The 56088-nt window shown below is 36.6% G+C and carries 52 protein-coding genes and 1 pseudogene (1 of these 53 running past the window's edge); 22 read left to right on the top strand and 31 right to left on the bottom strand.

The window, feature by feature from the left end:
- Nucleotides 1-93: 93 nt before the first annotated feature.
- From cas2 to B5X51_RS13410, 7 genes are all read right to left on the bottom strand, one after another.
- Nucleotides 94-438, bottom strand: coding sequence for a CRISPR-associated endonuclease Cas2 (gene cas2, locus B5X51_RS13435; protein WP_079721707.1), 345 nt, complete (start codon nt 436-438; stop codon nt 94-96).
- Nucleotides 439-481: 43 nt separating this feature from the next.
- A complete protein-coding gene (gene cas1, locus B5X51_RS13430; protein WP_079721706.1) occupies nt 482-1378 on the bottom strand; it encodes a type II CRISPR-associated endonuclease Cas1 in 897 nt (298 codons plus the stop codon).
- Nucleotides 1379-1381: 3 nt separating this feature from the next.
- Nucleotides 1382-4645 carry a type II CRISPR RNA-guided endonuclease Cas9 gene (cas9, locus tag B5X51_RS13425; RefSeq protein WP_245828756.1) on the bottom strand — a complete coding sequence of 1088 codons (3264 nt, stop codon included), beginning with the start codon at nt 4643-4645 and terminating at the stop codon, nt 1382-1384.
- A gap of 1 nt (nt 4646) precedes the next feature.
- Nucleotides 4647-5654 carry a type II CRISPR RNA-guided endonuclease Cas9 gene (gene cas9 / locus B5X51_RS16035; RefSeq protein WP_245828755.1) on the bottom strand — a complete coding sequence of 336 codons (1008 nt, stop codon included), beginning with the start codon at nt 5652-5654 and terminating at the stop codon, nt 4647-4649.
- A 228-nt stretch (nt 5655-5882) separates the two neighbouring features.
- Entirely contained in the window at nt 5883-7145 is a 1263-nt protein-coding gene (locus tag B5X51_RS13420) for a type II toxin-antitoxin system HipA family toxin (RefSeq protein ID WP_079721705.1), read from the bottom strand.
- Nucleotides 7146-7150: 5 nt separating this feature from the next.
- Nucleotides 7151-7414 (bottom strand): helix-turn-helix domain-containing protein, encoded by a 264-nt coding sequence (locus tag B5X51_RS13415; protein ID WP_079721704.1) that lies wholly within the window; start codon nt 7412-7414, stop codon nt 7151-7153.
- Nucleotides 7415-7511: 97 nt separating this feature from the next.
- Entirely contained in the window at nt 7512-7802 is a 291-nt protein-coding gene (locus B5X51_RS13410; protein WP_176132765.1) for a hypothetical protein, read from the bottom strand.
- A 241-nt stretch (nt 7803-8043) separates the two neighbouring features.
- Between B5X51_RS13410 and B5X51_RS13405 the strand changes: the two are divergent.
- Together B5X51_RS13405 and B5X51_RS13400 are read left to right on the top strand one after the other, a co-directional pair.
- Nucleotides 8044-8328, top strand: a pseudogene (locus B5X51_RS13405) (ArsR/SmtB family transcription factor).
- An 18-nt stretch (nt 8329-8346) separates the two neighbouring features.
- Nucleotides 8347-9234, top strand: a complete 888-nt coding sequence (locus B5X51_RS13400) for an arsenite methyltransferase (protein WP_079721702.1) — start codon at nt 8347-8349, stop codon at nt 9232-9234.
- 67 nt (nt 9235-9301) lie between these two features.
- Here B5X51_RS13400 and B5X51_RS13395 read toward each other — a convergent pair whose 3' ends face one another.
- Together B5X51_RS13395 and B5X51_RS13390 are read right to left on the bottom strand one after the other, a co-directional pair.
- Nucleotides 9302-10282 carry a YihY/virulence factor BrkB family protein gene (locus B5X51_RS13395; protein ID WP_079721701.1) on the bottom strand — a complete coding sequence of 327 codons (981 nt, stop codon included), beginning with the start codon at nt 10280-10282 and terminating at the stop codon, nt 9302-9304.
- Between the two features lie 42 nt (nt 10283-10324).
- Nucleotides 10325-12091 carry a mechanosensitive ion channel family protein gene (locus B5X51_RS13390; RefSeq protein WP_079721700.1) on the bottom strand — a complete coding sequence of 589 codons (1767 nt, stop codon included), beginning with the start codon at nt 12089-12091 and terminating at the stop codon, nt 10325-10327.
- Between the two features lie 207 nt (nt 12092-12298).
- Here B5X51_RS13390 and B5X51_RS13385 point away from each other — a divergent pair, with 207 nt between their 5' ends.
- The 4 genes from B5X51_RS13385 to B5X51_RS13365 all read left to right on the top strand — a co-directional run bounded on the left by B5X51_RS13385 (nt 12299) and on the right by B5X51_RS13365 (nt 17641).
- Nucleotides 12299-12967, top strand: coding sequence for an FAD-binding oxidoreductase (locus tag B5X51_RS13385; RefSeq protein WP_079721699.1), 669 nt, complete (start codon nt 12299-12301; stop codon nt 12965-12967).
- Between the two features lie 102 nt (nt 12968-13069).
- Complete coding sequence (locus tag B5X51_RS13380) at nt 13070-13831, top strand: sterol desaturase family protein (protein ID WP_079721698.1); 762 nt, start codon at nt 13070-13072, stop codon at nt 13829-13831.
- A 186-nt stretch (nt 13832-14017) separates the two neighbouring features.
- On the top strand, nt 14018-16471 hold the full coding sequence (locus B5X51_RS13375) for a zinc-dependent metalloprotease (protein WP_079721697.1): 2454 nt from the start codon (nt 14018-14020) through the stop codon (nt 16469-16471).
- Nucleotides 16472-17161: 690 nt separating this feature from the next.
- A complete protein-coding gene (locus B5X51_RS13365; RefSeq protein WP_079721695.1) occupies nt 17162-17641 on the top strand; it encodes a response regulator in 480 nt (159 codons plus the stop codon).
- Between the two features lie 3 nt (nt 17642-17644).
- Here B5X51_RS13365 and B5X51_RS13360 read toward each other — a convergent pair whose 3' ends face one another.
- Nucleotides 17645-18322: a M15 family metallopeptidase gene (locus tag B5X51_RS13360; protein WP_079721694.1), complete on the bottom strand. Its 678-nt coding sequence runs from the start codon at nt 18320-18322 to the stop codon at nt 17645-17647.
- Nucleotides 18323-18433: 111 nt separating this feature from the next.
- Between B5X51_RS13360 and B5X51_RS13355 the strand changes: the two genes are divergently transcribed.
- From B5X51_RS13355 to B5X51_RS13340, 4 genes are all read left to right on the top strand, one after another.
- Nucleotides 18434-19180 carry an SDR family NAD(P)-dependent oxidoreductase gene (locus tag B5X51_RS13355; protein ID WP_079721693.1) on the top strand — a complete coding sequence of 249 codons (747 nt, stop codon included), beginning with the start codon at nt 18434-18436 and terminating at the stop codon, nt 19178-19180.
- 193 nt (nt 19181-19373) lie between these two features.
- Nucleotides 19374-22028 (top strand): PAS domain S-box protein, encoded by a 2655-nt coding sequence (locus B5X51_RS13350; protein WP_079721692.1) that lies wholly within the window; start codon nt 19374-19376, stop codon nt 22026-22028.
- Nucleotides 22029-22037: 9 nt separating this feature from the next.
- A complete protein-coding gene (locus tag B5X51_RS13345; protein ID WP_079721691.1) occupies nt 22038-22412 on the top strand; it encodes a response regulator in 375 nt (124 codons plus the stop codon).
- A gap of 79 nt (nt 22413-22491) precedes the next feature.
- The gene (locus B5X51_RS13340) at nt 22492-23265 is read left to right on the top strand and encodes an XRE family transcriptional regulator (RefSeq protein ID WP_079721690.1); all 774 of its coding nucleotides are present in this window, start codon (nt 22492-22494) and stop codon (nt 23263-23265) included.
- Between the two features lie 66 nt (nt 23266-23331).
- Here B5X51_RS13340 and B5X51_RS15970 read toward each other — a convergent pair whose 3' ends face one another.
- The 4 genes from B5X51_RS15970 to B5X51_RS13325 form a co-directional block, all read right to left on the bottom strand.
- Nucleotides 23332-23493 (bottom strand): hypothetical protein, encoded by a 162-nt coding sequence (locus B5X51_RS15970; protein ID WP_176132764.1) that lies wholly within the window; start codon nt 23491-23493, stop codon nt 23332-23334.
- A 29-nt stretch (nt 23494-23522) separates the two neighbouring features.
- Nucleotides 23523-23807, bottom strand: coding sequence for a hypothetical protein (locus B5X51_RS13335; protein ID WP_079721689.1), 285 nt, complete (start codon nt 23805-23807; stop codon nt 23523-23525).
- 128 nt (nt 23808-23935) lie between these two features.
- Nucleotides 23936-24166 (bottom strand): hypothetical protein, encoded by a 231-nt coding sequence (locus B5X51_RS13330; protein ID WP_079721688.1) that lies wholly within the window; start codon nt 24164-24166, stop codon nt 23936-23938.
- Nucleotides 24167-24227: 61 nt separating this feature from the next.
- The gene (locus tag B5X51_RS13325; RefSeq protein ID WP_079721687.1) at nt 24228-25484 is read right to left on the bottom strand and encodes a 3-deoxy-D-manno-octulosonic acid transferase; all 1257 of its coding nucleotides are present in this window, start codon (nt 25482-25484) and stop codon (nt 24228-24230) included.
- A 194-nt stretch (nt 25485-25678) separates the two neighbouring features.
- Here B5X51_RS13325 and B5X51_RS13320 point away from each other — a divergent pair, with 194 nt between their 5' ends.
- Nucleotides 25679-26812, top strand: coding sequence for a DegT/DnrJ/EryC1/StrS family aminotransferase (locus B5X51_RS13320; RefSeq protein ID WP_176132763.1), 1134 nt, complete (start codon nt 25679-25681; stop codon nt 26810-26812).
- 9 nt (nt 26813-26821) lie between these two features.
- A complete protein-coding gene (locus B5X51_RS13315) occupies nt 26822-28102 on the top strand; it encodes a metal-dependent hydrolase family protein (protein ID WP_079721686.1) in 1281 nt (426 codons plus the stop codon).
- A gap of 350 nt (nt 28103-28452) precedes the next feature.
- On the opposite strand, the gene fabD is transcribed toward B5X51_RS13315, so the two are convergent.
- The 5 genes from fabD to B5X51_RS13290 all read right to left on the bottom strand — a co-directional run bounded on the left by fabD (nt 28453) and on the right by B5X51_RS13290 (nt 31859).
- Nucleotides 28453-29334: an ACP S-malonyltransferase gene (gene fabD, locus B5X51_RS13310; RefSeq protein ID WP_079721685.1), complete on the bottom strand. Its 882-nt coding sequence runs from the start codon at nt 29332-29334 to the stop codon at nt 28453-28455.
- 98 nt (nt 29335-29432) lie between these two features.
- A complete protein-coding gene (locus B5X51_RS13305; protein WP_079721684.1) occupies nt 29433-29933 on the bottom strand; it encodes a pyridoxamine 5'-phosphate oxidase family protein in 501 nt (166 codons plus the stop codon).
- Nucleotides 29934-30036: 103 nt separating this feature from the next.
- Nucleotides 30037-30924: a fructosamine kinase family protein gene (locus tag B5X51_RS13300; RefSeq protein ID WP_245828754.1), complete on the bottom strand. Its 888-nt coding sequence runs from the start codon at nt 30922-30924 to the stop codon at nt 30037-30039.
- Nucleotides 30875-31357, bottom strand: a complete 483-nt coding sequence (locus B5X51_RS13295; RefSeq protein ID WP_079721682.1) for a dihydrofolate reductase — start codon at nt 31355-31357, stop codon at nt 30875-30877. The genes B5X51_RS13300 and B5X51_RS13295 overlap by 50 nt, the downstream gene beginning before the upstream one ends.
- Nucleotides 31358-31361: 4 nt before the next feature.
- Complete coding sequence (locus B5X51_RS13290) at nt 31362-31859, bottom strand: 2TM domain-containing protein (RefSeq protein WP_079721681.1); 498 nt, start codon at nt 31857-31859, stop codon at nt 31362-31364.
- Nucleotides 31860-31922: 63 nt separating this feature from the next.
- Between B5X51_RS13290 and B5X51_RS13285 the strand changes: the two genes are divergently transcribed.
- Nucleotides 31923-33008, top strand: a complete 1086-nt coding sequence (locus B5X51_RS13285) for an aminotransferase class V-fold PLP-dependent enzyme (protein ID WP_079721680.1) — start codon at nt 31923-31925, stop codon at nt 33006-33008.
- On the opposite strand, the gene egtD is transcribed toward B5X51_RS13285, so the two are convergent.
- The 9 genes from egtD to B5X51_RS13240 form a co-directional block, all read right to left on the bottom strand.
- Nucleotides 33005-33973 (bottom strand): L-histidine N(alpha)-methyltransferase, encoded by a 969-nt coding sequence (gene egtD / locus B5X51_RS13280; protein WP_079721679.1) that lies wholly within the window; start codon nt 33971-33973, stop codon nt 33005-33007. The genes B5X51_RS13285 and egtD overlap by 4 nt on opposite strands.
- Before the next feature lie 13 nt (nt 33974-33986).
- Nucleotides 33987-35150, bottom strand: a complete 1164-nt coding sequence (gene egtB, locus B5X51_RS13275; RefSeq protein ID WP_079721678.1) for an ergothioneine biosynthesis protein EgtB — start codon at nt 35148-35150, stop codon at nt 33987-33989.
- A 102-nt stretch (nt 35151-35252) separates the two neighbouring features.
- Entirely contained in the window at nt 35253-35663 is a 411-nt protein-coding gene (locus tag B5X51_RS13270) for an energy transducer TonB (protein WP_245828753.1), read from the bottom strand.
- Nucleotides 35664-35684: 21 nt separating this feature from the next.
- Nucleotides 35685-36062, bottom strand: a complete 378-nt coding sequence (locus tag B5X51_RS13265) for an energy transducer TonB (RefSeq protein WP_079721676.1) — start codon at nt 36060-36062, stop codon at nt 35685-35687.
- Nucleotides 36063-36096: 34 nt separating this feature from the next.
- Nucleotides 36097-36942 carry a thymidylate synthase gene (locus B5X51_RS13260; protein WP_079721675.1) on the bottom strand — a complete coding sequence of 282 codons (846 nt, stop codon included), beginning with the start codon at nt 36940-36942 and terminating at the stop codon, nt 36097-36099.
- Nucleotides 36943-37021: 79 nt separating this feature from the next.
- Complete coding sequence (locus tag B5X51_RS13255) at nt 37022-38716, bottom strand: NupC/NupG family nucleoside CNT transporter (RefSeq protein WP_079721711.1); 1695 nt, start codon at nt 38714-38716, stop codon at nt 37022-37024.
- A gap of 11 nt (nt 38717-38727) precedes the next feature.
- A complete protein-coding gene (locus B5X51_RS13250; RefSeq protein WP_079721674.1) occupies nt 38728-39351 on the bottom strand; it encodes a bifunctional nuclease family protein in 624 nt (207 codons plus the stop codon).
- Nucleotides 39352-39435: 84 nt separating this feature from the next.
- Nucleotides 39436-40398 (bottom strand): electron transfer flavoprotein subunit alpha/FixB family protein, encoded by a 963-nt coding sequence (locus B5X51_RS13245; RefSeq protein WP_079721673.1) that lies wholly within the window; start codon nt 40396-40398, stop codon nt 39436-39438.
- 123 nt (nt 40399-40521) lie between these two features.
- Nucleotides 40522-41268 (bottom strand): electron transfer flavoprotein subunit beta/FixA family protein, encoded by a 747-nt coding sequence (locus B5X51_RS13240; RefSeq protein WP_079721672.1) that lies wholly within the window; start codon nt 41266-41268, stop codon nt 40522-40524.
- A 313-nt stretch (nt 41269-41581) separates the two neighbouring features.
- On the opposite strand from B5X51_RS13240, the gene B5X51_RS13235 reads away from it, so the two are divergent.
- From B5X51_RS13235 to B5X51_RS13220, 4 genes are all read left to right on the top strand, one after another.
- On the top strand, nt 41582-42562 hold the full coding sequence (locus tag B5X51_RS13235) for a pyruvate dehydrogenase complex E1 component subunit beta (protein WP_079721671.1): 981 nt from the start codon (nt 41582-41584) through the stop codon (nt 42560-42562).
- A gap of 167 nt (nt 42563-42729) precedes the next feature.
- A complete protein-coding gene (locus B5X51_RS13230; RefSeq protein ID WP_079721670.1) occupies nt 42730-45228 on the top strand; it encodes a DUF5686 and carboxypeptidase-like regulatory domain-containing protein in 2499 nt (832 codons plus the stop codon).
- Nucleotides 45229-45292: 64 nt separating this feature from the next.
- A complete protein-coding gene (locus B5X51_RS13225) occupies nt 45293-45811 on the top strand; it encodes an inorganic diphosphatase (protein WP_079721669.1) in 519 nt (172 codons plus the stop codon).
- Between the two features lie 110 nt (nt 45812-45921).
- Nucleotides 45922-48345 (top strand): sodium-translocating pyrophosphatase, encoded by a 2424-nt coding sequence (locus B5X51_RS13220; protein WP_079721668.1) that lies wholly within the window; start codon nt 45922-45924, stop codon nt 48343-48345.
- Nucleotides 48346-48506: 161 nt separating this feature from the next.
- Here B5X51_RS13220 and B5X51_RS13215 read toward each other — a convergent pair whose 3' ends face one another.
- Nucleotides 48507-48989: a YciE/YciF ferroxidase family protein gene (locus B5X51_RS13215; protein ID WP_079721667.1), complete on the bottom strand. Its 483-nt coding sequence runs from the start codon at nt 48987-48989 to the stop codon at nt 48507-48509.
- A gap of 206 nt (nt 48990-49195) precedes the next feature.
- On the opposite strand from B5X51_RS13215, the gene B5X51_RS13210 reads away from it, so the two are divergent.
- The 5 genes from B5X51_RS13210 (at nt 49196) to B5X51_RS13190 (ending at nt 55050) form a co-directional block, all read left to right on the top strand.
- Entirely contained in the window at nt 49196-49444 is a 249-nt protein-coding gene (locus B5X51_RS13210) for a DUF7218 family protein (RefSeq protein WP_079721666.1), read from the top strand.
- 1 nt (nt 49445) lies between these two features.
- Nucleotides 49446-50222, top strand: a complete 777-nt coding sequence (gene ku / locus B5X51_RS13205; RefSeq protein ID WP_079721665.1) for a non-homologous end joining protein Ku — start codon at nt 49446-49448, stop codon at nt 50220-50222.
- Nucleotides 50223-50225: 3 nt separating this feature from the next.
- A complete protein-coding gene (gene ligD / locus B5X51_RS13200; protein ID WP_079721664.1) occupies nt 50226-52682 on the top strand; it encodes a DNA ligase D in 2457 nt (818 codons plus the stop codon).
- Nucleotides 52683-52745: 63 nt separating this feature from the next.
- On the top strand, nt 52746-53780 hold the full coding sequence (locus B5X51_RS13195; protein WP_079721663.1) for an App1 family protein: 1035 nt from the start codon (nt 52746-52748) through the stop codon (nt 53778-53780).
- Between the two features lie 289 nt (nt 53781-54069).
- Nucleotides 54070-55050: a lipoate--protein ligase gene (locus B5X51_RS13190; protein WP_079721662.1), complete on the top strand. Its 981-nt coding sequence runs from the start codon at nt 54070-54072 to the stop codon at nt 55048-55050.
- A 68-nt stretch (nt 55051-55118) separates the two neighbouring features.
- On the opposite strand, the gene B5X51_RS13185 is transcribed toward B5X51_RS13190, so the two are convergent.
- The gene (locus B5X51_RS13185; RefSeq protein ID WP_079721661.1) at nt 55119-55784 is read right to left on the bottom strand and encodes a sterol desaturase family protein; all 666 of its coding nucleotides are present in this window, start codon (nt 55782-55784) and stop codon (nt 55119-55121) included.
- A gap of 11 nt (nt 55785-55795) precedes the next feature.
- Nucleotides 55796-56088 carry the final stretch of a deoxynucleoside kinase gene (locus tag B5X51_RS13180; RefSeq protein ID WP_057480549.1) on the bottom strand. The gene runs 322 nt beyond the window's last position, so 293 of the gene's 615 nt are visible here — the last part of the coding sequence; its start codon lies beyond the right edge, outside the window; the stop codon is at nt 55796-55798.

Below are 56088 nucleotides of genomic sequence, written 5' to 3'. Positions count from 1 at the left end.
TGCTGGTATCCTGTTTTTTAAGGTGTCTCTTAGAATTAAAAAATAAGAAGCTTTTGAGATGTCTTGACTGCATTGACTAGGATATTTAAAATCCTAGAAAAGTTCAAGTTGTTGGGTAGGAGCCTCTGGGACGGTTTCTTTTCTTCCGTGAAAAAGTTCAATCATGCCAAACTGCTTATCGGTTATTTGCATTATACATACTTTCCCTTTTTTTGGAAGATTTCTCTTGGTTCGTTTGGTGTGTACATCTGCATTTTCTCGGCTGGCGCAAAACCTGGTATAAATTGAAAATTGAAACATTCCAAAACCATCATCAAGGAGGTCTTTCCTAAAACGGGTCGCTGCTTTTCGTTCTACCCTGGTTTCCGTTGGAAGATCAAAAAATACTAATACCCACATACTTCGATACTGATTTAAGCGTGAAAATTTTTCATCCATATAGTTACTGTTGATTTTCCAACTTTATCCAAACCGAATATCATTATTGATAAACCGGATAAAGAATCCTTCGACTTAGATTGGCAAAGCACTCGTATAAAGAATTAGTCGTCCTACTAAGGGCCACCATTAGCGGACTCCATTTTCCATCAATAAAAACATCTAAGGCTGGGATTTTTAGAAGTTGGGATTTCAAGTCTGTAGTCAATTCGTCAATATTCTTTTCCGCAACCACCATTTCATAAACCAGGTCATCTACATAAATGCGATAAGGTTCCATAATATCATCGGCCAGGGCAAACGCATTGTACTTATTATGATGAAAGATTCCCACGCCTGGCAGTAAGCCGGAACTAATTAGGGCTCTTGCAGCAATTGCTCGTAGAATTGCATAGCCGTAGTTTAGCAGATTATTTGGAGGATCCCCGTGTCTATATCTGGTAAATCCTTCTATATCAAAAAGGTTCTGCCAATAATGGGCGGCTGCAACGGCTTCGTGATTTTCGGTATCGCCGCTTTTGACATCACCTGCCCAGCGCGCCAGTTTTTTATGGTTTTTATTTCTTCGGAAAAGGTGCTGTGCCTGATTGTTAATTTTAGCACTTATGGTTTGCTGCCATAGGTTTTTCTTTAAAGGTAAACTAGCACTGAGTTGCGCTGAAAAACGTTCTGTTTGTTCCGTATGCCCAACAAGCGGTTGCAAAATAGAGCAGGGTAGGTGCTGTTTATCGCAATTTACCACCGCAGCTTTGTTCTGAATAAGTTTGGTTATGAGTCCGTTTGTTAGCGTGATCTGCGGGTTCTCTAATACTAGCATACCAATATCTTCAATGGGAATTGTTTTATTTACTTTTCCTTCTTCAGGGAAAGATACTACTAACTGTTCATTTTTTGTGCTTAAATAGGCGGGATTGGCAAAAAAAAGGCTGCGTTTAATCATAGATTATATATTCCAATTAATAGAACCATCTAAGTTTATCTCAAAATCTTTTTCTTCTATGGCAAAGTTCCAATTTCCGGCTGTTAGGCGCATTAGAGGCTGTTCTTCGAAACTTCCAAATGGAGAAGCTTCTTTGTACTCTTTTGGTAATTTTTTAATAATATCGATATTTGGTCCTGATATTAAATGATGTTTGAATTTTATTTTATCTCCGCCTTTTCCCCGCTCAAATTGATACATTTTATACATTCGTTTAGAAAGTTCTTTTTCATCAAGCTCCATTAACTCCTCCAAACTTTCTTTATAAAAAATGGCCTTTTGTCCTGTCTTCAAGATTGCATACAGTGAAAGTTGGCTTTTTTTCTTTTGAATGAAATTGAAATGGGGAATTTCAAAGAATTCTTTTTCATCTTCAATCTCTAATTTTGCCAAATCAAAAATTCCGATGTTATTGATCGCCCTTTCTTCTTTGCCTTTGATTTCACCTTTATAAAACAGGCAAAATATATTATTTCCACCCTTAGCGATTGTTGAATGCTTATATTCTTTATCAGAAATAAATACATGTTTGTGGGGTTTTACAGCGGCATTATAACTTAGTCCTTTAAATTCACATCGTATATGCCTAATTTTATTGACTTTTTCTCCTTTTCGGTTAAGCATATATATACCCGTTTGTAAAGCATCTTTAAAACTGCCTGCATCTTCAACTTGCTTTTCTATTATCTGGAACAAAGCTTTATCAATAATGACTTTTTCTATCTCATCTAATTTTTTGAAACCTGGTGTATTATTGTCTTTAGCATAAGCAAGAGGTCTTCTAATTACAAGCCTGATTTTGTCTTCCAAAACCATGCTCTTTTCTTCATTAAAAATAATCGTATTATCCTCGTTACGTTTGGGTTGTTTTATAGCTCCGTAAAATGACTCATCATGCAACTGACCTCGAATGCTATCGCCTTTAGCCCATTTAGGGTCACCATTTTCTTTTCGATCTATTTTTCCACGTTTTCTAAGTTTTTTAAAGGTCGAATTTAAAGTTCTATGCTCTTTAAGATTATTAATGAGTGTCTTTTCTTCTATGTTTTTTATATATGAAACTTTAAAGTTGTCCCACTCTTTCGGGGTTTCGTGGTAAATCTCTCCAAAGCCTTCATCCTTTCTTAATTGGTATTCTTTAATAATTTTGTCCCGTTGGGCAGCTTTCGGAATTAATGTGAGAATAGCTCCATCTACTGCGTGATGACTGTGTTTTGAACGATCTTTTTTATCACTTCTTAATTTTACATTGTACACTTCTTTAAATATATCAACAACACTTCCTTTTTGAACCTCTACACGATTAAAAACTGTTTTAAGATATGGCACTGCATATTTGGTCATTATTTGGGTGTCGCGTAACTGGCTATTACGCCAGCTAGCTTTGTACTCTTCAATAGTAAAAGTTTGTAGTTTTTGCTTTAAATAATCTAATTCGAACTTTAACTTATGTCTTTTCTGGATAAGGCTATCCCTTTTATCTTTAGGTTCAACACCTCTTAAACTACTTAATTTACTTAGTTGAAATTCAAGTTCCGCAATCTTGCTCCACTTTTCAATAGTAATTTCTTTCTGTATACCTTTTTTCTTTATAGTCTTTTTCTCTACACTTCTTTTGCCGAATAAGGCTTCAATATTTTTCAGGATAGGCTGAAGAGGCTTTCCATTAAAATCACCTTCTGAATCATAATTATCAAGTTGTGTGGGGAATTTTTTGCCTTTGATATTCGAATTGTAATTTTTGTCTGCCAGTGTTAGGTTTTTTAATTCGTTATCAAAACTAATGCTTGCGGGAATGGTATGCTCAAAATCATAGTATTCGCCATTCAACAAGTCGCATTTATTGATCATTGCTCCGGTATACATGCATTTTTTACCTTGTTCTTCCCATAACCTGATTTTTCGAATTAACGCTTTACTGTTAGGGTCAAAACTTGTGTTACATTCTTGGTTGATTTCTTCAATAGTATCCCTGAACTTTTGGTTTTTCTTTTCTCGTTCACTTTGCCATTGTTCTAGAGCTTTACGGTAATTGGCGTCATTTAGCTCCCTTGCAATTTCAACAACAATCCTAGTATGAGCATTAATTAGTTGTGTTTGTAATAAAAAGTTTAGCAATTGCTTTAATTTATGTAAACTTTTTAAAGCCATCGGATTTTTAAAACCTTTGCTTATTGGTTCCGGATTTCTTAGAAGTTTTAATGAAATCCCGTCTGCCTCGGCATGAGGGTTGCGGTGTAAAAAAGAATTGAGTTCGGATTCCTTAATATAGAATACTTTGCCTTTTTGGTTTATTTCCTGATAAGTATCTGAATTTGGGTACTTTTCTTGTTCTGAAGGATGCCATAAATATTGAATGTTTTTTTTGGGAACTTGTTCTGGATAATGTTCCTGCAAATATTTGAAAATAGCGTCATGAATTCTAGGCTGTTCTATGAAACTCCCTTTCTTGGCTTGAAATGGTTTTTGAAGAAATTCTTTATATTTTTCTTTTACGAAATTCACGTATTCCTCTTTCTGGTCTTCATCGATCTCTCCCCATGTTTTATCACCTAAAACAGCAACAATATGTTGTTTGATCAAGTTCACATCTGATGTATCCAAATCTTCGTGTTCGCCTAAATGATAATCTCCTTCAGCCACCAGCTCTGTTCTGAATAAACCATTTAAAACATTATTTAACTTACGCTCGGTAGAAACACTTTCGTAAATTTTATCAATCTCAAAAGCAAAATGATTAATAAACTCATCTGAAACTTCATGAGTTCCCAGAACTTTTTGAAGGTTGCCCATATATACAGCCTTGGAATAAGTAAACCCTTTTTGAAGATATGGTAGAATCTTTTTTATAGCTGATAGGCTTAAAGTAGCATAGCCTTGTTGAAGTCTTATTTTAGAAAATTTCTCTGCCTTCGCTTTTTCAAGTTTTAACTTTTCTAACGCAAATTCTTTTAATTTTTCTTCGCTATCAAAGGTGAATAATACATGCCAAAGGTCTTCAAAGGTATAGTAGCTTGAATTTTTCTTTGTTGGTTGAGCATTTCGAACAAAAGCATCATTCCAACCTAAATTTTCTTTCCAGTTTTCACCAAAAATATCTTCAAATTGTTTCAGTAGCTTTGTTGAAAGTACTTTTGTCTTTTCTCTTATTGCATAACCGGAAGTAATTGTTGCCTCATCTTTGTCTAATTGATTGAGAATAGATTTAAGGCTGAAATCATTTCCCACTTTATAAAAAATAGGATAGATTTGTCTCTTTTAAATAATCTTCCTGTTTCCAACCTTGCGGAGCTTCAATCTTTAAATTATTGATAAAAACCCAGGTTCTATATTCTTCATATAACGGGTGGCTAATGGGGGCGCGTCTTTTGTTTTTTTCATAGGTACACAATCCTACCGAACCTTTTTGGGTACGCAAAGGCCTTTGCCAGATAATTGCTTTCCAAAGTTTTTCATAAGATGTTTTTTCCAAGCCTTGAACTCGACAGATTTCCTTTAATTCGTTTTCATAATCTTTTCTAAGATTATAGCGCTGACGGATTCTTATTTTTTCACCATTAGTGGATTTTTCTTTTTGATAATGGTATAATGCTGCTCCTAAGCTTCGGTGTTTTATAATATAATCTTTAATTTCATTTCTGCCAGGCGTGTCATTATTTTTGCTGCCCTCTAACATAGTTTTAGCCTCCTCTTCATCACGCCCTTTAAAACCACGGCGTTGCACTAAATGATAAAATACCCTACCTAGGATTTGAGGATTCTCCTGAAAGACTTTTTTATCATCTTCATTTTCACTTACTGCTTTAGCACGAAATAAGTAATGGTTTTCGTGTTTGTCACCTCCAAAAAGGCGAAAATCTGGTTTGCCATCTCCATTAAAATCGTAACGTAGCCAATTGATAAAAGTCTCGGTTTGTGGATACTTTCTAGGACTGTTTTTGTTGTATTTCCGCCATTCATTTAATTCTTCAATGGTTAAAGGACACATTCTTTCTTTTATAAGAAATTCCAGTAATTCCCATTTTCGGTATTTTTCTGCCTGGTAGTTTCTTCTTTTCCCCCTACTTTCTGTACGTTTTTTAACTTTAGGAAACTCAATTCCTTTCTCTTCACCAACTCCTTTATCAAATATTAAAACACCATTTTTTATGATTTGATTGTCAGTGGCTGTTATATCTCTAATTGCCCATCCGATGCTATTTGTTCCAAGGTCAATTCCTAAAGTTAAGTTGTTCATAAAAAATATTTTTATATATTTGGATTACTGAAAGCTTTTCACAATAAGGCTATAAGCCGAAGAAAAATCTTAAATCCTGCGTACTCCGTGGGATTTTTCTTTTTTTTAACTGCAAATTAAATTTCAGAGGTGATTATATTATTAGGAAAGTAGGGTAGCCTAAAACTTATTAACATAATTACTGAAAATAATTATGATTTCCTACAAAAAATAAGGGAAAACCTGTAGTTAAATAAAGATTTTGAATTCTTTAGAAATTTTTTCTACCACGTAAGCAGGAATATTAAGCTCTTCTGCTATTCGCGGCCAGTTAGAAATCTGCTCCTGAACTTTCTCAATAATCCCTTTCGGATTTTTAATCGAAAATTCTTCTGCTAACCCAAGTAGATCCTTTAGCTGGATATTATCACGTTTATTATTAATAGACAGCGCACGGCTGATCTTATGATAATTGAAATCTACGTTTAAAGGGTAGGTGAGATCATAAGCAGGAGCGAGGTTCCATTTGTCAGAATTCTTATTATATATAAAAGAATGGTTTTTTAAGTGATCATCAATATTGGCAAAGACCAAATTAAAAACCATTCGCTTAAAAAGTTCCTGAATCTCATTATAAGGTATTTTTAAATCCAGAGCTAATTTGAAAAGATTTTCATAGGATGAGTTTTCTGGTTTTAGAAAATCCCATCCCGTTAAGCCGCTTGCAGTTAGTACATGTTGTTTTGCGCCGTTTTGCCTGTCATATCTTAGCGTGGTAAAATGCTTGTCGTTAATTAGGTTAGAAGGCATCATTGCTATTCCGGTGGCAGTGGCCATTTTATAGTATGCATATTCTACGACTTCTTTATTATAACTATCTTCATTTAAGGAAAGCTTTACCAGGTAATGCTTGTAATCCTCAGAGGAAACAATATCCCCGGGGATAATTTCTCCGGTCTCAATATTTTCAGAAATTAATAGTTTCGGTCTGGCTCCACCGGCAGAGGTACCCATTTTGAAAATATTGAGTAAAGCCAGGTTGTCTAAGTTCTTTTCTGAAGTATGTTCTTTTTGATCTATAACTTGCTTTAATACACTAATAATTTCTTCAAGGTCAATTGCTGAAGTTTTGGGAAGATTCTGGGCCGGTTCATATTCCAGAGCACCCATCCCGCGATTGGCTACATAGGTTAACTGTTCAAGAGGTGTAAGTTTTGTCTTATCTTTATTATTTACCTCAAACCATTCTTTAAAAATAATATTACCGAACATATCTGGAAGAGAGTCTGCTATGGCTGGAGGGAGTCCTTTGAAAGTATTTCCTTCATATTCGGAGAATACCTGAACTGGTTTTATTCGTTTAATGATATACGGGAAAATGTTTTGTAATTGAATTGTTTCTAAAAATTCCGGATTATACTGAAAGAAACTCTTACGTTGATCCAAATCGTAATCTAACTTTCCAACCTCATAATCAAATAGCTTTACATTTAGGATAGTATTTTTAGCCATAATGGTTAATATAAGGAGCGATTAGTATTTTGTTCATTATAAGATTTTACACCATTATAAAACTTCTCCAAATCCTCGAAATGGTGAGCAATTTTTAAAACAGTATCGATGGTTGAATTTCTCCCGCTTTCAAATTTCTGAATAGTATACCTAGATATTCCCAGTTGATCAGCCAATTCTTGCTGGCTTAATTCAAAACGATCTCTTTGAAGTTTACACCATTTACCTAGTTCTTCTTTAGTTTGCTTTATAGTGACGAGTTCGAGCATAATGTATGTTATAATAAACAAATATAGCTAAAAAATAGGTTTTTGTGGATTATAACAAGCTTAAATTATAATAGTGTTTCCATTTCATGCCCCATATCTACCATAACCTTCGCCGGTGTCTTTCAAAAAAAAGTAATTTTCCGATGATCTCTTCCCGGTTATAGGCCTTGTCTTCTTTTCCCACATCATCCAGGTACAGTTTTCCGCGATAATAATCTTCCAGTTTAAAATAGCTGTTCTGGTCTTTTTGCGATTCATAATACAGGCTAAGCATATGAACGCTTGAGATTCGAGAAAACCAAAGTTGTGTACTTCGGGTTTGCTCCAGAATTACTCTTCCTATGTGATGAATGGCATCAAAAAGCGTGGATTTTCCTAAGCCATACACCAACAATCCTTTTTCAAGTCCTGGTTTATTTTTTATGATTCGAAATTCATTAAAATTGGTTCTAAAGAACTTAATCTGGGTTTTTTCGGATGGCTCCCATTCTGAACGATAACAGATAACCAAAGAATAAGATAGAGGAAATTATTTGTTCTTTATATTATTAATCGTAATATTGCAATGAAGTGATGAAAATTAAAGTGGGTTAGTAAGAACTGAGAAATTTACCGATCTACAAAATCAAATTGCATTATGCACAAAGGTTTTGGACATCCTGCCAGGGTAGTAATTTTGCAAAACCTATTTAGGTTAAATACTTGTTGTTGTGGCAATTTAGTAAGTGAAACAGGACTGGCTCAGACTACGATTTCACAACATTTAAAAGAGTTGAAAACACTTAAGCTTAATTAAAGTGAGTATTGAAGAAGCAAGTGTTTGCTATTGGATATATAAAGAAAATTGGGTGGCAATGAAAATCCTAATCTCTAAATTTTTGGGCCGCGATATAAAACTTAGAGAAGTTTGTTGATAATAAAAAATAGCAGTTATGAATAAAGAACAAGAATTAAAGAATATAGTTAAGCAACGATATGCCAAAATTGCTGAACAGGGAAAAGCAGAGAATGCTTCCTCTTGTTGTGGCGCCACCACTCCGTCAAATAAAGTATACAATATTATGATGGATGATTATTCTGAAACCAAAGGATATATCGAAGATGCCGATTTAGGCTTAGGTTGCGGTTTACCAACTCAGTTTGCGAAAATTAGCAAAGGAGATACCGTGATCGATTTAGGTTCTGGAGCGGGGAATGATTGTTTTGTTGCAAGGCACGAAGCCGGTGTGGAAGGAAAAGTAATCGGAATCGATTTCACTCCAATTATGATCGAAAAAGCCAGGGCAAATGCAGAAAAACTTGGTTATAACAATGTTGAATTTAGGGAAGGTGACATTGATGCAATGCCAATAAATAATAATATGGCTGATGTTATTGTGAGTAATTGTGTTCTAAATTTAGTTCCAAATAAACAAAAAGTAATAGGAGAAATTTTTAGAGTTTTAAAACCTGGAGGCCATTTTAGCATTTCTGATATCGTTTTATTAGGAAATTTACCGGAAGCTTTAAAAGAAGATGCAGAAATGTATGCTGGTTGTGTTGCCGGGGCAATTCAAAGAACAGATTATTTGCAAATGATACAGGATAATGGTTTTCAAAATATAGCTATTCAAAAGGAAAAACCAATCACAATTCCAGATGATATTTTAAGCAAATATCTTACTTTAGAACAAATTAATGATTTTAATAAAGGAGAAACAGGAATTTTTAGTATTACGGTTTATGCCGATAAACCGGGATTAAAGACTATTAAAACCAAACAAAATATTTCTGAAATTGGAAATTCCAGTTGTTGTTCTTCTGAGACCAATTGCTGTTAATGGCAAATATCTCTTATTATAGAGAGAATTAATGACTTTTTTCTAAAGGCTTGCTTTGGTTCTTGGTTCAACAATCCTCATCAGGATCTTCAACTGCGCAATGGTCGGCGTGCCAGGCATTTCTTTCACCCATTGGTCTTTCCATTCCAATAGTGGTGTCGTGGCGAGTTTGGTGTTCCATTTCTGAGTTTATTTCAGCTCCCATCAACACAATAAAAGCAGTGAGAAATAGCCATAACATTAAAATAGCTACTGCGGCAAAACTTCCGTAGAGATCGTCGTAGCTTCCAAAATTAGCTACGTACCATGAAAATAATATTGAACCTGCTAGCCAAAAAATAGAACCTATTACTGCGCCCCAGCTTACCCAACCAAATCTTGGGTTAGTTCTGTAGGGTGCAATCTTATAAATCATACTTAAATTTAGAATTAAAATAAGTCCCAGGAATACCCAACGTAACCAGTTTAGCATATTTTCCAGTTGAGGAGTTAATCCCAGGTTTTTTACGAGTAGGGGAAAGAAAATTACAATTAACAAACTAATAAGTCCTATCACTAAACCACCCAGAGTGAAAAGCAGGCTTAACAGGTTCTTCTTGATAATTCCTCGACCGTCAATTTCGTCGTAAGCAATGTTGATCCCTTGAAAAAGAGCACTAGTACCCTTATTCGCACTCCAAATACTTATTAGAATACTTATAAAAAGTCCCCACCCAATTTCCTTTCTGGAACGTTTCAGAACAGGTTCCAGAAAATCGGTGATCATTCCAAAAGCCTGGTCGGGTAAAATTAGACTTAAGTATGAAATCTGTTCTTCAATTTTAGCTGGTTCTAGAACAAGGCTGTAAATTGAAATAGCGGCGACAATGGTCGGGAAAATGGCTAGAAAGAAATAAAATGCAACGCCGGCTGAAATTATTTGCACATGGTCAAATTTCATTTCCTTATAAACGCGTTTCCCAATATCTATCCAGCCCGATACGGGAATTTGATGAGGCCATTTGGCTTCTTCTCCACGGTAATTTTTTTTTCTCTTCGGGTTACTCATTTCTAATTACTTTGGATTTTTTAAGGTAAATTCGGTTAAGTCTTATTTTTTTTCTATTCCTGTACTTGAACCTTCTGGCGGATAACTGGATTTATTTCTAAGCGCATCAATTTGTTCCCTGGTAAATTGGGGAATTGGCATTTCTCGTTCTTTTTTCCAACTTTCAACTTTAGCTTTAGCTTCAGCCGATTTCTCTTTAGAAAGTCCCTGATCTTTTCCGAAGTAAATAGTTTGAGAAGGGAAGGCGAAATCAGTTCCGCTCTGGTCTACAATCTCCATCATTCTAAGCATAAGGTCTTCCCGTATTTCCAGAAATTCATCATAATTACGGGCTTCTAAATAAGCGAAAATTTCCAGGTCTAAAGAGTGTGCACTAAAACCAATAAAACGAATCCTGGCCGGATCTTCGTAAACTTTTGGATGTGCATAGAGTACTTTTCGTAGTTCGGCAAGTAAAAAGCGTAATTGGTCTGATGAGGTTTCATATCTAAAATTTAAAACACTTGCAAACCTGAACCTATCCCGGTGGGCATAATTTTCTATTGTATCAGATGAAAAAGCACCATTGGGAATAGTAACTACCGTGCGATCTAAAGTACGAATTCGGGTAGAGCGAATACCTATTTTTTCAATATGTCCCGTTACTTCTCCCACTTTACAATAATCACCAACCCTAATAGGTCTATCGGCTATTAAAGTAACACTCCCAACAAAGTTTTCTATAGTTTTTTGTGCACCAAGGGCCAGTGCTATACCACCAATTCCTAAGGCAGCCAGGCCTGTAGTTACATCAATGCCTACTGCTCCTAGAATAGCGATGATACCAAAAGCTACGATAGCGATCTTAGCGGCCCGCTGTAGAAATAGAACTATAGAGACGCCGGCGGGATTTCCGCGTAATAGCATTTTTTCCTGAGTGATTTTTCCAATAAAGTCAGATAGCCTCCATAAAAGAATTAGAATGGCAGCAATTCCTACCGTTATGGTTATAGCGCTGAATTTTTGTCTTAGAATAATTGAAAGCTCAAGGTTTCTGGAGATGGATACAAATATCCATACGGCCATATAAAGTTTTACAGGCAGCTTTAGCGTGGTAATAATTCCTGCAACAGGCGAATGTCTTGCTTTTTTCCATAATTTTTTCAGTAGATAGATTATGATTGAAACTATTAATAAAGAAATAAAATAGCTTAAAGCCATAAGAACAACTGCAATTATCCACTGCCCGGCCGGAACGCCTCCCCAAAGATATTTTTTAAAAATACCTGGTGTTATTTCATCAATAAAAGCAGAATTTTCCAGGCTAAGTGAACTAATAGCACTGGTGGTTTCAGAAGAGAAAAGCCATATTGGATACCCCGCTTCATCATCATACTGTTCTAGGAAAATTTCTATAGTCTCGCCATCGGCATTTACGCTTCCTATTTGTTCCAGGTTGGCATCTAAGCCATCATCTAATTTGCCACTTTGCTCATTACTAATTATATAATAAGGCTGTATATTTCCTTTTTGATCAAATAAGCGTTGCAAAACCTGGACGATTTGCTCTTTCTGCTCTTGCGAAGAAATTCCTGGCGGAAAATTCAAATATCTAGCTGCAAGATTATAATTTACCCCGGCCATAGCGTCTATAAAACCATTTACGGTTCCTCGAGGAGTTCTTCTTCCCAGAGGGTCCTCTGGAATTTTATCTTTTTCCTGTTCTTGGTTTTGTGTAGTAGATAAAGGGAATTGAGCCTGAATACTTGAGCCGGAAAGCAAAAGTAAAACTATAATAATAACCTTGTAAATAGGGGGAGTTAGCTTCATGAATTTGCGGTTTTCAAACTTAAGTCGAATATAAGGAATTGTTTTTATCGCTTCGGCTTATTGATTTTCTTTAAAACGTGGTTTTAGAATTTAGATTGATAAAGCTTCCTTAAAACTTGAGCTTAAAGTCTTTAAAGAAGGTTAAATGTCTTGAAACCGCCTTTTTAAACCAGTAAATTAAACTATAGCGTTTAAAAAAAAAATAAAATGGAGAAGACAGTAAAGATTAAGGAAGTTAAAACTATAACTCACGATGTTAAACAATTTGTAGTAGAAAAGCCTGATGGCTATGAGTTTACCCCGGGTCATGCTACAGAGGTTTCTATAAATAAGGAAAAGTGGAAAGACGAAAAAAGGCCGTTTACCTTTACCAGCCTAAATGAAGATGATTATTTAGAATTTACCATTAAGATTTATCCAGATCACGATGGTGTAACCGAACGGTTAGGGAAATTAAAGCCTGGAGACGAATTGATTATTCGCGATACCTGGGGTGCCATAGAATACAAAGGTCCAGGATATATTATTGCCGGGGGCGCAGGAATAACACCTTATATTGCCATGTTGCGCAAACTAAAGAAAGAGAATAAATTAAATGGCATTAAATTGTTTTATTCTAATAAAACAGATAAAGATATTATCCTGAAAACAGAATTAGATGCTATGCTGGGTGAAAACGCTACTTATGTAATCACCGATCAAAAAGACACAGACTTTACCAAAGCTTATATTGATGAAAATTTTTTAAAGCAACATATAGAAAATTTTGATGAGAAATTCTATGTATGTGGGCCTCCTAAAATGACGGAAGAGATAGGAAATACTTTAGAAAGATTAGGTGCAAATCCAGATGCGGTTACTTTAGACGACCAATAGAGAAATAGCATGAACTTAAGAAGAGTAGCTCTGGAGGCAGGTTTTGAAAAAGTTGAAAGATTGAAATTTTCGTATATTTTATCCTTATTACTTTAGTAGACCATGATTTTCTTTGAAATTAATAATCCGGGGCTTTTCTTAGTTTGTGTGCTTATCTTTTTTGTCGCAGTTTTTCTTAGGTACCTGGTTTCCGCAGGAATATTCTACTGGTATTATTACAGACTTAAAAGTGAAAAATTTAGTAATAAAAGATTAAGCAAACGCGGTTTTAGAAAAGGGCAGTTAAAAAAGGAGATTTATTGGAGCATGTGGTCTTCGGTGATTTTTGGCTTTTTTGGCGCGCTTACCTATTTTCTGTGGCAAAAGGGCTTTACCGAAATTTACCTGGAGCTTGAAAAATTTGGATTATGGTATTTACCGGTGAGTTTTATTTTACTTTCTCTACTTCATGAAACTTATTATTATTGGGTGCATCGCTGGATGCACAATCCCTTGGTCTTTAAGAAAATTCATAAGGTACATCACGATAGCTTAGTGCCCAGCCCCTGGACGGCTTTCTCCTTTCATCCCTGGGAATCTTTACTGGAAGCTATAGTAGTTCCGGTAATTCTACTCTTTCTGCCTGTTCATCCAATTGTAATTGGTGTTTATTTAATTTTTATGACGCTTAGCAGCGTGATAAATCATTTAGATATTGAAATTTATCCCGAAGCTTTTATAAAAAGTCGCTTCGGAAAATTGTTTATTGGCGCTACGCACCATCATTTTCATCACGCCGAGTTCAAAACCAATTTCGGACTTTATTTTACTTTCTGGGATAGGTTGATGAATACCGAAAGCAGATCCAGGATTTCTTCAGAGTAAGGAAGGCTGATTTTGGAAACTTTTATACGTCAAGCTGAACTTGTTTCAGCTTCTAACATAATTAAGACACTTACATCTGAGATCTTAAACAAATTCAGGATAATGTATTGACAATATATATTCTTCTCATCCGATTATTTCAACCTTTTATCAGGTTTGCTTATCTTGAAGCCAAAATAAAAATTCATGATAAAAAAATTACCTATTCTGGGGCTGGTCGCAATACTTGCAGCTGGTTGTGGAAGCGAAAAATCTGTTTTCAACGGTAAAGATAAATCGGCTGAAAACACTTCAAAGAAAGCAACAAACGGACTCAAATCCTACGACGAAGTCATCACTTCAGAAGCTGAATCTGATGAAGGACTTTTTACTACGCATTTTGTAGATGACAAACTTTATTTTGAAATTCCGGTAGATTTGCTGGATAAAGATATGCTTTTGGTAAGTCGTATTGCCGGGGTGCCAGATGGTTATGGGGGCGGTTATGTGAATGCCGGTTCTAAAGTAAATGAACAGGTAGTTCGGTGGACAAAGCGAAAAGGAAATATAGATGTAAAGGTGATAAGTTTTGAAAATATGAGTGATGAAGAGTCACCTATTTACAAATCTGTACAGGCTAATAATTATTTTCCAATCCTTTTTAGTTCAAAAATCGAAACCTATAATGCAGACTCCACAAGTGTGGTGATTGAAGTTGGTGATTTGTTTGAAAACGAAGTGAAAGCCATCAACGGCCTTTCGTCTTCACTCCGTAAACGTTATAAAGTTAGGAAACTGGATCAAAGTAGATCTTATATTGAATCAGCAAATTCTTATCCAGAGAACATAGAGGTAAAACACGTTATGACTTACGAGGCTGAAGAACCGCCAACACGTGACCAGGCCGGAACTATTTCTATGATGATGAACCAATCTATGATCTTGTTGCCAGACGATAAAATGCAACCCAGAGTTGCAGATTCTCGTGTTGGCTGGTTTACCATAGATAAATACGATTATAATTCAGAGGAACTAAAAGCCGATGATTATGAATTGATTCGCCGCTGGCAACTAGTGCCTAAAGATATTGAAGCTTACAAACGTGGGGAACTGGTAGAGCCTAAAGAGCCTATAGTTTATTATTTAGACCCTGCCACGCCTGAAAAATGGAGGCCATATTTTAAGCAGGGAATTGAAGACTGGAATGTGGCTTTTGAAGAAGCAGGTTTTAAAAACGCAATAATCGCTAAAGATCCACCAACAAAAGAAGAAGATCCGGAATTTAGTCCTGAAGATGTACGTTACTCAGTAGTGCGCTACGTAGCCAGTACTACCAGGAATGCAGTAGGCCCTTCAGTAACCGACCCGAGAACCGGGGAAATTATTGAAAGCGATATTATTTGGTATCACAATCATTTGCGCTCATATCGAAACCGCTATATGATTGAGGCCGGAGCGCAAACCGAAGATGCCAGAACTTTAAACACACCGGAATCTGAAATTGGCGAAATGATGCGTATGGTAATAGCTCATGAAGTGGGACACGCGCTTGGTTTGCCGCATAATATGAAAGCGAGTTCTGCTTATCCAACAGATTCTTTAAGGTCGGCTGAGTTTACCCAGAAATATGGTTTAACTCCCTCTATAATGGATTATGCACGGGTAAATTATGTTGCGCAACCGGAAGATGGAGGAGTAAGGTATATTAGAATGATGGGGCCATACGATTTGTATGCCATCAACTGGGGTTACAGATACCTACCGGAAGCTGAATCTCCTGAAGCAGAGAAAGAAAAATTAGATGAATGGATTTTGGAAAAAGCAGGTAATCCCTGGTATGAATTTGGAAATGGATATGGAGGTGTAGATCCACAATCTCAACGAGAAAGTTTGGGTGACGATCAAGTGAAAGCCAGTGAATATGGGCTCGCAAACCTTAAAAAAGTAGTTCCTAATTTAATTGAATGGACTTCTAAAGACGGTTATGGTTATGACGATCTTGAAGAAGTGTATAGAGAGTTGACTTATATGTGGCGAGGTTATGTTTCTCACGTGGTGACTAATGTTGGCGGGGTTTATGAAACTCGTAAAACCTCTAATCAGGATGGCGTGGTTTATGAAAATGTACCGAAGAAAAAACAGGAAGATGCCGTTGAGTTCTTAGTAGAAGAAGCTTTTACTACTCCAAATTGGTTGCTGAATCAGGAAATATTAAACCGAATAGAAGCAACAGGAGCTATAGATCGGGTGCAGAGTTTACAGACTCGTGCATTGAATAATTTGTTAGAGGAAGATCGCTTAAACCGAATGATCGCTAATGAAGAGGTAAATGGGAATGAGGCGTATACTGCAGTTAATTTAATGCAAGATTTGCGAAAAGGTATTTTTAGCGAACTTTACAAGAGGAATAAAGTTGATGCATACCGGCGTAATTTACAGCGATCTTATGTAGATATTGCTTCAGAATATCTTAAAAAATTAAATGCTGAAGATAACGATGCTTTATTGAAATCTGATATTTTACCACTTATGCGCGGTGAAATGCAATCATTAAAGCGCGATATAAATCGTAGGAAATCGGGAGTAAATCATTCCCTAACCCAATATCACTGGGAAGATCTAATTGCCAGGATAGATGCTGCGCTAGATATAGAATCTTAATTTTAAAAGAAAATCAATAGAAACCCCGAAAAGCATTAGTGTTTTTCGGGGTTTTATTTTTTACTCGTCCTTCTGTCCCGACGCTTCGGGATCATTTCAGAATCTAAGTTGTTATCTTCTGTGGTGAGTTTATAAAATTCTGGATTTGTTCCATTTCTTTTAGAGACTTCGTTGGTAAATATCTTGTTTTACCGTTTTTAAGTTTTAGGATTAATCGTTTTCTTCCGAAGAAATTTTTTGAAACTGGATGCTGAATTTCATCTAAAGGAATCACTTCTTTAGTGCTAAGTTTAGTGAAATAATACAATATAAAAAGCGACACGAGACCAATGGGGATCCAAAACCAGGTAAGCGTGTCCCATTCAGAAATAGGCCTTTTATTAACCCAACAAACATTTGAAATAAATTACTAAGCATTATAAACTTTAGCATCCAATATTGGAATTTTAGGTTGTCATCTATCTTTATTTGGTTGTTAGCTGCGTCTAATTTTATGTCCATTGATTCAATAAGAATTTTAGTGAAAATACTAAAAACCGTAAAATGAATTTTAATTTTATAGGATTCTCAATTATTTTTCCTGCAATTAATCTTATAACTAATACAGTTTTATTATTGCAGAGAGAGTTTTACAGTTTATCTTTATTGCCTTAAGGTTTGCTATAAAACTTTAGCACTAAATGCGAGTATATGCAGAAGCCCCCCACACATGAGGTACTATTAGCTGAAGACAATTCACTTATTTTAAAGTTGGAATTAAGAAGTTTAAAGAAATTAGTAAACTGCCCAATAAAAGGCTTTTGGCAAGGCGGTGAATTAATTGATTATCTAAAACAAACCGCAAATGCCGGGCATTTACAGCTTATTTTTTTGGATCTAAATATGCCACGAGTAAATGGCTGGGATGTTTTAGATTTTCTAGAGGATTTTAAATACAAAAATTCCATTTATGTAGTTGTACTAAGTTCTTCTATGTACCAGCCAGATAAGGAACGTGCTTTTAAGTATAGTAGAGTTATTGGTTACCACGATAAATTTATAGACACGCAGGAGCTTTTAGAAATTTTAAATCAAGACGTCTTAATGAAAAATTTTAATTTTCAATTTAAGGAGGAGTTAGATGAAGATGAAAGCATCTCAAGAGATCAAACTTTAGATTTTATTTCTTAAAATCTAGCGTACCGGAAAATCAAAATAGGTTTCAGGATAAGGTTCATTTCGCAAAGTATAATGCCACCATTCTTCAGGGTAAGGCCTAAAGCCATTTTTAATCATTATCCGCTTTAATAAAGAACGATTTGCCTTTTGTTCCTTTGTGATCTTGTCTGTATTATGATGAGAAATATCCCCGAAAAAGTCATAACCACTTCCCATATCCAGTTCTTTTCCAGTGTTAGCATTTAAAATTGTTAGATCTACGGTACTTCCGCGAGAATGCCCAGACTTACTGGCTATGTAACCTAACTGAAAAAGATCTTTTTTAGCAATTTCTGGATAAAACTTACTTTTTGTGAGGGTATCACCGGGGTTTCTGGCCCATTCAATAAAATGATTTACCGCAGTTTGAGGGCGATAAGCATCGAAAATTTTAAGGCAAAAACCTTGTGACATTAGGTCTTTCTGTGCGGTTGCCAAAGCTTCGGTAGCGATTTTTGTTAGAATGCCTGCGGGCTGATGATATGCATCTACAGGCTTTCCAATAAAGTTATTGCTTCCCGCATATCTAATATCAAGTTTAATATCTGGGATTTGTGCTTTAATATAAGTAAAGCCCTTGAGGAGTTCTTTGGTTTGAGCTAGTCCAGAATTAAAACCAACTAGAAAAAGTAAAAGATAGCTTAAGCTTTTCATTCTTGCTGAATTTTAAGCCAAGTTACTTAAAATATTATTCCTGATTTTCATCATATTTTTTTAGTGTATAAACGCTTAGCTTTAAGTGTTTTAACCTAAACGGAAGTAGTCATGGAATTAAAAGGTAAAGTAGCTCTCATTACGGGCGCAGCATCGGGAATTGGGAAAAGTACAGCCTTACTTTTCGCTAAAGAAGGAGCAAAAGTGTTTTTAACCGATATCAATGAAGAGGGCGGGAAGACACTGGTTAACCAAATTGAGGAATCTGGTGGTGAAGCTACATTTTTAAAAGCTGATACTTCACAGTCTCAAGATTCAGAAAAAAGTGTTGCCGAAGCAATAAAGAAGTTCGGTAAATTAGATATAGCGGTAAACAATGCAGGTATAGGTGGTCCTCAAAAACCTGTGGGCGAATATGAAATTGAAGCCTGGGATAAAGTAATAAGTATCAATCTCTCCGGGGTTTTCTACGGAATGCGTTACCAAATTCCTGCAATGCTTAAAAATGGCGCGGGAAGTATTATAAATGTGGCTTCCATTTTAGGAAGTGTAGGTTTTGCAAATGCAGCAGCCTATGTTGCGGCTAAGCACGGGGTTGTGGGCTTAACAAAATCGGCTGCATTAGAATATTCAGCTAAGGGGGTAAGAGTGAACTCGGTTGGACCGGCTTTTATAAAAACACCTTTATTGGAAGGTCTTGACGAAGAACTATTATCACATTTGGTAAATGCTCATCCCATTGGTCGTTTAGGGGAAGCAGATGAGGTAGCACAGCTTTTTGTTTGGTTAGCAAGCGACAGGGCTTCTTTTGCTACTGGTGCTTACTACCCAATAGATGGGGGCTATTTGGCTCAATAAAATTTGAGTTTCTTTAATAGACATCTTTTAGTAATAAATTTTGCTTTATTGTTAATTTTATATATAATAATGGACTCTTTTTGAGTATAAATTTATGATTTTCATAAGAAAATGTAAGGTAGATTAGTTTCTAAAAATAGTATTTTAGAGCTATTATTGTAGCCAATCTTAATTGAGAATATAGTATAGATATATGGTAGAATCCAATGCCGATAAACTTTCCAGGAAAGAAGAAATAACACTTGTAAAATATGCCTCACAGCTTACCCAAACTATTAGGGAGCCATTACTTATTTTAGATGACAACCTTTGTATTATAGGCGCCACAGCTAATTTTATTTCTGGTTTTAAGGTAGACGATACTTTAATAAACGGAATTTCGATTTTTAAATTAAATAAAGAACAATTAAATCTTCCAGATTTTAGAGAAGTTCTAAAGAAAGTCCTGGACACTGAACAAGCGGTTAATAAGAAAACGCTTAGTGTTAAATTTCCTCAGAAAGGAAGAAAGGAAATTTCTGTAAATGTTTCTCCACTTTGGTCTCCTGTTGACCGAAAATTACTTTTGGTTAGTTTTAAGAAATTGAAAGGAATTAATAAAATTTCTAAACAGGAGATTGTTTTTAATCGCATTTTTGAGAATATACTATCTAAAGCACCTGCTGCAATATGCGCATTACGCGGGCCTAAACATGTTTTTGAATTGGCCAATGAAAATTATATGAAGCTGCTTGGCCATAGGGATATTATTGGTAAGACTGTAAAAGAAGCGGTTCCAGAAGTAAACAATCAAGGTTTTATAGAACTTTTAGATAAGGTATACGAGACGGGCGAACCGCATATTGGGAATGAAACTCAAATTCGACTTAAAGTTGGTGAAAATGAATTTAAAAACTCTTTTTTAAATTTTGTTTATCAGCCCACTCGAAATCATAAGGGAAAAATAGATGGGATTTTTGCTCACGTAATTGATGTAACAGAGCAGGTAGAAGCCCGAAAAGCTTTAGAAAATAGTGAACAACGTTTAAGGGAAGTTATTGATGCTGTTCCTGCAATTATCTGGATTACAAATACTAAAGCACAAACTGTTTACCTAAATAAAAATTGGTATAGTTATACCGGGCAGGATAGAGATGCTGCTGAGGGCATGGGATGGTTAGATGCCACCCATCCTGAAGATAGGAAACAAACTGAGTTTGCATTCCTGGAAGGGCACAATCAAAAAAAAGCTTATAGTATGAGTTTTAGATTGCGCAACAAAAAAGGGGAATACCGCTGGGTTTTAGATAAGGGCAGTCCTAAGTTTGATGCCAATGGTAATTATGAAGGTATGATAGGTACCGTAGTAGATGTTCACGAAGAAAGAAATAAAGAAAACCTGGTAAGGGAAAAAGATCACCGCCTGCAGGGAATTGTCAAAGAGGCTACTGTAGCTACTGCAATTTATACGGGAAGAGACATGCATATAGAACTAGCCAATGATGCTATGATAGAGCTTTGGGGTAAAGATAAATCTGTTATTGGAACTCCGCTTCATGAAGCTTTGCCAGAGTTAGATGGACAGCCTTTTTTAGACTTGCTTAGAAATGTGCTGGATACCGGAGAAATATATTGGGGTAAAGAAGATAAGGTAGACCTTATGATAGACGGTAAAATGCAAACCGGCTATTATAACTTTACTTACAAACCACTTAGAGATAAGAAAGGAGATATCTACGGTATTTTAAATATGGCCATTGATGTGACTGATTCTGTGACTTCTAAAATGCTTCTCAAGGAAAGTGAATTCCATTTTAGACAAATGGCTGATCTAATGCCGGGAATGGTCTCTAAAACTAACGAGAAAGGTAGTGATATTTACTTCAATAAAAATTGGCTGGATTTTACCGGAAAAGGAATTACAGATCTTAAAGACATAGGCTGGGTTCACTATATTCATCCAGATGAAAAAGATAATTTCTTAAAAGCCTGGGAAGATTGTTTAGGTACTGGTTGTAATTTGGAGATGCAATTGCGTCTTAAAAATAAGGAAGGAAAATATATTTGGCACTTAAGCAGGTGTGAAGCCGTAAAAGAAGACGATGGTTCGGTAAAAATGTGGATTGCCGTAAATACGGAGATAGATAAAATTAAGGAAGAAGAAAAACGTAAGGAAGAATTTCTAAAAATGGTAAGCCATGAGTTGAAAACACCCGTGACCTCCATAAAAGGTTATGTTCAACTATTATTAAGCTTAATTAAGAAGCAAAAGGAATTAGAAGCTTCAAAACTTCCGCTGAAGCCTTCTTTAGAACGTATAAATCATCAGGTAACCAGGTTAACCCGTTTAATTTCAGAAATTCTTGATCTTTCCAGAATTAGGGAAAATCAATTAGAATTAAAAAAGGAGGGATTCAATTTAAATGAATTGGTTAAGGAAACTATTCAGGATATAAATTATACCAATACCCAACATAAAATAAGCTTAGAGAGTGATGTTCAATGCCATGTTTTGGCAGACCGGGATCGTATTGGGCAAGTGATTATAAATTTTGTGATGAATGCCATTAAATATTCTCCCGGTAGTGAAGATGTAAACGTTAAAATCACCCAGGAAGATGAGCATAGGGTAAGGGTATGCGTAAAAGATTTTGGAATAGGAATAGGGCAGGAGAACTATAAAAAGATTTTTAAACGATTTTACAGGGTAGGGGTTAAAAGTGAAGAAACTTACTCAGGTTTTGGAATTGGCTTATATTTGGCTAACGAAATTATAGAAAGACATAACGGAGAAATACAACTTAAAAGTGAACTGGGTGAGGGATCAGAATTTTCATTTATTTTGAACACTACGCAGGTTACTTCTTAATTAATATATATGGAGAAAACTACAAAAATTCTGGTGGTTGATGATGATTCGGGAATAGGGGAAATGCTAAAAACATTACTGGAATTTTACGGTTACGAAGTGATAGTTACCGAAAAACCACTTTTAGCAGAAGAATTAATTCAGCAGGAAAAAATTGACCTGGTTTTATTAGATATGCTTATTTCTGGGGTTGATGGGACTGATGTTTGTGCGGGTATTAGGCAAAATCCTGAAATTGGCAAAACTCCAGTACTTATGATGTCGGCATTACATGATGCCGGGCCAAAATGTAAAGCCGCAGGTGCTAACGATTTTATTGCTAAGCCATTTGAAGTGGAAGACCTTACCGAAAAGATAGAAATAATTCTTGCAGCGCAAGAATAGCCCAATAGTTTTTTTGTAAATATGGAATTTATCCAATAAATTTGACTATTATTGGATAAATTCCTAAATATTAGAAATTATGGGGCAGCCAGCATCTATTGAAATAAAGCATTTTAAAGAGATTAGAGAAGAGAATAACTTCACCCAATCTGAATTCGCCGATCTTCTAGGTATTAAAAATTCTACGGCAGATATTGAGCGTGGTCGTACCAAGCTTTCCGGAAAAGTAGTAGCCGAACTTCTTGGACAGTTTGGGGTGAATCCATTGTGGCTTTTTGGACAAAGCGGGCAAAAGTTTTTACAACTTAGTAAAGGCGATGTTAGCCCAAAGGTGGTGACCGTAGATTCTTCAGATAATGAAAATATGCTGATGGTAAATCAAAAGGCTGCTGCCGGTTATCCGCACAATGTACAGGATGTAGAATGGTACCAGCAGTTACCGGCTTTTGATATTCCACTACCTGAATTTAGAAATGCCACTTATCGCGGTTTCCAAATTGAAGGAGATAGTATGCTGCCAAATTATTATCCAAACGAGTGGGTTTTGGCCAAAGCCGTTCCAGATCTTGATCAGGCCAGTAATAATAAAATTTACGTAGTGGTTTTGCAAGATTCGGTGTTGGTAAAAAAACTACAGAAACTACCAGATTCTTCCAAGGTTTTATTAATCTCTTTGAATGAAGAATATCTTCCTATTGAAGTGAATATAAATGAAATACAGGAGATTTGGCAGGTTAATTCTAAGCTTACTTTTAACCTGGATAACCCTTCAGAGAGTGGTCTTTTTAGGGAATTAAAACAGTCTATGGAAGATCTTAAACGAGAACTTAGAACGTTCAAAAAACAAGCCTAAATAAAAAAATCCTTTTTGAACTTAATCAAAAAGGATTTTTTCTTTGGTTAGTTAAGAATTTAGATTCTACATATCATCAGTAGCATCTTCTATTTCATCTCCTACATCATCTGCAGCATCTTCTATATCATCGGCTGCTTGTTCAACACCAGATTTTTCTTCTCTACAAGAAGTGAAAATCGCTGCAGTACTAAAGGTAAGGGCTAGCATTAAAATTAACTTTTTCATAGTTCTAAATTTAGTGATCAAAAAAGGGATTAATAATCGTCGTCTCCTTCAATTTCCTCTTCTACTTCGTTTGCAGCATCTTCAACTGCTTCACCGGTCTCATTTGCTGCATTTTCTACAGCGTCTCCGGCATCGTTAGCGGCGTCTTCAATGTCTTCTTCAACATTGTCCATATCATTATCCATTTCGTTCATTTCGCCTTCCATCTCGTGTTCCATTTCCATCTCATCGTCTTCTTCATTGACTTCACGGCAAGAAGTAAAAGCTGTACTAATGGTAAAAAACATAGCGAGCATTAAAATTGATCTTTTCATAATTTGGTTGTTTCTAGTTTTCTAAAACAAAATTACAGATGTAAAAGTGTATTTTAATACAAATAGCATTAAAATTTTCTTAAAAAATAAATAATTCTGCTGCTTTAGGAGTGTTTTAGCTATGAAAATTAATTATCGTCAATTTTATCTATTTCTTCGTTAATCTCTTTATTTACTTTTTTATCTACTTTTTCGCCGGCGCGTTCTAAAATCCCTTTTTGTTCCTCTTCTTCAACCTCCGGTACTTCTTTTTGAACTTCAACTTCCTTTACCACGGTTTTTTCTTCTGGGGTTTCCCGGCAAGAGGTTAAGCTTATGATACCTAACAAAAATACTCCTGTAATAAATACTCGTTTCATATTTCTAATTTATTGATTAGATGATCGAAATTACAATATAAACTTTGAGCTTATTTATTTTTTAGGAAACTTTAGCAAAATCAGGAAGGCTTCTTAAGTAGTTCATAACACTACGGGTGGCGCCGGTATTGCTATTAATAAAGTGACCGGCAATCATTCCTGTTTTTTCTCTAAAGCTGCCGTCTGTAATTAGTTTACTGGTGATATTAGAAAAATCATTGGAATCGGCTACTACATATAATCCGGCCAATTGCCGAAGCTTTACAGCTTCAGGGAATTTTTTATAATTTTCTCCTATTATAACCGGAATCCCAAAAGTAGCAGGTTCCAGAATGTTATGAAGCCCCGTAGTCCCGGCGGCACCACCTACATAGGCAATATTGGCATAGCTGTATATCTTCCCTAAAAGACCAATAGTATCTAATATTAATATATCATAACCTTCTAATTCCTTATTCTTCCTGTTGGAATAACGAATAGATTTCTTTTTCAGCTTTTTCTCTAATGTGTTTATTTTTTCTTCATTTATTTCATGTGGAGCAATTATTACCTTTATCTTTTCCGAAGTTTCATTTATAAAGGGAATAAGAAGTTCTTCATCTTCAGGCCAGGTACTTCCGGCTACTAAACAGGTTTGTTCATCAATAAAATCTTCAGCAAACTCCAGTTTGTTATCATACTGAATTTGTCTGGATACACGATCAAATCGCGTGTCACCACTTAGTGTAGTGTTGTTAAGGCCAATATTTTTAAGAAGTGCGATTGACGTTTCATTCTGAACAAAGAAGTGATCGAATGTTTGCAATGCTTTTCGCATAAAGCCGCCATAAGGCTTAAAATAGATCTGATTTTCCCTAAAAGCCCCCGATATCAATAAACTTTTAATTTTTCGTTTTTTGAGTTCTGCCATAAAATTTGGCCAGATTTCATATTTAATAAAAAAGGCAATTTTTGGTCTTACAAGGTCTAGAAAACGCTTTGCGTTCTTCCTGGTGTCTAGCGGAAGATAAGTGATTACATCTGCTAGCGGATGATTTTTCTTGTTTTCATATCCCGAAGGAGAAAAGAAGGTAATCAGGATCTTATATTTTGGATATTCTTTTTTTATTTCCTCAATAATAGGTAAAGCCTGCTCAAACTCGCCCAGGGAAGCAGCATGGAACCAAAGATATTCTTCTTTAGTATTAATTTTAGCTTCCAATACACTAAAAACCGACTTACGGCCTTCCGTAAATAATTTGAGTTTTTCATTAAATCTACCGGCCAAAGGGAGTGCTCTCTCGGCAATTTTTGTCGTTAAGTTATACAGTGCTCTCAAAATAAGTGATTTCTATTGCGAAAATAGGCCTTTAATTAAAATTGATTGGCAATAGGGAGCTTATTTCGTATTTTCGTAGCACTCAAAAAAAAATTGAAATCAGCATAATGCTGGACACAGAAAATAGCAATTAACAGGGGGAATGTTTATGTACCTGTGACAGATTCCTTCTATGGGATTAAATTTATTAACAGATGAGAAAGATACAAATGGTTGATCTTAAGGGTCAATATGAAGGAATAAAAGATCAGGTAAATACTGCCTTTAAGGAGGTGATAGAAAATACAGCATTTATTAACGGTCCTGAAGTTCAGCAATTTCAGAAAGATTTGGAGGATTATCTTCAGGTAAAAAATGTTATTCCCTGTGCAAATGGAACTGATGCCTTGCAAATAGCAATGATGGGTCTTGGATTAAAGCCGGGAGACGAAGTGATTACAGCCGATTTTACTTTTGCTGCGACTGTTGAGGTGATAGCGCTTCTTCAGCTTACACCGGTTTTGGTAGATGTCGAGCCAGACAGTTTTAATATAGATCCTGATGCTATAAAAAAAGCAATTACACCTAAAACTAAAGCTATTGTTCCCGTACATCTTTTTGGTCAGGCTGCAAATATGGATGCAATTATGCAAATTGCCGAAGAACATAATCTATATGTAATTGAAGATAATGCGCAAGCCATTGGTGGAAATTATCACTCTAAAAGTGGTAAAACACTTAAAACAGGAGCTATTGGTCATATTGGAGCAACTTCGTTTTTTCCGTCTAAAAATTTAGGATGTTATGGAGATGGAGGAGCCATCTTTACCAACGATGATCAATTAGCACATACTATTCGCGGTATCGTAAATCACGGAATGTACGAGCGTTATCATCACGACGTGGTGGGCGTTAATTCTCGCTTAGATAGTTTGCAGGCAGCTGTTTTGCGCGCTAAACTTCCAAAATTAGACATATACAACGAGGCTCGTAAAAAGGCTGCAAACCTTTATAACGCCGCTTTTCAGGATGAACTTCATATAGAAACTCCACACAGAATAGGAGACTGTGATACGCACGTTTACCATCAATACACGCTAAAAATTAAAAATGGGAAGCGTGACGCTTTAGCGAAACACTTGCAGGAAAAAGGGATCCCTTTTGGAATTTATTATCCAATCCCGTTACATCAGCAAAAAGCTTATGTAGATTCCAGGTATAATGAGGCCGATTTCCCGGTAACTAATAAACTGGTTCAGGAAGTGCTTTCTCTTCCTATGCATACCGAACTGGATAATGAACAAATTGATTATATTACGGGAACAATCAAAGAATTTTTAAACACTTAATCTTTAAGAATGAAAAAACTTTTAATCTTTTGCTTCGGAATTTTCTTAACTGCGGGGCTTCAGGCTCAGGATTTATATATACAAGCCGGGAAGTTGGTAGATACCAAATCTGGAAAGGTCTTAACTGAAAAAACAATTATCGTTTCCGAAGAAAGGATTAAAAGTGTTGAAGATGGATTTGTAAATCCGGAGAGTAATAAAGATTCAGTAATTGATCTTCGCGCAAAAACAGTGCTACCGGGATTAACAGATATGCACGTTCACCTGGAAAGCGAAACCAATCCGCAGAAATATATGGAGCGATTTGTAGATGATCCTGCAGACGCTGCTTTTAGTTCGGTTGGTTTTGCCAAAATAACTTTAATGGCTGGTTTTACCACTGTTAGGGAATTAGGTGGAAGCGGCGTGAATATCGCCCTTCGTGATGCGATAAATAGCGGTGAAATTGACGGCCCAAGAATTTTTACTGCCGGTAAATCTTTGGCTACAACCGGAGGACATGCAGATCCCACTAACGGCATGAATAGAAAATTAACTGGAGACCCGGGGCCAAAAGAAGGTGTGGTGAACGGGCCTGAAGATGCTGCTAAAGCGGTTCGCCAGCGTTATAAAAATGGAGCCGATTTAATAAAGATTACGGCTACCGGTGGTGTTTTGAGTGTAGCGAAAAGTAGCTCCAATCCACAGTTTACCGAAGAGGAAATAAGAGCCATTGTAAAAACAGCTAATGATTATGATTTTCACGTGGCGGCCCACGCTCACGGAGACGAAGGAATGCAGCGTGCAATAAGGGCCGGTGTAAAAACTATTGAGCACGGCACGAAAATGAGCGAAGAAACAATGGATTTGATGAAAGAGCATGATGCTTATTTGGTACCAACAATTACAGCCGGGAAAGAAGTAACTCAAAATGCTGAAATTGAGAACTATTATCCGGCACTCGTAGTACCAAAAGCCAGGGAAATTGGTCCGCAGATACAGGGAATGTTTGAGCGTGCATATAAAAGAGGTGTAGGAATTGCTTTTGGTACCGATGCCGGAGTTTTTAAACACGGAGAAAATGCTCGGGAGTTTGTGTATATGACTGAAGCCGGAATGCCGGCAATGGAAGCAATTCAAAGTGCTACAATAACGGCGGCTAAGATTTTAAAAATGGAAAATCAAATCGGCCAGATCGCTGAAGGTTTTTATGCCGATATCATTGCCGTAGATGAAGATCCAACTGTAAATATAGAAACTTTAAAAGAGGTGAAATTTGTGATGAAAGAAGGGAAGATCTATAAAAAGTAAACCTCTTTGTCTTTGTCACTTCGAGCGGAGTCGAGAAGTTGTCTGTAAACACATAAAAAAAATCCTGAAGTTTATAGCTTCAGGATTTTTTATTGGCACCGCCAAAGGGTGTAATACCCCGACGCTTGCTTCGAAATTAAAAATTTGTTTCCAATGAATGCCTCGTGGGCTTGCCCCGAGGTAGTTTACCTTTTAGGAATTTCTTCGGGCTATAGAAAGCGAAAAGGTTGGAATAAACTTCTTTCGTCAAGCTGAACTTGTTTCAGCTTCTAAAATGTTAGATCCTATAACAAGTTCAGGATGACGATTAATTTTAAAAGCCTTCTTTATTTCTAAGAATTTTTTAAGCCTCAAATAGAAGCTGAAGCAGTTTCCATTTTTCGGTCTATTTTCTTTACCAGACCCTGTAAAACTTTTCCGGGGCCTACTTCAGTAAAGCTAGTAGCACCATCGTCCATCATGTTTTGAACACTTTGTGTCCATTTTACCGGTGCTGTTAATTGAAAAACAAGATTTTTCTTTATTTCTTCGGGATCGGTTACCGCAAACGTGCTTACGTTTTGGTATATAGGACAGGTAGGTATATTGAATGTAGTATTCTCTATCGCTGCAGCCAGCTCTTTTCTAGCTGGTTCCATCAAAGGAGAATGAAAAGCACCTCCAACAGGCAGGATCATAGCTCGTTTTGCACCGCGTTCCTTTAAAGTTTCGCAAGCAGCCTCTACAGCTTTTACATCTCCCGATATCACTAATTGACCGGGGCAATTATAATTTGCTGCTACTACCACTCCTTCTGTTTCAGCGCAAACGGCTTCAACAACTTCATCTTCCAGGCCTAAAACTGCTGCCATAGTAGAAGGCTCTAATTCGCAAGCCTGTTGCATGGCCATAGCGCGTTTATATACCAGCTTCAAACCATCTTCGAAAGAAAGCGTGTTATTGGCTACAAGTGCCGAAAATTCTCCTAGTGAATGGCCTGCTACCATATCTGGTTTAAAATCTTCACCCATAACTTTACTCAAAATAACAGAATGTAAAAAAACCGCCGGTTGAGTAACTTTGGTTTGTTTTAGATCTTCGGCAGATCCTTCAAACATAATATCGGTAATTGAAAAGCCTAAAATTGCATTGGCTTTCTTAAAAAGTTCCTGTGCCTTAGCAGATTGTTCAAAAAGGTCTAAACCCATTCCTGAAAACTGCGCTCCCTGGCCGGGAAAAATATATGCGTTCATAATTTTTTCAATTTAGATTCGGCTAAAATAGAAATAATAAAAAAGACCTCATAACAATTGACTTGCTAGGAGGTCTTTTCATTGAAAAACATAATATTTTAAAGGTCTAGCTTTCCTTTTTCACCAATATCTTTTTGATCACCCGTTATTGCTGCAGCTCCTATTTTTAGAAAGGTCACAAATTTGTTTTGTTTGTTATCCCAAAAGTAAGCTTCTTTAGGAACTACTTTTATAGCCGTTAAATTAGGGTCATCTACTCCGTCAAACCAGGCATCATCCATTTTATGGTAGAATTCCTTCAAAACACCTTCATTGGTTTCTATGCTCGCTTTACCGTAAATACTTATAAATTCCATATCTGAGGTGTCACTATATAAAAGTTGCACATCGTTATCTTTGGCGATATCTCCATTATGGTCGCTATCTAACCTGCTAAAAAACCAGATATTTCCTTCTTTATCTATCTCTTTGGTGGTCATTGGTACGGCACTTAAGGGTTTGTTGCCGAAGTCTGTAACGAACATACAGGTTTTAATGTCTTTTACCATAGACTTCATTTTATCCAAAGCTTCGTCTTTATTCAAATTTTCAGTACTCATTTGTTTTTAGTTTAAGTTGGAAGTTTGAATGTAATGAGTATCCACGCCTATCTGCGCTAATAAACTCCTAAAAGAATAAAGTGTCCTGTTAAGAATTGTGAAATTACCTGTATTGCTTAATAATACTCGTAACCTGGGGTTTGTATCCAGCACCAAAAAGGTTAAGATGAACCAATAAATAGTAAAGTTGCCAAAGCGGAATTCGTTCTTCAAACCCCGATTCTAAAGGAAATTCTTTTTCATAGATTTTGAATAACTCCTTATCAAATCCGCCAAAAAGTTGCATCATAGAAAGATCCATTTCACGTGGAGCAAAAGCTGTGGCAGGATCTATAAGGCAGGGATCACCATTTCCATTTACCAAATAATTACCGCCCCATAGATCACCGTGAATCAAAGCCGGTTTTTCATCTGGAATTATTTCTGAAATATTTCTAAAGAATGATTTAGTGACACCCAGATCATAACCGGTATCTTTTGCTAGCTTGAACTGAGGTTCCAGACGTTGAGAAATATAGAAATCTACAGCTGATTTAGTGGACTTATTTTTCTGTGGAAGACTACCAATATAATTATCCTGATGAAAACCGAATTCTTCTGAGGTGATTTTATGCAAAGCGGCCATTTGCTTACCAAAATCTTTCCAGAAAGTGGATGATTTCGCGGCACTTTCCTTGTATTCCAAAAGTAAATATGAAGTATTTTCGATTTCACCCATTCCCAAAACATTAGGAACATCAATTACTTTTGGTTTGTGAAGAGCTTCCAGCCCGGCTTTTTCAGCGGCAAACATTCCGGGGAATTTTTCAGCATTATTTATTTTTACCACCTGTTTTTTATCACCTGCAGTAATTAGGAAAACATCATTGATATCACCGCCGGTAAGTCGGTTAAATTTCGCGTTTTTAAGGTTATGCTCTTCGGCTATTTTATTTAAAATGTTATTTTCTAACATAGGTAAGATACGTAAACGCGTAGTTGTGTTTATCATCTTTAGGATGAAATTCTTCAGCTACCAATTCCCATATTTCCTCATCTATTTCCGGAAAAAAAGTATCGGCTTCAAATGTGCCATGCACCCGGGTAAGCTCTATCTTCTGGGCAAGCTCCATCCCTAACTTATAAATTTCTCCTCCGCCAATAATAAAAGGCTGTTCATCATTTTTGGCAAATTCCAGCGCTTTCTCTAAAGAAGAGGTGACTATAGCATCTTTTTTTAGATAATTGTCTTTTTTAGTAAGTATGATGTGGGTACGGTTTGGCAGCGGTTTTGGAAAAGTTTCAAAGGTTTTCCTGCCCATAATTATATGATGCCCGGTAGTAAGTTTTTTAAAACGCTTAAAGTCGTCTGGTAGGTGCCAAACAAGATCCTGGTCTTTTCCCAGAGCATTATTTTCCGCAGCTGCGGCAATCATTGTAATCATATGTCTAAGTATTGTAAGGTTGATCCAGGTCTTCTGAATCTTTAGATTTAGGTTTAAATCGTTCGTTCTCTGCTTTTAATTCCGGCTTGTTTTCCGGTTCTGGAATAGTTTCTTTATGGGGTGAGTTTGCAGGAAAATCTTTCTCTACCTGGGTTTGCATTTTAGCGATCTTCTCTTTTTGTTTCTGTACCAGTTTGGTCATTTGTTTATCCTGCCATTCTTTTCCTAAAAATTTATTCGTGATAAAAACATTAAATATATGCGCTAATAGTATAAAGGCCCATATCAAAATCGCCCAAACAAACCAATTATAACCAAGCGGCATAAAATGTTCCTGATAACCAATTACTACATTTAATACAATGAAGAATACAGCACCTATTAAAAAAATAATAAAATGCTGGAATAGCCTTTTTTTCTGAAGGGTACGTTTACGAGCATTTTCGTATAGCTCACGTTGCTCTGCATCGAGTTTGGAAGTGTTTTTCTTTTTAGAAAACATAATTAGAAGTACTTTAGTGTCTATTCCAAATTTACAGTTTTCGTTAACAATTTACACAGGATTATGGAGAATTTAAGAAAAGGCTTTCCAGTATTGGAGCAATATACTTACTTAAATACGGCAGCATCTGGTTTATTGCCAGAATCGGTTTGGGAGTTTAGGCAAAATCACGATTTGGATTTTCTTATTGGCGGAAGTGTTTTTAAAGACAAACAGGCCGATGCTTTAACCGAAACACGTGAATTGGTGGGGGAATTTTTTAACTGCGAGCCTTCAAAGGTGGCTTTGGTGCCCAATTTTTCGTATGGATTTAATACCCTATTGGAAGGGCTTAAAAAACCTCAAAAAGCACTTTTACTGGAAAACGACTATCCATCACTAAACTGGGCAGTAGAATCCAGGGATTTTCAGATTTCTTATGCTGAAATTGACCAAAACCTGGAAAAAAATATAACTGAAGCTTTTGAAAAACAACAACCCGATTTCTTTGCTTTTAGTATTGTGCAGTATATTAATGGGATAAAAATAGAACTTGATTTTATAAAAAAGCTAAAGCAAAAATATCCTGAAACTTTATTTTTTGCCGATGGAACCCAATTTTGCGGAACAGAAGCTTATAATTTTGAAGAAAGCGGATTGGACGTACTTATTTGCAGCACTTATAAGTGGTTGAATGCCGGTTATGGAAATGCTTTTATGCTTTTTAAAGATGGCGTGCAGGGTAAAATCGCCCCAAAAACTTTAGGATTTGGTTCCTTACAGGGAAAATACAAAGCCCACGAAGGTAATTTTATAGGCAAATTTGAACCCGGGCATCAGGATACTTTAAATTACGGAAGTTTAGCCGAGGCCCTAAAACTGATCAATAAAATTGGATTAACCGAGATTTCCTCAAGAATTGAATCTTTAAGCGCCAAAGCCAAAGCTGAATTCACTAAAATGGATTTACTGGAAGAAAGCGTGGTAAAACGAAATGCACATTCCTCGATCTTTAACATTAAAGGAGGAGATAAGTTATTCCAGCATTTAAGAAGCAAACAGATTATTGTATCCCAAAGAGGGGAGGGAGTACGTGTAAGTTTCCATTATTTTAATACCGAAAAAGAGCTGGATTTACTGATAAAAGAAATTAAGGAATTCGGGATTTAATTTTTCTTCCTGAAAATATAATTTTTATACCAGTTTTCCTGATCTTGAAAGCTGGTTTCAATTTCTAAACCGGCTTCTTTGGCCAGCCATTCTACTACTGCATCATCGTATTTCTGGGAAATTTCGGTATGTATGCTTTCCCAGGCATCAAAATTTACTTCCAACTCTAGCTTTTTGATTGTTACTTTTTGATGTGCTTTGCTTACTAAGTAGCTTTTAGCAGTTCCGCTTTCCGGATCATAAGCCTCCCAGTGTTTAAAATTATCCAGATTAAAATCTGCGTCTAATTCCTTATTGATTCGTGCCAGTAAATTCTTATTGAAAGCTTCAGTAATGCCAGTCTTGTCGTTGTAAGCATCTAAAATATTTTGAGGATCTTTTTTCTGGTCAAACCCCATAAAAAGCTTGTCATCCTGATGCATGGCGTGCTGAATATTCCTAAGAAATTCTATAGCATTTTCATGTAAAAGGTTTCCAATATTACTGCCTAAAAACAAAATCACCTTTCTTCTATTGCTATAACCAGCCAGGTTCTCCAGGGTTTTAAAATAAGTGCCCTGTTGAATTTTTACATTTACTTCGGGTATTTCATTCTTTAAAGAATTTTCTAGTTCTTCTAATACGTGCTGACTAATATCTATAGGTAAATAATTAAAATCATATTTTTTATCTACCAAATGTTGCAAAAGAATCTTGGTTTTTTTACCGTCCCCGGCTCCCAATTCGATAAGGTCAAATCCGCCTTTCGTATTGATGATTTCGGCAATTGCTGCTTTATGGTGTTTTAGGATATTTAACTCACAATTGGTGAGGTAATATTCCGGCATGGCCATTATTTGCTGAAAAAGTTTATCGCCTTTTTGATCATAAATATATTTGGAAAGTAGATATTTAGGAAAGCTGGTTAGGCCTTTATAAACGTCTTCCTCAAAAGCCGTTTGAAACGTAGTTGGTGTGGTTTTCATGTAAGTATATTGGTTATTTGACCAGTCTTAATCCTGTGAACTGCCAGCGTAAATGCGGATGAAAAAAATTGCGATAGGTGGGGCGGGTATGGTTTTGAGAAGTGGCTACTGAAGCTCCCCGAAGAACTTTTTGATTCACCATAAATTTGCCATTGTATTCGCCAAGCGCACCTTCAGGCTTTTTGTAATTAGGGTAGGGGGAATAAGCGCTTTCTGTCCATTCCCAGCGATCTCCCCATTTAAAATATTGCTGTGCTGTTTCCCATTCAAATTCGGTAGGTAATCTTAAACCTTTCCACTGTGCAAAGGCAAAAGCTTCAAAATAAGAAATGTGACTTAGCGGGGCTTCAGGAATTAGTTTCTTAAATCCGTTTAGTGTGTATTGATGCCATTCTCCATCAACTTTATGCCAGTAAAATGGCGTTTCTATATTATTAGAATTCACCCAATCCCAGCCTTCAGCGTGCCACAGTAATACATCTTTATAAGCTCCTGCTTCCATAAATTCTATAAACTCGGCATTGGTAACCAGTTTATTCGAAATTTTATAATCATTGAGGTAAACCTTATGAACGCCCTGCTCATTGTCATAACAAAAGTCATCAGATTTATGGCCAACTTCGTAAACGCCTTCAGAAATAGAAATCCATTCCTGTTTAAAATCCTGGATAGGGTTTTCTTTAAATTGATCGTTGTATTCAGGAAATAAAGGATTGTTTCCCAGAATATATTTTATATCGGTTAATAAAAGTTCCTGGTGTTGTTTTTCGTGGTGGCACCCAATCTCTATAATACCGCATAGTTTTTCTGAAATTTTCTTCTCTTTCAGAAATTGCTGCATCGCTTTAGAAACATAATTTCGATATTCGTAAACCCAGGCTACGGTTGGGCGTGATAAATTACCGCGATTGGTTCTAATCACTTTATCGCCTACGCTTTCGTAATAACTATTAAAAACGTAAGCCGAATTCTCATCAAAAAGTTGATAGTTCTTTACATTAGGTTTTAAAACAAATTCCTCAAAAAACCAGGTGGTATGCCCAAGATGCCATTTTGGAGGAGAAACATCTTCTATAGGTTGCACCACATAATCTTCAGTTTCCAAAAAGGAACAAATAAGTTCAGAATGGGCTCTGGTTTCATTAAAAAAATCGAGTAATTGTTCTTGTGATTGCATAAAAAAGAGTGGTACTTTTTTGGGTACCACTCAAATTTACAATTTTTTCGTTCGGTCTGAAACCTAAGGTAGTTAACGGCAAGTTAAAGTATATCTTGCTTCCTATAGATTTAACGGTAGGGTGTAACTTATTTTAGTGGGTTTGCCACCACGAGTGCCCGGCTTCATTTCAGGCATTTTTTTTAGCATATTTTCTACTGCGGCAATAACCGGTTTTTGATCTCCTTTTACGGAGGTTACTACCGTTTTACCATTTTCGTCTATATGCATTTTAACAACCACCTTTCCTCTTATAAATTCCCCCTCGGCATTACGAGGATATTTATAATTGTTCTTCACATGTTTCATTAATTGTTGATTGAAACATTTTTTTTGATCCTCACTGGATTCACATCCCGGCCATATTGGTGCTTTTTCTTTTACGGTAACCGTATTTCCTTTTACCTCTACATCGTTTTGGGCAAATGCGAAACTGCCGATTAATAGAAAAAAGCAAAACATTAATTTTTTCATAGCCAGTGGTGTTAAATTTTTCTAGAAATTAAAGGGAACCGTAAAATTACGATCGTCTGGTTCACCTTCCAGGGTTCCAGGTTCCATATCTGGAATTTTCTGTATCATTTCCTTAGCTGCTGCATTTACCTTTGGCTTAGAACCTTCAACCGAATTTACAACAGTTTTTCCTTCTTCAGTAATTGTAAAAGAAATTTTTACTTTCCCGCGAACATAATCACCGTCTTCTGTTTGCGGATATTCGTAATTCTCTCTTACGTGTTGAGATAGTTTTTGATTAAAACAGGCTTTTACGTCTTCGACGTCTTCACAGCCTGGCCAAACCGGTGAAGTTTGTTGGGCTTGTGCGGTTGTAAATCCTCCAATTAAAAAACTTGCGATAAGCAATAACTTTTTCATAAACTTTTAAAATTTTAAATTAAAACTATTTGAATTACACCGCAACCTTCGCTTTTATGCCCGGATACGGATTATAGTCTTCTAATTTAAAATCTTTATAGTCGAAATCAAAAATATTTTTTATTTCAGGGTTGATCTGCATTTTAGGTAGCGCTCTTGGCTCTCTTGATAGTTGGAGTTTTACCTGCTCCATATGGTTGTTATAAATATGAACATCGCCAAAAGTGTGGATGAAATCTCCCGCTTCGTAGCCACAAACCTGGGCCATCATCATAGTTAATAAAGCATAAGAGGCGATATTGAAAGGCACGCCAAGAAAAACATCTGCACTTCTTTGATAAAGCTGAAGGGATAACTTTGGTTTCTCTCCCACATTGGGGGCTGGGCTTACGTAGAATTGAAAAAATGCGTGACAGGGCGGAAGTGCCGCTTTTCCATTCGCTACATTTTCTGAAAAGGATTTAGAAGAATCTGGTAATACCGAAGGATTCCAGGCCGAAACCAACATTCTGCGGCTATTTGGATTATTCTTAAGTGTTTCTATGATCTCTTTTATCTGGTCTATATCTTCGTTATTCCAGTTACGCCATTGCTTCCCGTACACAGGGCCTAAATCACCATTTTCGTCGGCCCATTCGTTCCAGATACGTACTCCGTTTTCCTGAAGATACTTTACGTTAGTGTCACCTTTTAAAAACCACAGCAATTCATAAATAATAGATTTTAAGTGTAGTTTTTTGGTGGTGACCATAGGGAAGCCTTCGCTAAGGTCAAAGCGTAATTGATGCCCAAAAACACTTCTGGTTCCCGTGCCGGTTCTATCGCCTTTATCGGTTCCATTATCTAAAATATGTTGTAATAGTTCGTGGTACTGTCTCATAAGTTTAAGGTGCAGAAGATTAGTTTTGCTAAAATAGCAAAAGCTGTTCAAATATAATTCTTAACGAATTTTTTAAAATTTAACCAATAATCATCCCGGCAAGCGTAGCAGAGAGCAAAGAAGCTATAGTTCCGCCAATTAAAGCTTTCATTCCAAATTCTGATAAAGTTTTTCTCTGGCCGGGAGCCAGGGAACCAATTCCTCCAATTTGGATTCCTATAGATGCAAAATTTGCAAAGCCACAAAGCATATAAGTAGCCATAATTACAGATTTTTCATAATTAAGGCTAAGAGCGTTTGCTGTATTTTTAAGATCGGCCAGTTGTACGTATCCTACAAATTCACTTGCTGCCAATTTAATGCCCAGCAGTTGTCCCATAAGCATCATGTCTTCTTTTGCAACACCAATAAGCCACATTAAGGGAGCGAAAATTGTTCCTAAAATAGCTTCAAGGGAAAATCCTGAATATGGTGTGTTTTCGGCTAGAAAAGCATTGATGCCTGTCCATGATCCCGTCCAATTTAAAATATAATTGATCATTGCGATAAAAGCGATAAAAACCAGAAGCATGGCTGCTACATTTGCGGCAAGTTTTAAGCCTTCGGTAGTTCCATTTGCTATAGCGTCAAGGATATTCGAGCCAATTTTATCTGAAGATACATCTACATTTGTATTGATTTTATTCTGCTGCGGATAGAGGATTTTTGAAACCACAATCGCACCCGGCGCAGCCATTACTGATGCTGCCAGAAGGTGTTTTGCAAACTGAAGCCTGAGTTCGGGATCGTCTCCCCCTAAAAACCCAATATATGCCGCCAGTACACCACCGGCTACTGTAGCCATACCACCAATCATGACCAGTAAAATTTCAGAACGGTTCATTCGTTCTAAATAGGCTTTAATCATAAGTGGAGCTTCGGTTTGACCAAGAAAAATATTACCTGCTACACTTAAACTTTCGGCTCCTGAAATGCCCAGTAACCTGGTTAAAATCATCGCCATTCCCTTTACAATAATTTGAATTACCCCAAGATAAAATAAAACTGATGTTAATGCTGAAAAGAAAATAATAGTAGGCAAAACCTGAAAAAGAAAAATAAAGCCAAAGCTTTCTACATCCATCATTCCGCCAAGTAGAAATTCGCTTCCTGCAGCCGTGAAATCCAAAATTAATACGAATATATTTCCTACAAACTCAAATATTTTTTGAATAAAGCTAATCTTTAAAACGCCAATTGCGAGTAATAACTGTGCTCCAAGACCAATACCAATAGTTTTCCAATTAATAGCCTTACGGTTACTGCTAAATAAAAAAGCGATAAGTAATAAGGTGAACATTCCCAGTGCTCCCCTCCAAATGCTGCTAAAGGATATCCCAGAGCTGGGTATCATCTCTTTTGCTACAACAGCTGGAACAACCTCTTTTAGCTCGTTAAAATCTTTTGTTTTAAAATAAAACTCACGATTATCCTGTTTTACAGTCATACTGGAATCTGTAAGTGCAGAAATCCTGTAGTTTACAATACTGTCTTGAGGTTTATTATAGAATAAAATAAGGAGTTTGTTCTGTAAGATATAATCTCCTTCAGCCAGAGTGTCTTTAGCTTTAATAATACTAAATAAACCTTCATTTAAATCTAAGGTATGTCCTTGGGCAAAAGTTTCCTGATTTCCCTGTCCTTCGTCTAAAGTCCAGGTTTTTGAAATATTTTGAGAAAAAGTGTTGGTAACACTTAAAAGAACTAAAATCAGGCAAAACCAGGTTTTATTCATAAATAGGGGCATTATTTGCGTTTGGAAATTTCGTCCCTTATGCGTGCTGCTTTCTCGTAATCTTCATTGTTAACGGCCTGGGAAAGCAAGGTTTTTAGTTCTTCCAAAGACAATTTTTTGTAATTGGTATCGTCAGATTTCATGTCAATATCATCAGGAAGTAATTCCTCTGAAATTATTTCTTCTTCTTGCTTTTCTGAAGGAGCTTGCACACCTTCGTCCCCTTTTAGGAAAATCCCCGCCTTATCAAGAATATTCTTGTAGGTGAAAATAGGAGCGTCAAATCTTAAAGCAAGGGCAATAGCATCACTAGTACGGGCATCTACAATTTCCTCAATCTTATCGCGTTCGCAAATTAGACTGGAATAAAAGACACCATCTACCAATTTATGAATTATTACTTGCTTAACTGTAATTTCAAATCTGTCGGCGAAATTTTTAAATAGGTCGTGGGTTAACGGGCGTGGAGGTTTGATCTCTTTTTCTAAGGCAATGGCAATAGATTGCGCTTCAAAAGCTCCAATAACTATGGGAAGTTTGCGTTCTCCATCTACCTCGCTTAAAATTAAAGCGTAGGCTCCGTTTTGGGTTTGACTATAAGATATTCCTTTTATATTAAGGCGCACTAAACTCATATATCATCAATTAAAAAGGGCTGTCTAAATTAGGACTTTAACCGTATTTTAGACAGCCCTTTTATGGGGTGCAAGTTATAAAAATTATGCGTTTTTCGCCTTAAATTCCTTTAGTTTTTCGTTTAGCTTGGGTACGATTTCAAAAGCATCACCAACTACACCGTAATCTGCGGCCTTAAAGAAAGGTGCTTCGGGGTCGTTATTAATCACCACTTTAGTCTTGGCAGCATTGATTCCTGCAAGGTGTTGAATAGCTCCCGAAATTCCTACAGCGATATAAAGGTTAGAAGCCACAGGTTTTCCTGTTTGTCCAACGTGTTCGCTGTGCGGTCTCCATCCCATATCACTAACTGGTTTAGAACAAGCGGTTGCAGCTCCAAGAATATCGGCCATTTCTTCTATCATTCCCCAGTTTTCCGGACCTTTAAGTCCGCGACCTCCAGAAACAACAACTTCCGCGTCGGCGATAGTTACTTTGTCTTTTGCTTTGTCTACAGATTCTACATTTACAGAGAAATCTCCATCTTTTAATTCAGGAGAAAAATCTTCAACGCTTGCATCACCTTCATTTTCTTTTAAACCGAATGCATTTTGAGATAATCCCACTATTTTTACATCGGTGGTAATTTTTGTGAAATTGAAAGCTTTATTGGTAAAAGCACTTCGTTTTACTGTAAACGGATCGGTACTTTCTGGCGCAGCCATTACATTAGAAGCGTAACCGGCGTTTAAATGCACAGCTAAAAGTGGAGCTAGATATTTGCTGTTGGCGCTTTGGCTTACCACTACAATTTTACTTCCTTCTTTTTGTGCAGCTTGTTTCAAGGCATCTGCATAAGCTTCAGCATTAAATTTGCTTAATTTATCGTTTTGGATGTTCAGCACTTTGCTAACACCATATTTTGCAAGTTCAGAAGCATCAGTAGCGTTAAAACTTACTGCAACTACTTCATCGCCGCCTGCTACTTCTTTTGCATAAGAAGCAACTTCAAAAGCAGCTTTTTTAAACTTGCCATCTTCGGTTTCTGTATATACTAAAACTGACATATTTATTTTTTTTTTGTCATTTCCACAGCTTGTGCTGAATTTATTTCAGTAAAGGCGGAAATCTATTTTTTATTCATTCCAGACCTTACGGGTTTTCAACACCTGTGAGGTCTCTTTTATAATTTATATCGCTTTGGCTTCGTTATGAAGTAGATCTATCAATTCATCAAGATTTTCTGGATCAACCAGTTTTACATCTCCTTTTGGAGCTGGTTTTTCAAACTTCACAGCTTCGGTTTGAGTAGGAGCCTCATCTGGCTCAACTACATTCAAAGGCTTTTTACGAGCTTGCATAATTCCTCTCATATTTGGAATTTTAAGATCGCTTTCTTCAACCAAACCTTTTTGTCCTCCAATTACTAAGGGTAAGGAAGCCGTTAGGGTTTCTTTACCACCGTCTATTTCTCTAATGGCTGTAGCTTTGTCGCCTTCAACCTCTATACTTATACAAGTATTAATAAAATTAGCATCCAGAATTGCGGCAAGCATTCCCGGTACCATCCCGCCGTTGTAATCTATAGATTCACGGCCGGCGATTATAAGGTCGTATTCCCCTTTTTTAGCAACTTTTGCTAATTGTTTTGCTACCTGGAAACCATCGGTTGCAGGCGTATTTACTCTTATTGCGTTGTCGGCTCCAATAGCCAATGCTTTTCTTAAGGTTGGTTCAGTTTCGGCACCACCAACATTTACTACATCTACACTGGCACCTTGTTTTTCTTTGAACCACATAGCGCGGGTAAGTCCAAATTCATCATTCGGATTAATTACAAAATTCACTCCGTTGGTATCGAATTTCGAATCGCCGTCGGTAAAATTAATTTTTGAGGTAGTATCAGGAACATGACTAATACATACTAATATTTTCATTATAGCGAGTTTTTAAAATTTATAACGATTTCGTTCACGAAGTTACATAATTTAATCCAGAAAATGCTATGCGTGCATAATAAAATTCAGGATTTTTGTTTATTGAATATTATTGATTCCTTAAATAAATTGTAAAAATGCGGATTTAATAGCGGGAATAGTTTTAAAAACTAATTATTTATTAGCTATAATAGCTCTTTGGGATACTGTCTTGGTTCACTTGTAAATTTTTGTGGATTATTAGTGGGGAAAACTTTATTGAATTACTATTTTTGTTCTTTAGAAAAGATACATATAAATAGTATAGCATATAATGAAGACAATTCAATTTAGGGAAGCCGTTCAGCAAGCGATGAGCGAAGAGATGCGAAAAGACGAGTCTATTTATTTAATGGGCGAAGAAGTAGCAGAATATAATGGTGCTTACAAAGCCTCTAAAGGTATGTTGGACGAATTTGGCCCTGATCGTGTAATAGATACTCCAATTGCAGAACTTGGTTTTTCTGGAATTGGTGTGGGTTCAGCAATGAATGGTAACAGGCCAATCATTGAATTTATGACCTTTAACTTCTCTTTAGTTGGAATTGACCAGATAATAAACAATGCGGCCAAAATGCGCCAAATGAGTGGTGGGCAATTTAATATTCCTATCGTTTTTAGAGGGCCAACCGCTTCAGCAGGTCAGTTAGGTGCAACGCACTCCCAGGCTTTTGAAAGCTGGTTCGCAAACTGCCCGGGTTTAAAAGTTATTGTTCCTTCTAATCCTTACGATGCTAAAGGTTTGCTTAAAGCAGCGATTAGAGATGACGATCCTGTGATCTTTATGGAAAGTGAGCAAATGTATGGTGATAAAGGTGAAGTTCCTGAAGAGGAATATGTAATTGAAATTGGGAAAGCCGATATTAAAAGGGAAGGTAGCGATGTAACAATTGTTTCCTTCGGAAAAATTATAAAAGAAGCTTACAAGGCAGCTGATAAATTAGCTGAAGACGATATTTCTTGTGAGATTATAGATCTTAGAACAATTCGCCCAATGGATCATGAAGCCATTATCGAATCGGTTAAGAAAACCAATCGTTTAGTAATTTTAGAAGAAGCATGGCCTTTTGGAAATATTTCTACTGAAATTACTTACCAGGTACAAGCTAAAGCTTTTGATTATTTAGATGCGCCAATTGTAAAAATAAACACTGCCGATACTCCGGCACCTTATTCTCCTGTATTGCTAAAAGAATGGTTGCCAAACAGCGACGATGTTATTAAAGCAGTGAAGCAGGTTATGTATATTGACTAGGCCAGCATGATGCTGGACGCGAAAATTAGTAATAAACAGTCAGTTAATTATAAGTCTGTGAGTAATGCCATTATTGGAACAAACTTACAATTAGATAGAAAATCCTTATAAATTTGAAACTTCATCGGATGCTGATTCGATGAAGTTTTTTTTTGCCCTGAAGAATGATGATGACGAAAGCAGCTTATCTTTTCCTATTGTTATTGTTTTGCTGTACTATGGTGATATCGCAAACCAAAGTTGGCGGCGTGGTTAAAGACCAAAACGGCGAAGCGCTTCCTTTTGTAAATGTGATCTTTAATAATTCTTCGGAAGGGACAACTTCCGGTGAAAACGGGAAGTTCTATCTACAAAGTGAAAACAATCATACCGAACTCAAAATTTCTTTTATCGGTTATAAAACTGAAATAATCCCGCTTCAGCAAAAATTCAATCTATCTCTTGAAATTGAATTACAGGAAGAGGCTTCCAGTCTAGGTGAGGTTAAAATTGTTAGGGGGAAAACTTCTAAAAAGAATAATCCCGCTATAGGTATTTTAAAGAAAATATGGGAAAATAAACGTGATAATGGAGTTTCTGCTTTTAAACAATATCAGTATAAAAAATACGAAAAGCTGGAATTCGATTTAGACGGGATTGATAGCTCTGTAGTGAAAAACCCGGTTTTTAATGGTATGGAATTCATTTTTGACTATGCTGATACCAATAGAATTTCGGGAAAAACCATTCTGCCGGTTTTTATTAACGAATCGGTTTCTAAGGTTTATGGCGATAATATTGAAAATGAAGAACGCGAAGATCTTCTAGGAAATAAGAATTCCGGATTTGAGCAAAATCAGAATCTAATTGCTGCGGTAAAAGATGTGTATGATGAATATAATGTCTACAACAATTATATCAAGGTTTTTGATAAGAGCTTTGTAAGTCCGCTTTCTACAACAGGTATCAACAATTACAATTATGTATTGAGTGATAGTGCTTATATAGAAGATAAATGGTGTTACAATATAATTTATTATCCACGTCGTGAAAACGAGCTTACCTTTAAAGGAGATTTTTGGGTAAACGATACTACCTGGGCGGTAAAGAAAATTAATCTTGAAGCTTCCCGCGATGCTAATATAAACTGGGTAAAAGAACTGTATATAGAACAGGAATTTGAAGTACTAAACGATTCGGTTTTCCTGATTTCCAAAGATTATTTCCAGGCTAATTTCTCATTAACCAAAAAAGAAAGTTCAAAAGGAGTTTACGCAAAACGCACCCGGGTTTTTGATGAATATCAATTCAACATAAAGAAAGCAGAAGATTTTTACGATAAGCGAGCTTATAAATTCAACGAAAAGGTTTATAAACGGGATAAAGAATTTTGGAAAGAAAACCGTTTGGAAGAGCTGAATAAGGAAGAAGAAGATATTTATGTGATGCTGGATAGCTTAACCAATGTCCCCGCCTTCAATAGAATTTACGATATCGCCACCATTGCAGAATCTGGTTATGTAGAATTTAACGGCTGGGATTTTGGTCCTGTTTATTCTTTATTTGACTATAATCAGATAGAAGGCTTTAGAACCCGTGTGGGTGGTAGAACTTATTTTGGGCAGCACGATCCCTGGCGAATAGAAGGTTATTTAGCTTATGGTTTCACAGATGAAAAATTTAAGTATGGAATTTCGGGAAAATGGCTTTTAGATTCAAAGTCACGCCTAATTATTTCTGGCGGAAAAAGACGTGATATAGAACAACTGGGGGCTAGTTTAACCAATAATACTACCGATGTTTTGGGACGTAGTTTGGCATCTTCCGGGCTTGTAAGCGTGGGTGATAATACTAAACTAAGTAATATAGATTTAACTACCGTTAATCTTGAAATTGAGCCCTGGTATAATTTTAATGTTCGGTTTGGTGCTTCTTATCGCGAACTTAGTTCGGCCTCGCCGGTATTTAGTTTAGATTATTATACTTATGAAGCTCAAACTGAAACTGCTTCAACCATAAAACAAACCGAAATTTCTACCATTTTCACGTATACTCCCGGCAGGCAAACTTCTGGTTTTGGGGTTGAACGAAATGCAGTGAACGAAGAGGAATTCCCTACTTTTTTTCTTAATTACACATTGGGTTTAAAAAACGTATTAAATAGCGATTTTAATTATAAGAAAGTGCAGTTTTTTTACGATCAGCCACTTAGAATAGGTGGATTTGGGAGGGCAAATGCCAGTTTGGAAGCAGGAAAAACCTTTGGGGAAGTTCCGCTGGGACTGTTAAACGTGGTGCCTGGAAACCAAACTTATTTTGCGATGTATAATTCATTTCCGGTGCTTAATTTCTATGAATTTGTAACCGATACTTATGTTTCAGCGCATTTTGATCATAATTTCAACGGCAGGTTATTTGCCCGAATTCCGCTTTTACGAGAATTAAATTTACGGGAATTGGTAGGCGCCAGAGCGGTTTGGGGTAAAATTTCTGAAGAAAATAAGGCTTTAAATGCATCTGGAATACCATTGCGTGCACCCGCTAAAGGCCCTTATTATGAATATAGCGTAGGTGTAGGTAATATTCTTAAATTTCTAAGTATTGAAGCCCATTTTAGAGGGAACTATTTTGATATTCCAGAGTCGCGGTCTTTTGCCGTAACCGCTTCCTTTGGTTTTCATTTCTAAATACACGGATTTAATAGGCATTTTCACTATATTTGCCGCCTTTAAATGAGAAAACAGAAAGAAAATGTCAGATAGTTTTGATGTATTAATAGAGATCCCGAAGGGGAGTAGAAACAAATATGAGTACGATTTTAAATTGAAGAAAGTCCGTTACGACAGGATGATCTTTTCTTCAATGATGTACCCAGCAGATTATGGGTTTATTCCTAATACCCTGGCGCAGGATAGTGATCCATTAGACGTTTTGGTATTGGTAAGTGAACCAACTTTTCCGGGTATTGTGATGGAAGTTAAGCCAATTGGTGTTTTTCATATGGCCGATGAAAAAGGACCGGATGAAAAGATTATTTGTGTGCCGGTATCAGATCCAATTTGGAACAGGTTGAATGATTTGAACGAACTAAATGGCCACATGGTTAAAGAAATTGAACACTTCTTTAAAGTCTATAAAGATCTTGAAAAGAAAAAAGTAGATGTTGGTGGTTGGGGAGATGTCTCAGAAGCCAGAAGAATTATAAAAGAATGTGTAGAACGTTTTGAGAATTTTGATGGTGATAAAGGGCAGTTTGGAATACAGCCATAGTTTCACTCACATAATATATTTTTTAAAGCAATAACCTTAAAAAGTTATTGCTTTTTTAATTATCAGTGATTTACTACATTAGCCATATTAACTAAAACTTAACAATTAATATGGAATCAATGATGATTTATATGCCTGCAATACTTGCAGTCGTTGGCCTCGTTTTTATGTGGGCCAAACGTTCCTGGGTACTTAAACAGGACGCCGGGGACGGCAAGATGAAAGATATTTCTTCACACATCTACGAAGGGGCGCTCGCCTTTTTAAATGCAGAATATAAATTACTTAGCTTTTTTGTAGTTGGAGCAAGTATTGCCCTGGCGGCTATTGCTTATGTGGTTCCAACTACGCATTACCTAATTATTGTTGCTTTTATTTTTGGAGCATTTTTCTCTGCACTAGCCGGGAATATGGGAATGAAAATTGCCACAAAAACTAATGTAAGGACCACTCAGGCAGCCAGAACAAGTTTACCACAGGCATTAAAAGTTTCTTTTGGAGGTGGCACCGTGATGGGACTTGGCGTTGCCGGTCTTGCCGTATTGGGGCTTACAGGTTTTTTCATCCTTTTCTTTCATTATTTTATGGGTGGGGAATGGACAAATACTACACAAATGACGGTTGTCCTGGAAACCCTTGCCGGTTTTTCTCTGGGTGCCGAATCTATAGCCCTGTTTGCCCGTGTGGGTGGCGGGATCTACACTAAAGCTGCCGATGTTGGTGCCGATTTAGTAGGAAAAGTTGAAGCTGGAATCCCGGAAGATGATCCTAGAAACCCTGCAACTATTGCCGATAACGTGGGTGATAACGTTGGGGATGTAGCCGGAATGGGTGCCGATCTCTTTGGAAGTTATGTAGCCACCGTTCTTGCAGCTATGGTTTTAGGAAACTATATAATTGAAGATATGGGCGGAAATATCGTCGATTCGGGATTTGGTGGAATTGGTCCTATTTTACTACCTATGGCTATTGCCGGTGCAGGAATTATCATTTCTATAATCGGGACACTATTAGTGAAAATTAGCAGTAATTCAGCTAAAGAAGCTGAGGTTCAAAAAGCATTAAATATTGGAAACTGGACGGCTATTGCACTTGTTGCGGTTGCCAGTTATTTTCTGGTAACCTGGATGCTTCCTAAAGAAACCCTAACTATGGGCTTTTTTGTTGGCGGCGCTGAAGGGTTTGAATATATGGATATCGCATCAATTAGGGTGTTTTATGCTTGTTTAGTAGGGATTGTTGTTGGAGGTGTAATTTCAGCAGTAACCGAGTATTATACCGGGCTTGGGAAAAAACCGGTGCTTTCTATCGTACAAAACTCAAGTACAGGAGCAGGAACAAATATTATCGCCGGTTTGGCTACCGGAATGATTTCAACATTCCTTTCAGTTTTATTATTTGCGTTCGCAATTTGGGCTTCTTATGCTTTTGCCGGATTTTACGGTGTTGCTCTGGCGGCTTCGGCAATGATGGCTACTACCGCAATGCAGTTAGCTATTGATGCCTTTGGCCCTATTGCAGATAATGCAGGTGGAATTGCAGAAATGAGTGAACTTCCCGCTGAAGTTAGAGAACGTACAGATATCCTGGATTCGGTAGGAAATACAACTGCGGCTACAGGAAAAGGTTTTGCGATCGCTTCGGCAGCGCTAACTTCACTTGCGCTTTTTGCGGCTTATGTAACCTTTACCGGAATAGATGGGATCAATATTTTTAAAGCACCTGTTTTAGCTATGTTGTTTATTGGTGGAATGGTGCCCGTTGTATTTTCGGCTTTAGCAATGAAATCAGTTGGGAAAGCAGCGATGAAAATGGTAGAAGAAGTTAGACGACAGTTTAAAAGTATTCCCGGAATTATGGAGGGAACTGCAAAACCTGAATATGATAAATGTGTGGCGATTTCTACCGAAGCGGCTTTAAAAGAGATGTTGTTACCAGGAGTTTTAACCATTGGTTTTCCTATAGCGATCGCTTTGATCCCAATGATTTTTGGGTATGAGAATGTATTGATTGCTGAAATGCTTGGAGGTTATATGGCCGGTGTTACCGTAAGCGGTGTGCTTTGGGCTATTTTTCAGAATAATGCCGGTGGCGCCTGGGATAATGCTAAAAAATCTTTTGAAGCAGGTGTTATGATTAATGGCGAAATGACTTACAAAGGTTCTGAGGCCCATAAAGCCGCAGTTACCGGAGATACGGTTGGTGATCCTTTTAAAGATACTTCAGGACCTTCGATGAATATTCTAATAAAATTAACCTGTTTAATTGGTTTAGTAATCGCCCCAATTCTTGGAGGCCATACCGAAGGCGATATTCCTAACGAAGGAGCTTCTATAGAAATGGAAGAAGGCATAAATGCTGAAGACATTTCAGAAGAAATTCAGGTAAATATGACTTCCGAAGGAAATAAAACCATTGCAAAAGTGAGAATTACCACCACGAGAAAAGGTGAAACCAAAGTTCAGCAGAAAACCTTTACCGGTACAAAAGCTGAGGTTGAAAAACAAGTACAGGATTTAAAAGATAAAGCCTGATAAATTTATCAGTTTATAGAATAAAAAGAGGCTGTTTGATTTTTTCTGTTTTCGTCAAGCTGAACTTGTTTCAGCTTCTAATATGTTAGATCCTGAAACAAGTTCAGGATGACGGTTCTAACAGGAATCTTCAAACAGCCTCTTTTCTTTAAAATATAGACCTATTTAGCCTTTTTATTCACGCGTTTTTCTGCGAGTTTATTCAGGTCTTCATCGGCGGTATATTCTTCATCAAGCGTTTTCTGTAACTTATTCGCTACAGCTTTATGGCCTAATTCTTTGGCGTATCGCACCAAAGTACCATAACCGGAAATTTCATAATGTTCAACCCGCTGGGCATCTGCGATAATTCCTGCATCCCTTACGTCATCTTCGGCATCTTCTTTTAGAAAAGCTTCGGCCTCCTCTATAAGACCTTTCATCGCTTTGCATTCTTCGCCGGTAGGTTTAAAGCCCAGTTCCTTGCTAACTTCTTCCAAGCGCTTTTTGTGCTCTTTGGTTTCCTCGAGGTGGTCTTCAAAAGCCTTTTTCAATTTTTCATCGGTTGCAGCTTTCGCCATTTTCGGTAAAGCTTTGACTAACTGGCTTTCGGCACTGTAAAGGTCTTTTAATTGGTGTTCAAATAGATCTTCTAACTTTTTCATGATTAAATATTTAATGGTTAAAATTGTTAGATAAATTTATAAGCAAAGTGTTCTGAGCCAAGTTAAATGAGTGATAAAGCTTTGTTGTTTATTCCTTAAAATTTTAAGCTGAAGGCCTTTCCAATTTTAACAAAGCTACAACTAAGCTTACGCATTAATTCATTTAATTTTAAGTAGAAAAGAAACATAAATTAAAATTGAATATTATGGCTAAAGATCATGGACCATCAATTAAAAACGATGAACAGTACGAGGAACTTCGTGATGAAGGAATGAGCAAATCTAAAGCTGCAAGAATTGCCAATGATCCCAATTCAGGGGAGAAAGGCGGCAAAGCCGATAAATATGAGGAGCGCACCAAAGAGGAACTCTATGAGAAGGCCCAGGAGATCGGGATCGAAGGCCGAAGCGATATGACCAAAGATGAGTTAATTAAAGCGCTTAGAAACCACTAAAATGAGATCTATTTGGAATGGCTCTATTAGCTTCGGACTGGTTTCTATCCCGGTAAAATTATACTCGGCTTCAGAAAGCAGAAAGCTCGATCTCGATATGTTAGATCGGCACGATAATGCCCGTATTCGTTACAAAAGAGTAAATGAAGATACCGGGAAAGAAGTGGAGTGGAAAGATATTGTGAAGGGTTTTAAAAAAGATGAAGATTATATTGTACTCGAGAAAGAAGATTTTGAAAATGCCAACCTCAAAAAAAGTAAAACCATAGATATTGAAGAATTTGTGGAAGAGGATGAAGTGGCCGAGGTTCTTTATAAAAAGCCCTATTTCCTGGAGCCGCAAAAAGAGGGTGGGAAATCCTATAATTTACTTCGTGATGCGCTTAAAAAAACCGGAAAGTTAGGTGTGGCTACTTTTGTAATGCGGCAAAAAGAACACTTGAGTTTGGTTGGTGTTTACGATAAAGCCTTGGTCTTACACGTGATTAGGTTTGCCGAAGAAATTAGGGAGACAAAAGATATAAAACTTCTCAAAACCAAAGTTGCCAAGAAAGAAGTAGATATGGCTATTTCGTTAATAGATCAGTACACTACAAAGTTTGATCCCGATAAATATAAAGATGTGTACAATGATCAATTAATGAAAATTATTGAATCTAAAAGTACTGGCAAAAAGCCCAAACCACAGAAATTTAAAGATGAGCCTACCGAGGCAAAAGATCTTATGGCAAAATTAAAGGCCAGTCTTGATAAAAAGAAAAAGTCTAAAGCATCCTAAAAGATGAGTTTAGCCGATTATAAAAAAAAGCGAAACTTTAAAAACACGCCAGAACCCGGCGCCGATTTTTCTACCGAAAATCGCGGACGGTTTGTAATTCAGCGGCATGAAGCCACACGTCTGCATTACGATTTACGACTGGAAATGGAAGGAGTTTTAAAAAGTTGGGCCGTGCCTAAAGGCCCTTCAATGAATCCGAAAGATAAACGCCTGGCGATAGAAACCGAAGATCATCCCGTTAAATATTTAGATTTTGAAGGTACTATCCCAAAAGGAAATTATGGAGCGGGGGAGATGCAAATTTGGGATAAGGGCACTTTTAAAGCCGCTGCAAAAACTAAGGATAACCTTGAAGAACAATGGGAAGACGGTAACCTGAAAATTGTTTTTACAGGCAGCAAAATTAAAGGTGAATTTGCTTTGGTTAAAACTAAGCGAGGTGATAAAAAGAACCAGTGGCTGCTTATTAAAAAGAACGATGATTACTCTACCGAGATGGATTATGATGCGGAAGTTTTTTCCGAAAAAAAGCGTCAGGATAAAGCCGATAAAAAACCTGAAGGAAAAGTTAGAAAAATAAATCCTTCAGAATTTACAAAACCAATGCTCGCTACCACCGGCAAGAAAATATTTAACGATCCCGATTGGATTTACGAGTTAAAATGGGATGGTTATCGCGCCCTGGCGCATATTGAAGACGGCAAGGTGGATCTCTATTCCCGAAACGGAATTTCCTTTAATTCTAAATTTCCAAAGCTAGTCAAGGATTTAGAACAGGTAGAAAATAATGTGATTTTAGACGGTGAAATTGTGGTATTGAATAAAGAGGGAATTCCACAGTTCCAGGCTTTGCAAAATTATAATGAAAACACCCCGGGAGCCTTGCGTTTCTATGTTTTTGATATGCTTTTTCTCAATGGTCATTCTATGTTAGATCTGCCACTTTTAGAGCGCAAAAGTTTAATCCCTGAAGTTTTGGAAGATCTGGACATGGTTCAATATTGCGATCATATTGAAGGTATGGGCACCGCATTCTATAATAAATCCATAGACCTGGGATTGGAAGGTGTGATCGCCAAAAAAGCCGATGCTACCTATTCTCCCGGCTATAGAACTGAAAAATGGCTAAAAATAAAGGCCGATAATTCCCGGGAAGTGCTTATTTGCGGTTACACCACTTCGGAAGGTGCGGTTTTTGGTTCCCTGATTATGGGCGCTTACGAAGATGAGGAGCTAAAATATATTGGAAACTGCGGTACAGGTTTTTCTAATGATGAGCAGAAAGCATTGTTGAAAAAGTTTAAAAGCAGGGAACGTAAAACTTCTCCTTTTTCAGAAAAAATAAATTTAAAGGATAGAGAGCCGGTTTGGATGCGCCCCGATTTGATTGCTGAGGTAAAGTATTCGGAAATTACAAAAACAGGAAAACTGCGACATCCCGTTTTTAAAGCTCTTAGAAAAGATAAAGATCCCGAAGAAATTTCAGCTGAAGAAATTATTGAAAATAAAACTTCCGAAGAAAAGAAAACAAAAAAAACTTCGCCAAAGAAATCTGGCGAAAGCCTGGAAATAGATGGGATAGAAGTGCCGTTTACTAATTTAGACAAGATGTATTGGCCAGATTCCAGATTTAGAAAATATGATTTAATAGATTATTATATCCAGGTTTCAGAAATAATGTTGCCTTACTTAAAAGATCGTCCGCAGAATTTACACCGGCATCCCAATGGTATTAAAAAACAAGGTTTTTATCAGAAAGATAATGAGGGGAATTTACCCAATTGGGTAGCAACTACTGAAATTTATTCCGAATCTTCAGAAAAAGACATCGAATATTTACTTTGCCAGAACGAGGCTACGCTTTTATATATGGCAAATTTGGGTTGTATAGAGATCAATCCCTGGAATTCGAGAATTAATAACCTGGATAATCCAGATTATATGGTGATAGATTTAGATCCTTCAGATAAAAATACTTTTGATGAAGTGATTGAAGTTGCCCAGGCCGCTAAGGAAGTCATGGATCTAGCCAAAATTGATGGCTTTTGTAAAACTTCCGGTTCCAGCGGACTTCATATTTATATTCCGCTAGGCGGAAATTATAGTTATGATGAGGCGCGCGATTTCACCAAATTGCTGTGTTATTATATTGCAGATAAAGTCCCAAAAATAACCAGTATGGATCGCGCTAAAAAGAAGCGAAAAGACAAGATTTACCTCGATTATTTGCAAAATCGAAGAGGCCAAACCCTGGCTTCAGCCTATTGCGCACGCCCAAAACCTGGTGCGCCTGTTTCCGCTCCATTAGAATGGAAAGAAGTAAAAGGCGGACTTAAAATTCTGGATTTCAACATTAAAAATATGTCACAACGAATTCAGAAAAAAGGTGATCTATTTAAAAAAGTGCTCCAAAAGGGAATTGATATGGAGCATGCTATGCAAAGCTTAGAATCTTCCTAAAGTTTAATTAAAAGCAAGGTGTGACTTCCTGATAATTTTTAACTTGACCAAAAGCGGAAATTAATGAAGAAAAGAATACGCAAACTAGCCGGTAGGTATAAATTAATAGAGCAGATCTTAATCACGGCATATAGAAGTTACGGCACTCATTCCCGTCTATATATAAAGGGACGTGTGTTAGATAATGAACCACTAAAAATTACGCAAGATGCCAATATTTTTAAAACTATAAAAACTACCTATAAGCAGTTTGATACATTTGAAATCCCGGAAGCACAAATAGATTTAAGCCTGCCGGGAAAGGTGCATACAAGCACAGAAACCAATGCTGAAGGCTTTTTTTTATTTGAAGATGATATCAAAGAAAACCTGGCAGAATACGCAGATGAAGAAGGCTGGCTAGATTATAAGTTATATTATAAAGGGCCTATGGGTAAAAAAACCGAGTTGCTGGAAGATCCGTTTACCGGTAGTTTTTTAATTCCGCACCCAGAAGCAGAATACGGGGTGATTAGTGATATAGACGACACTATTTTACAGACTGGTGTTACTTCATTTTTAAAATTGCGATTGCTTAAAAATTCATTGTTAACCAATGCCTATGATAGAATTCCGCTAAAAGGAGCGGCTGAATTTTATCAGAAATTGCACGAAGGCCGGGACGGTACGCCCAATAATCCCATTTTCTATTTAAGTAATAGCCCGTGGAACTTATATGAATATTTAAAATTATTTTTGGATCATAATGCTTTTCCGAAAGGTCCAATTTTGCTTCGGAAATTCAGAACGCCATTCGATGGGAGTATCAAACCTGAAAAGCCACATAAACAAAAGGAAATCACTAATATTTTGCAAACCTATCCAGCTATGAATTTTATTCTAATTGGAGATAGTGGCGAACATGATGCCTCTATTTATACTGAGATTGCAGCGCAGTACCCAGAAAGGATTCTGGCAATATATCTAAGAAGTGTAAAGCATAAAAAACAAATGAACCGTGTGAGAAGTATTGTAGATAATTTTGAGACTACTCCGGTACTTATGGTAGAATCTTCACAAGAAGCTATAGCGCACGCAAAGGAACACGAGTTTATTTAAACGTATAAGTCCCATTTCCAGTATAGGAAGTCTGCATCCAGTAAGACCTTTGTATATTAGCATTATTTTGCAAAAATATCTAATAAACAAGAATCTTAAACGTGCAATTTATCACGAGAAAAGCAAGCTCGTTAAAGAGTCAGTTTTAGGTAAGTGTTTAAAACGTTTACTCGATAATCGAGATTGAATGCTCCGAGGCTTGCCTCGAAATCAAATTATATTTTTCAATATTAATGCTTCGTGAGCTTGCTCCGAAGTAGTTTACTTAATTCTTTTAAAAAATAAAACTATGCTGTGTATTAAGCATCACTCTACAGATCCTTATTTTAATATCGCAACTGATGAATTTATATTTAAACATTTAGAGGAAGACTGCTTTATGCTTTGGCGAAATGATAATGCTATTATTGTTGGGAAGCATCAAAATACCATTGCAGAAGTAAATGTAGATTATGTAAAAGATAGAGGAATTAAGGTGGTTCGAAGACTTTCGGGTGGTGGCGCTGTTTATCACGATTTAGGGAATTTAAATTTCTCCTTCACAAGAACTGGTAAAAATTCTGAAATGGTGGATTTTCAGCGTTATACAAAGCCTATTCTTGAGGTTTTGCAAAGTTTAGGTGTAGAAGCTAGGTTTGAAGGGAGAAATGATTTAACGATAAAAGGCAAAAAATTTTCGGGAAATGCCGAACACCTGGTAAAGAACAAGATCTTACATCATGGGACGCTTTTGTTCTCTTCAGATATGAAAGATATTAGCGGGGCATTAAAGGTGAATCCTTTAAAATATAAAGGTCGTGCTATGAAATCGGTACCTAACCGTGTAACCAATATAAGCGATCATCTTGAGGAAAAAATTACTCTTGATGAATTTACCGATAAAATAATGGATCACATTACAAATACATTTGATGATGCTAAAATGTATTCCTTCTCTGATGAAGATTTAAAGAAAATAGAGGAAATTCGGGATAAAAAATACAGTACATGGGCCTGGAATTTTGGATCTTCTCCTGATTATAATTTTGAACAGGGATTAAGAACAGAGGGAGGAACCATAGAAATGCATATGAATGTTTCAAAAGGAATAATTACTGATGTAAAAATTCACGGAGACTTTTTTCATATAAAAGATATAGAGCCTATAGAGCGTGCCCTGGAAAGTACTAATCACGAAGAAGTGGAAATTAGAAAGGTCTTGCAGCAATTTAATTTGAATGAATATTTCAACAAAATAACCGAAGACGACCTTATTAAAATTATGTTCTAAACCGCGCAAAGAAATGTTTGTATTATGAAAAACAAACATGATATTTAATACATTATAAAGTAAATATTCTAATCGTCAATACTTTTTCCAACAGCGGTTTTTTTACTGCCTGAGGTTTTTCTGGGCATTGTTCTAAAAATATGATCCCAGAGTGGTGAAGAAACACCAAAAGCCCTGTCTGACTCCCGGTAATGATGAATGCTGTGATGTTGCCATAAAATCTTTAGGAAATTGTTAGGTACTTTAAAGGCGTGTACGGAGTAATGAATAGCCAGGTACGCGGCATATCCTATTAAAAATCCAGCCAGGAATCCAAAAACATAATCTCCTAAAACAGCCCGGTAAATTATAAAAAGTACGGTAGCAATTATCAAACTTAAAATCGGCGGCATTGCCAATCGGGATTTATCTTTTGGGTAATCGTGGTGTACACCGTGCATCGTGTAAGATATCTTTTTCTTTCTTTCACTAGTTGCAGGGATATGGTACAGGTAACGGTGCATAATATATTCTACAAAAGTGAAAAAGAAAAGTCCGGCTGCGAAGAGTCCTACCATAATAGGTGCTTCAAAACCTTTTTCAATAATCCCATAGTAAATTAAAGCAACTGCAATTACTCCAAAAATAATCAGTGGAAAAGAAATATGCGTATGCGTGAGTTTTTCTAAAATTGGGTTGTCAAATAACTTTGGAGAACCCTTGTGTTTTGGCCGTTTAAGTTTTGTTGATTCCATTTTTTCGAGTTTTAAAACAATCCGTGAATCTCAGCGTCAATGCGGTTTATAATATTTCCCAGGTCTTCAGGATCGTCTACAAAATTAATATTGTCTACATCTATAATTAATAAATTGCCTTTGTTATAGTTATGCACCCAGGCCTCGTAACGCTCATTTAGTCTGCTTAAGTAATCTATAGAAATAGAGTTTTCATAATCACGTCCTCTCTTATGTATTTGGGAAACCAGGTTTGGAATACTGCTTCGCAGGTAGATTAGAAGATCAGGTCCCTGTACAACACTTTCCATAAGGTCAAAGAGGG

This window comes from Salegentibacter holothuriorum (assembly GCF_900168045.1).
Lineage (GTDB): Bacteria > Bacteroidota > Bacteroidia > Flavobacteriales > Flavobacteriaceae > Salegentibacter > Salegentibacter holothuriorum.
Note: the sequence above shows the minus strand (reverse complement) of the source record. Positions and strands in the feature narration are given on the sequence as shown.

Coding starts and splice junctions, on each gene's coding strand:
- B5X51_RS13260 (WP_079721675.1), bottom strand. CDS start 36,942: ATGAGACAGTACCACGAACTATTACAACATATTTTAGATAATGGAACC.
- B5X51_RS13335 (WP_079721689.1), bottom strand. CDS start 23,807: ATGAAAAGATCAATTTTAATGCTCGCTATGTTTTTTACCATTAGTACA.
- B5X51_RS13255 (WP_079721711.1), bottom strand. CDS start 38,716: ATGAATAAAACCTGGTTTTGCCTGATTTTAGTTCTTTTAAGTGTTACC.
- B5X51_RS13305 (WP_079721684.1), bottom strand. CDS start 29,933: ATGAGTACTGAAAATTTGAATAAAGACGAAGCTTTGGATAAAATGAAG.
- B5X51_RS13330 (WP_079721688.1), bottom strand. CDS start 24,166: ATGAAACGAGTATTTATTACAGGAGTATTTTTGTTAGGTATCATAAGC.
- B5X51_RS13265 (WP_079721676.1), bottom strand. CDS start 36,062: ATGAAAAAGTTATTGCTTATCGCAAGTTTTTTAATTGGAGGATTTACA.
- B5X51_RS13315 (WP_079721686.1), top strand. CDS start 26,822: ATGAAAAAACTTTTAATCTTTTGCTTCGGAATTTTCTTAACTGCGGGG.
- B5X51_RS13380 (WP_079721698.1), top strand. CDS start 13,070: ATGATTTTCTTTGAAATTAATAATCCGGGGCTTTTCTTAGTTTGTGTG.
- B5X51_RS13190 (WP_079721662.1), top strand. CDS start 54,070: ATGCTGTGTATTAAGCATCACTCTACAGATCCTTATTTTAATATCGCA.
- B5X51_RS13415 (WP_079721704.1), bottom strand. CDS start 7,414: ATGCTCGAACTCGTCACTATAAAGCAAACTAAAGAAGAACTAGGTAAA.
- B5X51_RS13320 (WP_176132763.1), top strand. CDS start 25,679: ATGAGAAAGATACAAATGGTTGATCTTAAGGGTCAATATGAAGGAATA.
- B5X51_RS13295 (WP_079721682.1), bottom strand. CDS start 31,357: ATGATTACAATGATTGCCGCAGCTGCGGAAAATAATGCTCTGGGAAAA.
- cas9 (WP_245828755.1), bottom strand. CDS start 5,654: ATGAACAACTTAACTTTAGGAATTGACCTTGGAACAAATAGCATCGGA.
- B5X51_RS13390 (WP_079721700.1), bottom strand. CDS start 12,091: ATGAAGCTAACTCCCCCTATTTACAAGGTTATTATTATAGTTTTACTT.
- B5X51_RS13245 (WP_079721673.1), bottom strand. CDS start 40,398: ATGTCAGTTTTAGTATATACAGAAACCGAAGATGGCAAGTTTAAAAAA.
- cas1 (WP_079721706.1), bottom strand. CDS start 1,378: ATGATTAAACGCAGCCTTTTTTTTGCCAATCCCGCCTATTTAAGCACA.
- B5X51_RS15970 (WP_176132764.1), bottom strand. CDS start 23,493: ATGAAAAAGTTAATTTTAATGCTAGCCCTTACCTTTAGTACTGCAGCG.
- B5X51_RS13350 (WP_079721692.1), top strand. CDS start 19,374: ATGGTAGAATCCAATGCCGATAAACTTTCCAGGAAAGAAGAAATAACA.
- B5X51_RS13225 (WP_079721669.1), top strand. CDS start 45,293: ATGTCAGATAGTTTTGATGTATTAATAGAGATCCCGAAGGGGAGTAGA.
- B5X51_RS13220 (WP_079721668.1), top strand. CDS start 45,922: ATGGAATCAATGATGATTTATATGCCTGCAATACTTGCAGTCGTTGGC.
- egtD (WP_079721679.1), bottom strand. CDS start 33,973: ATGAAAACCACACCAACTACGTTTCAAACGGCTTTTGAGGAAGACGTT.
- B5X51_RS13235 (WP_079721671.1), top strand. CDS start 41,582: ATGAAGACAATTCAATTTAGGGAAGCCGTTCAGCAAGCGATGAGCGAA.
- B5X51_RS13195 (WP_079721663.1), top strand. CDS start 52,746: ATGAAGAAAAGAATACGCAAACTAGCCGGTAGGTATAAATTAATAGAG.
- B5X51_RS13400 (WP_079721702.1), top strand. CDS start 8,347: ATGAATAAAGAACAAGAATTAAAGAATATAGTTAAGCAACGATATGCC.
- B5X51_RS13365 (WP_079721695.1), top strand. CDS start 17,162: ATGCAGAAGCCCCCCACACATGAGGTACTATTAGCTGAAGACAATTCA.
- B5X51_RS13250 (WP_079721674.1), bottom strand. CDS start 39,351: ATGAGTTTAGTGCGCCTTAATATAAAAGGAATATCTTATAGTCAAACC.
- B5X51_RS13395 (WP_079721701.1), bottom strand. CDS start 10,282: ATGAGTAACCCGAAGAGAAAAAAAAATTACCGTGGAGAAGAAGCCAAA.
- B5X51_RS13420 (WP_079721705.1), bottom strand. CDS start 7,145: ATGGCTAAAAATACTATCCTAAATGTAAAGCTATTTGATTATGAGGTT.
- B5X51_RS13290 (WP_079721681.1), bottom strand. CDS start 31,859: ATGTTTTCTAAAAAGAAAAACACTTCCAAACTCGATGCAGAGCAACGT.
- B5X51_RS13285 (WP_079721680.1), top strand. CDS start 31,923: ATGGAGAATTTAAGAAAAGGCTTTCCAGTATTGGAGCAATATACTTAC.
- fabD (WP_079721685.1), bottom strand. CDS start 29,334: ATGAACGCATATATTTTTCCCGGCCAGGGAGCGCAGTTTTCAGGAATG.
- ligD (WP_079721664.1), top strand. CDS start 50,226: ATGAGTTTAGCCGATTATAAAAAAAAGCGAAACTTTAAAAACACGCCA.
- cas2 (WP_079721707.1), bottom strand. CDS start 438: ATGGATGAAAAATTTTCACGCTTAAATCAGTATCGAAGTATGTGGGTA.
- B5X51_RS13185 (WP_079721661.1), bottom strand. CDS start 55,784: ATGGAATCAACAAAACTTAAACGGCCAAAACACAAGGGTTCTCCAAAG.
- B5X51_RS13215 (WP_079721667.1), bottom strand. CDS start 48,989: ATGAAAAAGTTAGAAGATCTATTTGAACACCAATTAAAAGACCTTTAC.
- B5X51_RS13240 (WP_079721672.1), bottom strand. CDS start 41,268: ATGAAAATATTAGTATGTATTAGTCATGTTCCTGATACTACCTCAAAA.
- B5X51_RS13385 (WP_079721699.1), top strand. CDS start 12,299: ATGGAGAAGACAGTAAAGATTAAGGAAGTTAAAACTATAACTCACGAT.
- B5X51_RS13210 (WP_079721666.1), top strand. CDS start 49,196: ATGGCTAAAGATCATGGACCATCAATTAAAAACGATGAACAGTACGAG.
- B5X51_RS13340 (WP_079721690.1), top strand. CDS start 22,492: ATGGGGCAGCCAGCATCTATTGAAATAAAGCATTTTAAAGAGATTAGA.
- B5X51_RS13270 (WP_245828753.1), bottom strand. CDS start 35,663: ATGAAAAAATTAATGTTTTGCTTTTTTCTATTAATCGGCAGTTTCGCA.
- egtB (WP_079721678.1), bottom strand. CDS start 35,150: ATGCAATCACAAGAACAATTACTCGATTTTTTTAATGAAACCAGAGCC.
- B5X51_RS13230 (WP_079721670.1), top strand. CDS start 42,730: ATGATGACGAAAGCAGCTTATCTTTTCCTATTGTTATTGTTTTGCTGT.
- B5X51_RS13355 (WP_079721693.1), top strand. CDS start 18,434: ATGGAATTAAAAGGTAAAGTAGCTCTCATTACGGGCGCAGCATCGGGA.
- B5X51_RS13300 (WP_245828754.1), bottom strand. CDS start 30,924: ATGATAAACACAACTACGCGTTTACGTATCTTACCTATGTTAGAAAAT.
- B5X51_RS13345 (WP_079721691.1), top strand. CDS start 22,038: ATGGAGAAAACTACAAAAATTCTGGTGGTTGATGATGATTCGGGAATA.
- B5X51_RS13360 (WP_079721694.1), bottom strand. CDS start 18,322: ATGAAAAGCTTAAGCTATCTTTTACTTTTTCTAGTTGGTTTTAATTCT.
- ku (WP_079721665.1), top strand. CDS start 49,446: ATGAGATCTATTTGGAATGGCTCTATTAGCTTCGGACTGGTTTCTATC.
- B5X51_RS13375 (WP_079721697.1), top strand. CDS start 14,018: ATGATAAAAAAATTACCTATTCTGGGGCTGGTCGCAATACTTGCAGCT.